Source organism: Eikenella sp. HMSC061C02 (assembly GCF_001809035.1).
Lineage (GTDB): Bacteria > Pseudomonadota > Gammaproteobacteria > Burkholderiales > Neisseriaceae > Eikenella > Eikenella corrodens.
Genome location: NZ_KV795577.1, coordinates 1 through 49,905, shown reverse-complemented (window position 1 = coordinate 49,905; position 49,905 = coordinate 1). Strand labels below are relative to the sequence as shown.

Below are 49,905 nucleotides of genomic sequence, written 5' to 3'. Positions count from 1 at the left end.
GTGGAATTTAGGGCTAATCTACGTCAGCCCCAAACAAAAAACCTTTGCCAGTGAAGCAAAGGTTTTATTTTTTGTATGCCAATCCGGCTAAGCTGGGCGAATGGGAATGATTTTGGCAGCTTGGCTGAGGCGTTTTTTGCCGCCTTCGCCATAGTTTTCGGCCACGTAGTTTTCCACAATCTGCAAAAACTCGGCAGCCATATTGTCGCCTTTGAGCGTTACTGCACGCTCGCCGTCCACATACACGGGGGCAACCGGGGTTTCGCCGGTGCCGGGCAGGCTGATGCCGATATCAGCCAGTTTACTCTCGCCCGGGCCGTTGACCACGCAGCCCATCACGGCCACGTTCAGGCTTTCCACGCCGGGGTATTTGTGTTTCCACACCGGCATCTGCATCCGCAGGTGCAGCTGGATATCGCGCGCCAGCTCTTGGAATACGGTACTGGTGGTGCGGCCACAGCCGGGGCAGGCGGTAACCATCGGGGTGAAGGAACGCAACCCCATGGTTTGCAGGATTTCTTGCGCCACAATCACTTCCTGCGTGCGCGAACTGCCTGGCTCGGGAGTGAGCGAAATACGGATGGTGTCGCCAATGCCTTCTTGCAGCAATACAGACAGTGCGGCGGTAGAAGCCACGATGCCTTTGCTGCCCATGCCGGCTTCGGTGAGCCCCAGATGCAGCGGATAGGCGCAGCGGCTGCCCAAATCGCGGTATACCTGAATCAAATCCTGCACGGCGCTGACTTTGCACGACAGGATGATTTTATTTTCAGGTAGCCCTAAATCCACGGCTTTTTGCGCGGATTCCAGCGCAGAGAGCACCAATGCTTCCTTCATCACAGCTTCGGGCGGCAGCGGCTCTGGTCGGTTGCGGTTGACATCCATCAGGCGTTTGGCCAGGCTTTGGTCGAGGCTGCCCCAATTCACGCCGATGCGTACGGCTTTGCCGTTTTCGGCTGCGGTGCGGATGAGAAAGGCGAATTTTTCATCGCCTTTCGTGCCTTTGCCCACGTTGCCGGGATTGATGCGGTATTTGGCCAAGGCCTTGCCGCATTCGGGAAACTCGGCCAAGAGGCGTTCGCCGTTGAAGTGGAAATCGCCGATGAGCGGGGTGGGGCAGCCCATGTCGTCGAGCCGGCTGCGGATTTCGGCCACTTTGGCAGCAGCCTGCGGGTTGTTGACAGTAATCCGCACCATTTCCGAGCCGGCTTCGCTAAGCTCTTTCACCTGCAAAGCGGTGGCTTCGGCATCAGCAGTGTCGGTGTTGGTCATCGATTGCACCACCACCGGCGAGCCGGAGCCGACGGTGATGTGTTCGATTTCTACCTGATGCGTGCGCCGGCGGGAAGGAAGGGTTGTGTTCATAAACGGTTGTTATTGTTGTGCGGCATCGTCTGAGCCGCCGGCAGTGAAGGCGGCGGTTTTTTGGTCGACCATGTGCTCGGCCACATTGATGTCGCGGCCGCTGTAGCTGGCCAGGCTGTTTTTGGCAAAGCCGATGCGTACGCGGTAGGGGCCGTTGCCGGAGAAGCGGTGTTCGCTGCCCGCAGGCACGATTTTGCTTACCAGCATTTGACCGTCTTTATCGGTTACGGTGAGGAAGGAACGGAAGCGCAGTTTGAGCACCAATTCGCCCTGAGCCGATTGGATGCCTGCAGCAGCCGGTGTAGACGCCGGGTTTTCCACCGGCTGCGGCTGGCTACCTGAAACCGCGGGCAGGGAGGCGGCAGGTGCGGAGGCTTCTTGCAGCGGCAACACCTGCACATTGCTGCTGTCTAAGTTGGGCGGCAGGATTTGGTTTTCCGGAATGCTGGTTTGGGCATTTTGTTTTTGATGTTCGGTGTTGGACTTCATTTGCCACAACACCACCACGCCCACAATCGCGGCAGCGGCGGCCACGCCGAAAATCCAGCGCGGGAAGGGCTTTTTAATCGGAGCGTTGTGGTAGGTCATCTTCACATTGCCATCTTCTTTGGCCAAGGGGCTTTGGAATTGGCTGGGGGCAACTATCTGCTCCAAATAGCTGTTTAATACGGCTTCGTCCAAATTCAGGTAGCGTCCGTAGCTGCGCAGAAAGCCGCGCACAAACACGGGCTCGGGCAATTTGCTGAAATCGGCGTTTTCCAACGCCTCCACCTGGCGGGCGGGCAGCTTGAGGTGTTCCGACACATCACCAAGCGACAGTTGTTGCTGTTCGCGGTTTTGGCGCAACAATTTGCCCAGTTCTTCAGCGGCAGCCAGTTGGGGGGTTGAGATCTCGGTCATTGGGGTCTTCCTGTGGTAATTTCTTGAAGTTCGGGCGAATACGGATAGTTGGTGCGCAGCTGCGCTTCGTATTCATAGGCAGCCTGGGTTTGGCCGCGGGTGCGGGCAATTTTCCAGCCCAACAGTAGGTCGTCGGCACTGAGGCGGTCTACCTTGCTTTGATATTGACGGAACTGGCGGTCGGCTTCGCCTAGGTTGCCTTCCATCATGCGTACGCGCGCCATTTCTTTCTGCGCGGGCGCAAAGCTAGGATCGGCAGCCTGGGAGCGTTCCAGATAGGCCATAGCCAGGTTGTATTGCCCCAAGCGGGCGCTACAGATGCCTTTGTTCATGTAGGCCACCTGCGGGCTGGGGTAGGTGGGATCGGCCAAGGCGCGGTCGAAATAGGCCAGGGCCTGGTTTGCACGGCCGCCGGAATTGCATAAGAACCAACCGTAGTTGTTGTTGATTTCTGCGCTGTCGGGTTTGATAGCCAAGGCGCGTTGGAAACTCTCTTCTGCTTTGTCCGGTACTTTCAAATATTGATAAATCTCGGCGCGTACCAGCCAAGCATTTTCGTTGCGCGGCTGAGCTTGCAGAGCTTCTTCAATTGCAGACACGGCAGCACGGTAGTCATGCGAATTCATGTATTCGATGGCCAGCTGGGTTTTGATGGCGGCAATTTCTTCCGGCCGGTTGCGTACTTCTTTGTTGCCGGTGTGGATGGTGATGCCGCCGCAGCCGGCGAGCAAAGCGAGCGTCGTCAGGGAGGCAATTAAACTTTTTTTCATGATAATCAACCTTTCACAACTTGTAATTGCAGCCATTTTTGTTGGCGGCGGGTTTTGTCTTGTACCTGTCCGGCCAGCTGGCCGCAGGCTGCATCGATGTCGTCACCGCGCGTTTTGCGCACGGTAACCACCAAGCCGGCCTGATATAAGATATCGCGGAATACACGGATATTCTCATCGCTGGAGCGGTTGTAGCCGGAATTGGGGAAGGGGTTAAACGGAATCAGGTTGAATTTACAGGGAACGTCTTTAACCAATTCCAACAGCTCGCGGGCGTGTTCGGGTTTGTCGTTTACGCCGTCGAGCATAACATATTCGAAGGTAACGAAGTCGCGCGGGGCTTTGACCAGATAGCGCTGGCAGGCGGCCATCAGCTCTTTGAGCGGATATTTTTTGTTAAGCGGCACAATTTCGTTGCGGATGGCGTCGTTGGGGGCATGCAGCGACACAGCCAGCGCCACCGGCATATCTTCTTTGAGCCTGTCCATCTGCGGCACCATGCCGGAGGTGGATACGGTAACGCGGCGGCGGCTGAGGGCGTAGCCGTGGTCGTCCAACATGATGGAGAGCGCGGTAACCACATTATCGTAGTTGGCCAGCGGCTCGCCCATGCCCATCATCACCACATTGGAAATCACACGTTCGTCTTTGGGGGTGGCGCCCAGTGCTTTGTTCGCCCACCATAATTGGCCGATGATTTCGGCGGTGGAGAGGTTGCGATTGAAGCCTTGGCGACCGGTGGAGCAGAAAGTGCATTCCAGCGCACAGCCCACCTGCGAGGAAATGCATAGCGTACCGCGGTCGGTTTCGGGGATGAACACGGTTTCTACGCCGTTGCCGGTGCCCACATCCAACAGCCATTTACGCGTACCGTCGCGGCTTTCCTGCGCAGCCATCAGCGCGGGCACACCCACTTGCGCACTCTCGTTGAGCTTGGCACGCAGCGATTTGGCCAGGTCGGTCATTGCATCGAAATCACCGGCTGCGCCTTGGTGCATCCAGCGCATCACTTGGCGGGCGCGGAAGGGTTTTTCCCCCATTTGGGCGAAATGGGCGGTGAGGCCGGCGAGGTCGTAGTTGAGCAGGTTGGTTTTCATATGAGCGCCGCAAATCGGCTGGTTGTGTTCTTAGGTTTTATGATTTATATATAAAGGCTTAAAGGCTACCTGAAAACTGCGTTTCAACACGTTTGAAACTTTCAGGTAGCCTGCAGCTTGGCCGGTTTAACGCGGGCAGATTTCCTGCTCGCCGAAGAAATAGGCCACTTCGATGGCGGCATTGGCCAAGCTGTCGGAACCGTGTACGGCATTTGCATCGATAGAGGAAGCAAAATCGGCGCGGATGGTGTCGGGGGCGGCTTCTTTTGGATTGGTGGCACCCATCAGCTCGCGGTTTTTAGCCACTGCGTTTTCGCCTTCCAACACCTGCACCATCACCGGGCCGCTGGTCATGAATTTCACCAGCTCGGCAAAAAACGGGCGCTCTTTGTGCACGGCGTAGAAGCCCTCGGCTTCCTCCCGGGAGAGGTGCTTCATTTTGGCAGCCACGATTTTCAAGCCGTTGCTTTCAAAACGGCTGTAGATTTTGCCGATAACATTTTTGGCCACGGCATCGGGCTTGATGATGGAAAGGGTGCGTTCAACGGCCATTTGGTTCTCCAATCTAATTCACTATCAATATATTGGCCGCTACGGATTTTTATCCCGCCCAAAGGCGTGCGGCTGGCGGACGGCATTTTAGCAAGTTTTCCGCGCGATTGCTTGTTCGGATACGGATTTTTGCATTTATCGGTTTTGGCTTGGTATATACGGTTTGAAGGCTACCTGAAAACTTAGGCAGAATGATGGCGTCTATCCCTATGCTCCGTGCAGCAATTTCCACAGCATCTGGCTGCCAATTACCACCATCAACACTCCAAATGCCCGCTTCAAACCGGCTGGTGGCAAGCGGTGTGCCGCTTTTACGCCCAAGGGCGCGAACAGTACCGTGCACGCCCCCAGCACCACAATGCACGGTACATACCAAAAGCCCACAGCACCCGCAGGCAGCCCCGGCACATTCCAGCCGGAAAATAGATAGCCCAGCGCCCCAGACACCGCTATCGGCCAGGCCAGCACGCTGGAAGTGGCTACTGCCTGATGCACCGGCACACGGCAATACATCATAAACGGCACCGACAACGATCCGCCGCCGATACCCACCCAGCTGGACAGCAGCCCGAACAGCCCGCCAATTCCCGCCTGCATCCGCCCGCTGGGCAGCGTGGCCGCCGGTTTGGGATTGAGCTGAAACAGGTTTTTCGCTGCCACCGAATAGCAAAATACGATAAACAACACCTGCAGGCCAAAAGTGGGAATCCGGTTCGACACCAGCGAACCCAACAGGCTGCCCGCCACCAGCCCGGGTGCCATGCGCCGCACGAATTCCCAGCGCACCGCCCCCTTTTTCTGCTGCGCCCACGCGCTGGAAAAGGTGGTGAATACCATCACTGCCATCGATGTGCCCACCGCCAAATGCTGGCCGTGCTCACCCGTGATGCCCTGCCTGCCCAACGACCACAGCACAATCGGCACGGTAACCGCCCCGCCGCCGATGCCCAGCAGCCCGGCCAAAAATCCTGCTATCGCGCCCACTGCTGCCAGCGGCAGCAATACTTCCATGCTCCACATTGCTTTGCCTCCACTCCAGCCAATCAACTTAAGCCGCCGCTATGGCGTTCTCACCTTGTATCGGAAATTCATTTGCTTGGCTATATAAAGCCGCTGCCGGAAAGCAAATCGGCAGCGGCGTTTCGTTTTTGACATTTCAGGTAGCCTCTGTTTCTTTTTCTGCTTCCTGTTGTTCTTTCTGCTTGCGGTCACGCTGCCAAAACCACATCACATAGCCCGACAAGCTATAGGCCAAAAACAGCAGGAACAACACCAACGAAGGTTCCCAAGTAATCACCAAAAAGCCGATCACGGCCAAGAGCAGTCCGAAAAACGGCACCTTGCGCCGCACGTTGATTTCTTTAAAGCTCCAAAACCGCACCTGCGCCACCATGGAAAGCCCGGCAAACAGCGTGATGATCAAGCACCACCAACGCGCCAGCGGCAGGCCACCCAGGTTGTGATCCATCCACACCAGCCCGATTACCAAAGCGGCTGCCGTCGGGCTCGGGATGCCGATAAACCAGCGTTTGTCCACCTTGCCGATTAAGGTGTTGAACAAAGCCAGGCGCAAAGCTGCGCAGGCGCAATAGATAAAGGCCACCGAATAGCCGATGCGCCCGAACTCGAAAAGCTGCCACTTATAGGCAATCAGCGCCGGTGCCACGCCGAAGCTCACCATGTCGGCCAGGCTGTCGAGTTGTTCGCCAAACGCGCTTTGGCTGTTGGTCCAGCGCGCCACGCGGCCGTCCATGCCGTCAAGCAGCATTGACACAAATACCGCTACCGCCGCCGTCTCGTAGTGGCCGTGCATAGATTGAGTAATGGCGAAAAATGCGCAAAACAAGGCCGTCAGCGTAAACGAATTGGGCAGCAGGTAGATGCTGTTTTGGCGGAAGGCTTCAAGGCGGCTGGCGGGCTGTTCGGGGGGGAGTGGCTGGGTCATTTGAGGCTACCTGAAAACTTGATAATGTAGGAGCCTAATTATATACCTATCCCGGCATCGCTGCGCCTGCAGCAGCAAAACCTGTGTTGATAAAGCTGCGGGGAAGGCAAAGAAGTGCGTTATAATCCGCCCCGTCGAGCAATTAATCGGGCTGAATGCCGAAAACTTGGCCGCATCGCAGCATTCCATTTTTCAGGTAGCCCTTTGTTAATTAATCTAATACTCAAGAAAGGCACAACACAATGAGCTTAATCGAATTGAAAGTACCCGACATCGGCGGGCACGAAAATGTAGACATAATCGCCGTGGAAATCAAAGCAGGCGATACCATCGCTATCGACGACACCCTGATTACGCTGGAAACCGACAAAGCCACCATGGACGTGCCGGCCGAAGCCGCAGGCGTGGTGAAAGAAGTGAAAGTGAAAGTGGGCGACAAAATCTCCGAAGGCGGCGTGATTGCCGTGATCGAAGCCGCCGGTGCGGCTGCCGCTGCCGAAGCACCGAAAGCTGCCGCCGCTGCGGCGCCGGAAGCCGCCAAAGCCGCTGCGCCCGCACCGCAAGCGGCACAGTTTGCCGGTTCTGCCGATGCCGAATACGACGTGGTGGTATTGGGCGGCGGCCCGGGCGGCTATTCCGCTGCCTTTGCCGCAGCCGACGAAGGCCTGAAAACCGCCATCATCGAGCAATACAGCACCTTGGGCGGCGTGTGTCTGAACGTGGGCTGCATCCCGTCTAAAGCGCTGCTGCACAATGCTGCCGTGATTGATGAAGTGAAACACTTGGTGAAAAACGGCATCAAATTCGGCGAACCCGAAATCAATGTGGACGAGTTACGCGGCTACAAAGAAAAAGTGATCGCCAAACTTACCGGCGGCCTGGCAGGTATGGCCAAAGCCCGCAAAGTGGACATCATCCAAGGTAACGGCCAATTCGTGGGTGCGAACCACATCGAAGTATCGCTCACCGAATCCGCCCAATACGAGCAAGCCAAAGAAACCGGCGCGAAAAAAACCGTTGCCTTCAAAAACTGTATCATCGCCGTTGGCAGCCGCGTGGTGAAACTGCCCTTCATCCCTGAAGACCCACGCATTGTGGACAGCACCGGCGCGCTGGAACTGCGCCAAAACGGCGGCAAACTGCCAGAAAAAATGCTGGTCATCGGCGGCGGCATCATCGGTCTGGAAATGGGCACCGTGTACAGCACGCTGGGCGCACGCTTGGACGTAGTAGAAATGATGGACGGCCTGATGCAGGGCGCCGACCGCGACTTGGTGAAAGTGTGGGAGAAAATGAACGCCCACCGCTTCGACAACATCATGACCAACACCAAAACCGTGGCCGTGGAAGCCAAAAAAGACGGCATCTATGTGACCTTTGAAGGTGAAAAAGCGCCGAAAGAGCCGCAACGCTACGACTTGGTGCTGGTGGCTGCCGGCCGCGCACCGAACGGCAAACTCTGCTCTGCTGAAAAAGCCGGCGTGGCCGTTACCGACCGCGGCTTCATCGAAGTGGACAAACAAATGCGCACCAACGTGCCGCACATCTACGCCATCGGTGACGTCATTGGCCAACCCATGCTGGCGCACAAAGCCGTGCACGAAGGCCATGTGGCAGCCGAAAACTGTGCCGGCCACAAAGCCTACTTCGACGCACGCGTGATTCCGGGCGTGGCCTATACCGACCCCGAAGTGGCTTGGGTGGGCGTTACCGAAGAAATCGCCAAACGCGATGGCATCAAAATCACCAAAGCCGTATTCCCGTGGGCCGCATCCGGCCGCGCCATCGCTAACGGCCGCGACGAAGGCTTCACCAAGCTGATTTTCGATGCCGAAAGCGGCTTGATTATCGGCGGCAGCATCGTCGGCACCCACGCCGGTGACATGATCGGCGAAATCTGCTTGGCCATCGAAATGGGCTGCGATGCAACCGACATCGGCAAAACCATCCATCCACACCCGACCTTGGGCGAAAGCATCGGCATGGCAGCGGAAGTGGCCAACGGCACTTGCACCGACTTGCCGCCGCAGCGTAAGAAGAAATAAGCGTTTGGCAGCTTAAACGCTGAATAGGAAAGGCTACCTGAAAAGTTTCAGGTAGCCTTTTTCATATGTTGGGTAGTTGCTAACTACGTTGCTAAGGCACCGGTCTATTTCGCCAAAGCTACGCTTTCAGGTAGCCTTTTCCGCCTTAGGCTTCGTCAGCTTCATCCATGCCGACGATGGCTAGGCTGTCGATGCCGGATTTTTCGTTGTTGCGGCCGCGTTTGCTGTTGAGCTGGATGTTGAGGCGCAAATCATTCACCGAGTCGGCGTTTTTCAGGGCGTCTTCGTAGGCAATGTGGCCGGCTTCGTAGAGGTCGAACAGGGATTGGTCGAAGGTTTGCATGCCTAAGTCGCGGGAGCGGGCCATGATTTCTTTCACGCCGTGGATGTCGCCATTCAAAATCAGCTCGGCAATCAGCGGGGAGTTGAGCAGCACTTCCACGGCGGCCACGCGGCCTTTGCCGTCGGGCTTGGGCACGAGGCGCTGGGAAATGAAGCCTTTGAGGTTGAGCGAGAGGTCATTCAACAGCTGGGTACGGCGCTCTTCGGGGAAGAAGTTGATGATGCGGTCGAGCGCTTGGTTGGAGTTGTTGGCGTGTAGGGTGGCCATGCAGAGGTGGCCGGTTTCGGCGAAGGCCAGGGCGTAGTCCATGGTTTCGCGGTCGCGGATTTCGCCGATGAGGATCACGTCGGGGGCTTGGCGCAGGGTGTTTTTGAGGGCGGCAAACCAGTTTTCGGTGTCCACGCCCACTTCGCGCTGGGTGATGATGCAGTTTTTGTGCGGGTGCACGAATTCGATCGGGTCTTCGATGGTGATGATGTGGCCGTGGCTGTTTTCGTTACGGTAGTCGATCATGGCAGCCAGGGAAGTGGATTTGCCGGAGCCGGTACCGCCCACGAAAATCACGAGGCCGCGTTTTTCCATCACCACTTGTTTCAAAATCGGCGGCAGGTTCATGTTGTCGAACTTGGGAATCTGGCTGGTGATCACACGGCACACGAGGGCGGCGGCACCGCGCTGAACCATGGCGTTGATGCGGAAGCGGGACACGCCGGCCAGGCTGATGGCGAAGTTGCATTCTTTGGTGTTATCGAATTCTTCGGCCTGTTTGTCGTCCATCAGGGCGCGGGCGATGAGGGCGGTGTGGTCGGCGGTGAGCGGTTTGTCGGTAATCGGGGTGAGCTTGCCGTCGAGCTTCATGGCCGGGGGGAAGCCGGTGGTGATGAACAGATCGGAGCCTTTGCTCTGCACCAGGTGGTTGAGCAGGCCATGGATGAATTTTTTCATCTCTTCGTTGTAAGCGGGGATTGCCATAGGACGTTTTCCATTTGGGTTAAGGTTGTGGAGTATTAGATGACGTTTTCAGGTAGCCTTTCTGCACGGGCAGGAGGCTACCTGAAAACATATTGAAGCTAGGCTTCGCTGTCCGGACGGCGGAACAGCAGCACGGGCATGGGGGCTTGGCGCAGCACGCCTTCGGCCACGGAGCCCATCAATAGGTGCAGCAGGCCGGAGAAGCCATGGGTGCCCATGGCGATGAGGTCGCACTCTTGGCGCACGGCCTCTTTAATCAGCACGTCAGAAATACGCATGCCGTCATTTTCCAGGGTGGAGACTTCATATTTCACGCCGGCCTGTTTCATCACGGCTTCGGCATGGTCGGCCACCTGCATTTCGGCCGCATACAGCTCTTCGGAATTAGGCAGGCGGCTGGCTTCGCGCTTGAGGTCGGTTAAATCCACTACGTGCACGGCCACCAATACGGCATCGGTTGCTTTGGCCAGCCGGCAGGTTTGCTCCAGGGCGTAGAGAGAGGTTTTGCTGTCGTCTATCGGAACGAAAATCCGTTGATACATTTTGCCACTCCTTTTAGTTGCTGGCAGCCGGGCAGGATTGCCGCCGCCAATTCTTTGCAGACCGAATCACTTTACCTGCGATGGGATTGTAAAGCAAATTGCATCACTTTACAGCGACTGCTCTATTTACCAAGGCAGGCTACCTGAAAACTGTGGCAGCTTGGCACGGCAACATCCCAACTGTACTACACAGCTTAAAGGCTACCTGAAAAACGGAATGGGTTTTTCAGGTAGCCTTTAATTGACAGATACCAAACTACTCTTCGTCCGGCGGCAAATCGGCGCTACCCATGCGGCGCAGGATGATGCGGGTTTTATTGCGCAGGCGGCGGTCGTTGCGGTGTTGCTGGAAGTATTTGGGGTTGGGCAGCATGGCAATGAGGGAAGCGGCTTCACCGGCGCGCAGGCGGGATGCCGGCTTGTGGTAATAATGTTGGGCGGCGGCTTCGATGCCGTAGATGCCTTCGCCGAATTCGGCCACGTTCAGATACACGGTGAGGATGCGCTCTTTGCTCCACATGCTTTCCATCATCACGGTAATCACGGCTTCTTCGGCTTTGCGCACGTAAGAGCGTTCGGCAAACAGAAACAGGTTTTTAGCCAGCTGCTGGCTGATGGTAGAGCCGCCGGCGCGGATGGTGCCGCTGCGCTGGTTGCGGCGCATGGCGTGTTCGATGCCGTTCCAGTCGAAACCGTCGTGGTTGCTGAATTGCGCGTCTTCGCTGGCGATGGCCGCCTGTTTCACCACGCGGGCGATTTGGCTGTCGTCCACCCAGGTTTGCTGCACGCGGGAGAAAGTGGAGAGGTTGTGGCGCAGCATAAAGGCGCTGGTGTGCACGGGCTGGCCTTTCCAATAGGCCAAGAGCAGGAAAACTAGCAGGTGGAAGCCCAGTAGGAGGAGGACGATGCTCCACACCAAGCGCTTAACCCAGCGGCGCAGCAAGCCGGGGCGTTTTTTGGCGGGTGGTGCAGCAGGTATGGGCTGGGGGATGGGGCTGGAAACGAGTTCGGTGGGCTGGGTATCCATCGGCAAATCGATAGTGACAAGACGGGGCGATTATAAAGGAATCCGGTTTTAATTTTGGTGAAGCTTATGTTTTGGCTTTGCCAAGACATCGGTTCAGGTAGCCTTTCAACATGGCCGACAGGCTACCTGAAAACATCAGCTCCAACCTGGCTTGTGTAAGGCTAAAGTGAAATAGCCAACCGTTAAATCGAGAAGTCTTCGCGGATGGGTTTGTATAGCGCCTGCTCGATGTGTTTGCGGGTGAGGCCGGGCAGGTAGAGCTGCATGAAATCGTAGGCATAGTTGCGCAGGTAGGCATCCTGCCGCACCACGATATAGGTGAATGATGGCTTAAACAAATGGTCGGCCGGCAGGCAAACCAAATCGGCATCGCGCTGCGGGTCGTAGGCAGCATCGGCTAGCAGCCCCACGCCCAAACCGGCACGCACATAGGTTTTAATCACGCCTGCATCCATACTGGAAAGCACCACCTGCGGTAAAGCCAGCTCGCTACCGGAAAAGGCCTGCTGCAAAGCCGTATCCTGCCCGGCCTCGGTGTAGCCGATGAGCGGCATGGACGATAAGTCTGCCAGGCTGATGCGGTTTTTATCCGCCAATTTGTGCCCCTGCGGCACCAGCACGCAGCGGTTCCAAGCCCGCGCGCTGATGTGGCGCAGCTCGGAATGGCGTGCATCCGCTTCCGAATTGATGGCGAAATCAGCCAAACCTTCGGCCACCATTCTATCTACAGCCGAAGGCTCGGCCGGCACTAGCGACAAGCCCACTTTCGGATACTGTCGGAAAAATTCGGCCACCACAGGCGGCAGCACATGCCGCGCCTGCGTGTAGGTGGTGGCAATGGTTAAGTGGCCGCTGTCCTGTTCGGCAAATTCGGTGCCGATGTTGCGAATGCTCTGTACATCGCGGAAGATGCGCTCGGCAATTTCCAGCACAGCCTGCCCCGGCGGGGTAACAGCCACAATACGTTTACCGTGCCGTACAAACAGCTGCACACCCAGCTCGTCTTCCAACAGCTTTATCTGCTTGGAAATGCCCGGTTGGGACGTAAACAAAATTTCCGCTGCCTCTGAAATATTCAGATTGCAGCGGTAAACCTCCAAAAAATAGCGCAGCTGTTGCAGTTTCATGATGCATCCAAGTGATATTTGTCGGATTTATGCGACAGGCCAACCGCCAAAGTGCCGTCGAAATCACCGGTTTCGCCTGAAACCAGAGAGGGCTGGATGGTATCATAGCCCGCCATCGTTATTTTGCCGCATGCCGGTAATTTGCGGCAGGATTTGTTGTTTTTTAGCAACTTATAGGGAAATATCCCTTTCTTTTGCCATTATCCTGCTGACAGTTAGGGTAATTTTGGGCATGATTGGGCACGTAGGAAACGGAGGTGCCCGTGCAGCGGGTAACCAATTCCTTATTGACAGTTCGGGCACGGTTTTTTATAGTGGTACCCCGAATATATTTGGATTACCGCAGTATTTGGGCGGTCCGTATATGGTGATTTTTGTGAAGGCCGGCATGCTGCAAAGCTTGCCAAGTCTGCGCATAACAAACTTTTTGATGAGGGAATAACATGACCAAACAGCTTAAATTAGGCGCTTTGTTCTTGGCCTTGGTTGCTTCCGGTGCCGCCATGGCGGACAGCAGCTTCAACAATGAAAAATACGGCTATACCATCAGCCAGCAGTCTCGCGAAGTGGTTCGCTCTAACTATGAGCCTAAAGGTGCTCACGAATGCTGGGAAAACAGCTTCTTGAACGCTGAAGTAGATCGCTTGGGCTTGGTAGAGTGTGGTGACCGTCAGGCAGAAGCTCCTGCTCCTGCTGAACCGCAAGTACGCGAAGAGCTGGTATCTCTGTCATCCAACTTCCTGTTTGGTTTTGACAAATTCAATCTGCGTCCTGAAGCTCGCACCACTTTGGATGAGCTGGCTCAGCGCCTGAGCGGCAGCAACGTACAATCTGTGCGTGTTGAAGGTAACACTGACTTCATGGGTAGCGATGCCTACAACCAACGCCTGTCTGAACGTCGTGCTAACACTGTTAGCGAGTACCTGGTTGGCCGTGGCGTACCGGCTGAGAAAATCTCTGCCGTTGGCTTGGGCGAATCTCAAGCTAAGATGACTGAACAGTGTCAGCAAGAAGTTCGCAACTTGGGTCGTCGCGTTTCTGCCGCTCGCAAACGTAGCGCTCTGATTGCATGTATCGAGCCGGATCGTCGCGTAGACGTTCGTATCCGTACTCTGGTTGAACAGCCTGCTCAGTAATCGCTAACTGATTAGCGTTCAATACTGAAAAACCGGACTTTATACAAAGTCCGGTTTTTTCGTGCGTACTATTTGTAGCTAGAGGCAACATAAAGAAATAGCTGCTTGCACTACATCTCCCATTGCCTATATAGGTGCGATGGCGCAAAATTCGCCTGCTGGAAAATATTTTATTAAAAAAATCTTATGCTGGAAAAACTTCTACTTCTCTGCCAAAACTGTTCTCGCCTGCTATTAGCATTCGCGCTCTTCTTTTATTTTCAGGTAGCCTTTGCTATCGATTTCGGCCGTATTCAACCGGATGAGGCTGCGGTTTATGTGCAAGACCTCGACAGCGGTGAGGTGTTGCTTACGCATCGAGCCGATGTTTCTATGAATCCCGCCTCCACCATGAAATTGGTGACCACCTTCGCCGCCTTGCGTGGATTAGGCGGTGATTACCGTTGGCAAACCCAGTGGCGCAGCAGTGGCACAGTAGCTAATGGCGCACTGCAAGGTGATTTATATTGGGTGGGCAGTGGTGATCCTGCTTTCGACCAGCCCGATCTGGTGGATATGCAGCAGCAGCTGGTGCGGCAGGGCATTATGTCGTTAAATGGCAAAGTGGTGTTGGATCGGCGTGTTTGGGGTGGTCTTGCTAGTGCAGAAGGTTTTGAAAATGATGCAGATGAAAGCTTTGTTGTGCCGCCCGATCCCCATATGATTGCCTATAAAGCCCTTTGGATTACTGCCGCCCGCAATGAGGCTGGGCAGCCAGATTTTTTGCTCAACCCGCCACTCTACGGCATTCAAACCGATCTCAGCCAACTCACCGAAACCGACGGCCGATGCGGCAAACTTTCCAATCATGTTTCCGCCAAATTTGAAAACGGTATGCTGGTGTTCCGCGGCCGCCTGCCGGCTGCATGTATGGGCGAGAAAATGTTCATTAATTTGTTCGATGCCCCACGCTTTGCCGAAGAAAGTTTTCGCGGCTATTGGCTTGCGCAGGGCTTGGGTGGCCTATATGGTTTTGGCCGGGGAGCTGCCCCCAGCAACAGCCGCATCTTGGCCACGCACTTTTCCAAACCGTTAGGCGAAGTGCTGACCGATATGAACAAGCACTCCAGCAATCTGATTGCACGCAGCGTTTTTCTCACGCTTGGCCACCAAGCAAACGGACCACACAGCGTACAGAATGCCGAGGCCGCTGTGCGGCGGCAGCTGGTGTCGGCCGGATTGGATGACGAAGCGCTGGTATTGGAAAACGGCTCCGGCCTTTCCCGCCGTGAACGGCTTACTGCCCGTTTTCTCGGCAGCATGCTGTTTCAGGCCTACCGCTCCCCCTTCCGCGATACTTTCATTCACACCCTGCCGATTGCCGGTACCGACGGTACCCTACGCGGCCGCTTCCGTCAGCTAGGCCGCTCGCTGCGTATGAAAACAGGTACGCTGCGCGACGTGCGTGCGTTGGCCGGCTACTGGTTGCCGCCCAATGGACGCAGGCTGGCCGTGGTGGTGATTATTAACAGCCACCGTTCCGGCGGCTATCTGCCTGATATGGATGCCATGGTGCGCCGGATTGTGCATGATGCCGATAGATTGGATAACGTTCAAACCGTACCCGCTCAATAATCGGCAAATGCAACGGGAAATCTGCCGAATACCTTATCCCACAAGGAAAAGCTGGCAAAGTGGAGCATTTTCAGGTAGCCTAATGCAGTTTATAGCGGATCAATCCGCCATATTTCCATTTTGACTTTTTCACCCCCTTCTCAGGAGTAAACCATGAGCGAACAAGAACAACAGCAACCGATTTTTAACGTAGAAAGACTGTATGTAAAAGATTTGTCTTTGGAAGTGCCGCACGCACCGGAAGTATTCCTCAGCCAAGATGCTCCGAACGTGGAAATCCAGGTACACACCGATTCTAAAAAACTGGAAGAAGAACACCACGAAGTAACCGTTACCGTAACCGTGACCGCCAAGTTGCCTGATGGCAAAGTATTGTTCCTGAACGAAGTGGCGCAGAGCGGCATTTTCCGTTTGGCAAACATTCCGGAGCAAGATGTGAAAGTATTGCTCGGCATTGCCTGCCCGAACATCCTCTACCCCTATGCCCGCGAAGCTGTGTCTTCCTGCATCACCCGTGCCGGCTTCCCGCCCGTGGTATTGATGCCGATCAACTTCGAAGCTATGTACGAACAGCAACAAGCCGCCGCCAACACTCCGGCTGCCGGCAACGCTTAATCGGCTATTGGCAAACAAAACAGGCGATGACAGAAGGTCATCGCCTGTTTTCTATAGCAGAAAACCATTATTCCAATAGCCTTTCAGGTAGCCTCAATCCTTGGCCAAGGGCGCAAACCCTTCAAATTGCCGCATGGCATTTTGCCAGCTTGCGGGGGTTTGGAATTGCATTTCGCCGTTGTCGATGCGTTGTGCGACTTGGGTGGTGTGGGCTTGGGTGAGTTTGGTGCCGCTTTCTGCGTCGCGCAGGATGTAGTCGATGCGCAGGCAGCTTTCATATTCGGTTACGGCCATTTCCACGCGGATTTTCTGGCCGAAGCGGGCGGGGCGGATGTATTTGAGATCGAGCTTCACCACTGGCCAGGCGTGGCCGTGTTTGAGCATGACGGTGTAGTTGTAGCCGATGGCATCGAGCAGGGCGCAACGGGCGATTTCGAGGTATTTGACATAGTGGCCGTGCCAGACGATCTGCATCACGTCTACGTCGAAAAAGGGGACTTCGATTTCGGTGTGGTGGCGGCAGTAGATGTGTTTAGCCATGCGGGGTGTTGCTCCAGAAGTCGTAGAAGTTGAACCATTGCAGCGGCACGCGGGCGGCGTGGGCGGCCAAAACGTCGGCGTACTGTTGCGCCATGTTTTCAATCACTTGTTTGCGCGTGGCGGCTGTCCAGCTTGGGGCTACCTGAAAACGCTTCAGACATAAATGATAACGACCGTGTTCTTTTAACACGAAAACAGTGTTGGTGGGCGCGCGCAAGAGGCCGGCGAGCAGCCAGGGGCCTTGCGGCAGATGGGCGGTGTGGCCGAGGAATTGCACGGGCACGGTTTTGTTGCCGCGCACGGGGGTGCGGTCGGCGGCGATGGCGAGCCACTCTCCGGCATCAAGTTTTTGCGAGAGCTGGAGCATTTTTGCCGCGTCGAGGTCGGCTACCTGAATCAGTTGCAAATCGCTGGCGCCGGCGGCTTTGAGGGCGCGGTTGAAATCTTCGGCATGGGCGTTGTGCACCAGCACGTTGAGTTTGAAGCCTTGGTGGTGGGAGACGAGGGCGCGGCACACTTCGATGTTGCCCAGATGCGAGCAGATGAGGATTTGGCCGCGTGCGTTGTGGTTATCCACATCCGCATACAGGTTGTCGGGGTCTTCCACCACGAGGTCGGGCACGGTGATTTTATGCTGCCACACGGCGAAGCGGTCGGCCACGGCTTGGCCGAAGGCCGCGAATTGGCGGTATACGGGGAAACGCGCGGGCAGCGGTGCGGCGGGAAAACTGTTTTTCAGGTAGCCCTGATATTGGCGCACGCTGCGGCGTTGGGCGGCAGAGGTGAGGTAGAAATAGGCGGCAACGAGGGCGGCAATGCCGTGCACCGGCCACAGGGGCAGGTAGAGCACCAGCCATTCGGTAATTTTGAGGAAGAGGCGGTGGCCGCGTTCGCGCTGTGCCGACCAATGCGCCTGTTCGGTTGGTGCCGTTTGAGGCCGTTTGAACAGGCGGCCGATGCGGCGGGCAACCATGCCGCAAAACAGGCGGGCGTGCATTTTGCTGATGAGCAGGTTGTCGCGGCGCAGGTTGAAGTGCGAGATGCCGCCCTCTGCGTAGCGCACGGGCGTGTCGAGCCAAACGAGGGGTACGCCCGCCCAATGCAGTCGGATGAGGATTTCGTTGTCGAAATCCATGCGCTCGCCGATGACGGCACCGCCGTATTGGATGGGCAGGACAGCATCCAGCGGATAAACGCGGAAGCCGCACATGCCGTCTTTGATGTCGAACGACCAAGTGTGCAGCACGTTCCAAAAATCGGTGATTTTGCGGCCGTAGAGCCGCGATTTGGGCACGTCGCCGCTGTACACCGGCCGCCCGCATACCACGGCTTGCGGCTGCGACTGTGCGGTTTCGATAAAGCGCGGGATGTCGGCAAAGCTGTGCTGCGCGTCGGCATCAATCTGCAAAATGTGGCTGAAACCTTGCTCCGCCGCCAATTTGAAACCCCATTTCATCGCACTGCCTTTACCGCCGTTCACCGGGCGGAAGGCTACTTGAACGCCTTCTTCACGCAAGGCCTCCAAACCGGCGCGGCAGTCTTCGCCCGAGCCGTCGTCCACCACCAAAACGGGCAGGCCGCAATCTCGCAGGGCGGAAACCACCTGCGGCAGCGTGTCGAGATGTCGGTAGTGGGGGATGACGGCGAGGAGTTTCATGATGGGGCGGGAAACGGTGGGAAAACGGGATTTTAACAAAAGGGGGAAAAGGCTACCTGAAAATCGGATGGGATTGTTTTCGCTTCGTTGCGGCTTGTGTGCTGGCTTTGCCAAGACATTGTTGCTTTTTCAGGTAGCCTCTGGATGCCCGCCGTCTGTTTTGTCTTCCAGCATCTCCGCCCCTTCGCTGCCGGCTTGCTCCACCAGCTGCGCATCGAGCCGTTTGCCGGCTTTCACGCCCATTTGGCGCAGTTTTTCCACGCGGTCGACCAGGTTGCCGCGGCCGCTGTAGAGCTGTTTGTAGGCGGTTTGGTAGCTATCTTGCGCCTGCTGGAGGTTTTTGCCCACTTTTTCCAGGGTTTCCACGAAGCCGACGAATTTATCGTAGAGTTTGCCGCCTTCGCTGGCAATCTGCAGGGCATGGCGGTTTTGGTATTCGTGCCGCCAGATGTTGGCCACGGTGCGCAGGGTGGCCAGAAGCGTGCTGGGGCCGACCAGGATGATGCGTTGGTCGAAACAGGTTTGGAAGAGCTCGGGGTCTTGTTGCAGGGCGAGCAGGTAGGCGGGCTCTACGGGTACGAACATGAAGACGAAATCGAGCGATACCAGGCCTTGGATTTCATCGTAGCGTTTGGCGGCGAGCTCTTTGATGTGCTGGTGTATCGAGGCGAGGTGGGCGGCGAGCTCGGCTTCGGCGGCTTCGGGGCTTTCGGCGCGGGTGTAGCGCACGTAGGCGGTGAGCGATACTTTGGAATCGACGATGATTTGTTTGTTGTCGGGCAGGTTGATGAGCACGTCGGGCTGGAGGTAGCGGCTTTCACCGTCGCTGTCGGTTTGGCGGCCGCCGCTTTGCACGAAGTATTCGCGCCCTTTCACCAGGCCGGAGTTTTCCAGCACTTTTTCCAGAATCATCTCGCCCCAATTGCCCTGGCTTTTGTTGCGGCTGCCGGTGAGGGCTTGGGTGAGGGCTTGGGCATCTTGGTGCAGCCGGGCGTTGAGCTGTTGCAGGCGTTTGAGCTCGTTTTCCAGCGTGAGCCGCTCTTTGGCTTCTTTTTCGTAGGTATTTTGTACGAGTTGGCTGAAGCCTTGCAGTTTTTCGCTCAAGGGATTGAGCAGTTGGTCGAGCTCTTGGCGGTTTTGCTCGGAAAAACGGCGGCTTTTTTCTTCGAGGATTTGGTTGGCGAGGTTTTGGAATTGTTCGCCCAAGTTTTGGCGGGCTTGGTTGAGCAGGGCGATTTGTTCGGCGTGGGCTTGCTGCTGCTGTTCGATTTGGGTTTGCACGCGCTCGTGCTGCAGGCGGCTGGCGGCCAGCTCTTGGCGGGTGGTTTCGTAGCGCTGTTGGAGCTGCTGTTGCCGTTCGGCAGCTTCGGCCAGTTGGCGGTCGAGGTGTTGTTTGGATTGTTCGGCAGCCACGGCGCGGGTTTGCCAGCTTTGGGCTTCTTCTTGTTCGGCGGCGGATTGCTGCTTGGCGGCGGCGGATTGCTGCTTGGCGGCGGCGAGCTCGCGCAATAGCTGTTGCTGCCGTTCGGCCGCTTCGGCCAGGCGGTTGGTGAAATGTTGCACTGATTGCTCGGCGGCGGCGGCGTGGGTTTGGTAATCCTGTGCGGCTTGGCGGGCAGCAGAAAGCTGCTGTTGGCTGTCGGCCAGGCTTTGGGCGGTGTGGCCGAGTTGCTGTTCGTTTTGCTGACAGACTTGCTGTTGCAGGGCGAGCTGGTGTTGCAGGCGGTCGGCTTCTTGCTGGTGGCGGTGTTGCGCGGCTTGGTGGCGGGCGTTTTGCCACAGCCAAACGATGAGTGCGCACAGTAGGGCGGCGGCGAAGCAGGCGATAAGCAGGACGGGAAGGGTAAAGGTCATAAAAGGCTACCTGAAAACGGTGTTTGGGCGCTAAAGCATGAGCTTCAACGACGTTTAAATGGGGAGCGGTTGGCGGTTTAATCCGCTATCGAAATCCGCACGATTTTATGCTCCTGCGGGTTGCCATGCCAATAATCGCGGTACAGTTCCAGGCAGTCGGCAATGCTGGCAAACAGTTTGGGCTGGCGTTGCTTGAGGTCGGCCAGGCCGCAAAAGGCGATGTGGATTTCGCGTTGCGGCAGCCAGCCCAAGTCGCGCATACAGTCGTTGAGCGAATCGAGGCCGCCGCTAAAATAGGCGGGCAGCTCGAAGGCTTCCTGCATGCGCTGCATCAGGTTGTGCGGGGTTTTGATGCGGGATAAATTCACGCTGATGGCAAGGGCATCCGGGCTGGTTAGGGTTTGACGGATAAAGCGGCTCATGGAAGTTTATTGTGCGCTAGTCTGAGAGTAAACGAATTTTGTGAGATATATGTTAGGGTTTCGGCAGCTTACCAAATTTCAGGTAGCCTTCGCCATTTCCTGCCTGCTCGCCTTTGCGCCTCATGCCGGCGCGGGGCACTCAATTTAGCTATGCAAAAACAAGCCCTCCTGTGGAGGTCTTATTTTAACTTTGTTAAAACGAACCCTTCTAACGAAGGCTTTGTTTTTGCTTCGCAGAAACTCGTCCTCCTTCGGAGACCTCGTTTTCTTTGCTTCGCCAAAGAAAGGGAGCAAAGAAAGGCGACTGCGGGCACAGGTTTGGCTTTGCCAAACTTCCCTCACTTCGCGCGGTTTTTCGGGCGCAAAGAGAAATTGGATTAGCTGCAACTTGCGGCTGCGCCGCTTCGGGCATGCAAGCCCTTGTTCCCCGAAAAACCGCACTCCGTTCGGCTGCTCCAGCAGAGAGGGCGTTGCGGCAACCGTTCGTACCCCCCATCTTCCGCGTTTGGTTATCGGGAAAGTTCATCAATCTATGAATTATGAATTCTACCGCTTTCAGGTAGCCTTCTCGCTTTTCGGGTAGAATACCGCCGTTTTGTTGGCCTTTTTTCATAGGAAACCACATGTCTGCCCTGCTTGCCCTTTCCCCGCTCGACGGCCGCTATGCCGCCGCCGTTGAAGCCCTGCGCCCCGTTTTTTCCGAATACGGCCTGATCCGCGCCCGCGTGCGCGTGGAGCTGGAATGGCTCAAATCGCTGGCTGCCGCGCCCGAAATTAGCGAAGTGCCGCCTTTTTCTGCCGCCACTTTGGCCGAAATCGATGCCGTGATTGCCGGTTTTTCGCCTGAACACGCTGCCGAAGTGAAAGCCATCGAAGCCACCACCAACCACGACGTGAAAGCCGTGGAATACTGGCTAAAACAGCGCTTCGAGAGGCTACCTGAAATCCAAAAGGCAAACGAATTCATCCACTTTGCCTGCACCAGTGAAGACATCAACAACCTTTCCCACGCCCTGATGCTGCGCGAAGCCCGCGATAGCGTGCTGCTGCCCAAGCTGGCCGAAATCGCCGCCAAGCTGCGCCAAATGGCACACAGCTTGGCCGCCCAACCCATGATGAGCCGCACCCACGGCCAGCCCGCCACCCCCACCACCCTAGGCAAGGAAATCGCCAACGTGCTTGCCCGTTTGCAGCGCCAAACCGCCCAGCTGGAGAAACAGGAGTTTTTGGGCAAAATCAACGGCGCCGTAGGCAACTATAACGCCCATCTCTCCGCCTACCCCGATATGGATTGGGAAGCGCATTGCCACCGCTTTGTCGAACAGTCGCTTGGGCTCACCTTCAACCCCTACACCATCCAAATCGAGCCGCACGACTACATGGCCGAGTTCTTCCAAACCCTCAGCCGCATCAACACCATCCTCATCGATTTCAACCGCGACGTGTGGGGCTATATTTCCCTTGGCTATTTCAAACAAAAAGTGAAGGCCGGCGAAGTCGGTTCCTCCACCATGCCGCACAAAGTGAACCCCATCGACTTTGAAAACTCCGAAGGCAACCTCGGCACCGCCAACGCTATCCTCGGCTTCATGGCCGAGAAACTGCCCGTATCTCGCTGGCAGCGTGACCTGACCGACAGCACCGTGCTGCGCAACATGGGCGTGGGCGCAGGCTACACCCTGCTCGGCTGGGCCGCCCACCTGCGCGGCCTGAACAAACTCGAAGCCAACCCCGCCGCCATGCAGGCCGACCTCGACGCCACCTGGGAACTATTGGCCGAGCCCATCCAAACCGTGATGCGCCGCCACGCCGTGCCGCAGGCCTATGAGCAGCTCAAAGCCCTCACCCGCGGCCAAGACGGCATCACGCCCGCCACCCTCCAGTCCTTCATCCGCGGCCTCGACATCCCTGAAGAAGCCAAAGAGCGCCTGCTCGCGCTTACCCCCGCGCTGTATGTGGGCAAGGCGGAAGAGCTGGCCAAGCGGATTTAAGGCCGCCTGCTGACATCCAACAAAAAGGCTACCTGAAACTTTCAGGTAGCCTTTGTTTATTCATCGGTTGCTGCTGGATCGAAGTGGAAGCGGTTTTGCGGATCGAGCTCGCGGGTGGCGGCGCGCAGCCAGGCCCAGGCCAGGTCGTATTGCTGCTGGAAGGCGTTCCATAGGGCGTCTTCGCTCATGATGCTGTATTCGCCTTCGGTGGCCAGGGAAACGGGCAGGCCGCTTTCGATGGCTTGGTGCAGCGGCATATATTCGCGGTCGTAGAAATCAGACATTTCGCGCATCAGCTGCATGGCGTGCTGCCATTGCTCCTGAGCGGCTTCCAACTCGGGCAACAGGCGCTCCCATTCGCGGTAGAGGGATTGAATGCGGTCGATGCGTGCTTGGGCGGCTTCGGGGGTGATGGGGTTCGACATATTGCCTCCGGTGGGGATGGTTGGGTGAAATGTGGTGTTTGGTTGATATAGGTGGCAGGCGGGCAGAAATGTTGAGGCTACCTGAAAGCATGCGCTTCAACGAAGCATCCCTACAGCCCGAATTCCTGCAGGAAGCGGGCATCATCCGCCCAGCCGGATTTCACTTTCACCCAAACCTTGAGGAATACCTTGGTTTCAAACAGTTTTTCCATATCCAGCCGGGCTTCGGTGGAGATTTTTTTCAGTTTTTCGCCGCCTTTGCCGATGATGATGGCCTTTTGGCCGTCTTTATCCACCAACACGGCGATGTAGATGCGGTATAGCCCGTCTTCTTCTTCAAATTGTTCTACCGCCACGTTGGCGGCATAGGGCAGCTCTTCGCCGAGGTGGCGGAACAGCTTTTCGCGCACGATTTCGGCGGCCAGGAAGCGGGCAGAGCGATCGGTTACCGCGTCTTCGGGGTAGAGCGGCACACTTTCGGGCAGGTGGGGGCGCAGCCGGGCGAGCAGCTCGCCGATGCGCAGCCCATGTTTGGCGCTCACGGCTTCCGCGCCAGCAAAATCAAACTCTCGGCACACGGTTTCGATAAATTCTTCCAATTCGGCCTTGCTGTTGGCGCGGTCGATTTTGTTCACCACCAAAATCACGGGCAGGTGTTTGGGCAGCAGGCGGATCACGGCGCGGTCGGCTTCGCTGAAACGCATGGCTTCCACCACGAAAGCCACCACATCTACGCCGCCGATGGCTTCGGTAACGTTTTGGTTGAGCCGGTCGTTGAGCGCGTTGCGGTGGCGGGTTTGGAAGCCGGGGGTGTCCACGAAGATGAACTGGCTGCGCTCATCGGTATAAACGCCGGTGATTTTGTGGCGAGTGGTTTGGGCCTTCTTGCTGGTGATGCTGATTTTCTGGCCGATGAGGTGGTTCATCAGCGTGGATTTGCCCACGTTCGGCCGGCCAACGATGGCCACGAAGCCGCAGCGGAAGGCGGTTGGATGTTTGGTGTTGGAATAATTCATGTTGTTCATATGGATATATTTTCAGGTAGCCTGTGCGGAATGCTCAATAGGCTACCTGAAAACGTGGGCTTCAACAAAGCTAAAATGTAGCGGCTTAGTTTTTAATGCGAACTTTGTCTTCTGGGTTGCCGAACACGATTTCGGGCAGATTCCACTGTGCCATGAGTTTGTTCAGCGCTTTGATTTTCACCATGCGCACGGGTTTGCCGGCCAGAATGGGGGCGTTGATGGCGAAGCGGTTGATGCCGAGCAGGAAGTTGATGCACTCCTGCACCAACATATCGTTGCCTTCAAAGCGGATTTCGGTGGCGCTGGTGAGCATGCCGGTGCCTTTGGCCCACACGCCTTTGTCGTTCAGTTTATAGCCGTTCTCCTGTGCCCAAGCTTGCCATTCGGGTGAGTTTTCCGCACCTTCCGGCACGTGGATGCGCAGCTCGGGATAGTCTTTTACCGCGTTTTTGGAGGAGAACCATAGGAAGAAAATGCCGATAAATGCGCCGAATAAGACGCTGAACACAAAAACCATGATTGAATCCTTTATTAAGTTGAAAATGAGTGGCTAATATATAGCATGCCGTTTTCTGTCGGTAAATCCTGCCTGTAAGGCTTGTTTGTATTAGCTCAAATATTATTGGCCTGAATGATAGCGGCATCAGCAGCGATTCAGGCACGGGATTGGCGGTGTTTTTTGTTTTTGCCGGGCAGGGGGTGATGTTCCTGCAGCCAATCCAGCGCCTCTTTGGCCGCAGCTTGTTCGGCGGCGCGGCGGCTGGCGGCTTGGGCGCGGGTGATGTGGGCGAGTTCGCCCAGATCGCAGGCGATATCGAAACGGGCATCACAGCCCTCGCCGGACTGGTGTTCAATGCGGTATTTGGGCAGGGGCAGGCGGCGGGCTTGCAGGGCTTCTTGAAGCAGGGTTTTCGGGTCTTTGCCCTGGTTGCTTAAGTCGATGTTGGCAATGCGCCGGGCAAACAGGCGGCGCACGGTTTGCTCGGCGGCGGCGAAATCGGCATCGAAGCTGATGGCGGCCAGCAGGGCTTCCACGGCGTCGGCCAGGATGGAGGGGCGGTCGAAACCGCCGCTTTTGAGTTCGCCCACGCCCAAATAAAGCGCGTCGCCCACGCCCATGCTGCGGGCGATTTCGGCGAGCACGTCTTGGTTGACCAAATTGGCGCGCAGGCGGGAGAGTTCGCCTTCGCTATAGCCGGGGAAGGCGTCGAACAGCATTTTGGCCACGCTGTAATCTAGGATGGCGTCGCCGACAAACTCGAAGCGTTCGTTGTTTTGGGCGCTGTAGCTGCGGTGAGTAAGCGCCTGCTCGAAGAGGCGGGGATTTTGGAAGCTGTGGCCGAGATGGCGTTGCAGCTCTTCGCCGGCCCGGGCGCGGCGCGGATCGGGCTTCGGGATCTTGCGGGGTTTGGCGGTGGGTTTGCTCATGATGGCGGGATTATATCGGGTTTGGCGGTGCGGCGCAGGCAATAGATGATTTTCGGGTAGCCTCTATGCGGTTTGCGAGAGGCTACCTGAAAAGTGGCGGATTATAGCGAATGGAAATAAGGATGCTGCTGCCTTGCCATACCGGCTGGCCTGCCTGCGGCTCGCTGCCTAGCCCATTCGTTTTATCCACTATGCTTTGCTTGCCTTGCAGCTTATGTTTTCAGGTAGCCTTTGTTTGCCAGATAAAGGCTACCTGAAACCTTATTTACACGGTTTGCGAATACTTGGCGGCGGTGTCGCGGGAACGTAGGTGGCAGTCGAACACCATGGCGATGTTGCGGATGAGGAAGCGGCCTTTTGGGGTGACGGTTAGGCCGGTTGTATGGAGCTCAACCAGGCCTTTGGCGGCGAGGGTGGTCATATCGGCCAGCTCGGCGGCGAAATATTGGGCGAAGGGCTGGCGGCATTCGGCTTCGTAATCGGCAAACTCGAGGCCGAAGCGGCACATGAGGTCTTGGATGAGGCGGCGGCGCAGCAGGTCGTCTTCGTCGAGCAGGTAGCCGCGGAACAAGGGCAGCCGGCCGGCATCGAGGTCGGCATAGTAGGCTTCGAGCTGGCGCTGGTTTTGGCTGTAGATGCGGCCGATTTTGCCGATGGAGGAGAGGCCGACGGCGATGAGGTCGCAATCGGCGTGGGTGGAATAGCCTTGGAAGTTGCGTTGCAGGCGGCCTTCGCGCAGGGCAACGGCGAGTTCGTCTTGGGGCTTGGCGAAATGGTCCATGCCGATGAAGACGTAGCCTTCGCTGCCCAGCCGCTGCACGATTTGCTGGAGCATGTCGAGCTTGGTGTTGCTGTCGGGCACGGCATTGGTGTCGATGCGGCGCTGGGGTTTGAAGATGTGCGGCAGGTGGGCGTAGTGGTAAACTGCCAGCCGGTCGGGGGCGAGGGCGAGCACTTTATCCAGCGTTTGCTGCATGGTGGCGGGGGTTTGGTGCGGCAGGCCGTAAATCAAATCGACGCTCACGGATTGGAAGCCGGCTTCGCGGGCGGCATCGATCACCACACGGGTTTCTTCTTCGCTCTGGATGCGGTTTACGGCTTGCTGCACTTGCTGGTCGAAATCCTGAATGCCCACGCTCATGCGGTTGAAGCCGAGCGAGCCGAGAAACAGCACGGTTTCGCGGCTTACTTTGCGCGGGTCGATTTCGATGGAGTATTCGCCTTGCGGCATCAGGGTGAAGTGCTCGCGGATAAGGCTGAATACGAAATTGAGCTGGGCATCGGAGAGGAAGGTGGGGGTGCCGCCGCCGAAGTGCAGCTGCGCCAATTCGGGCTTGCCTTGCAGGAGTTCGGCCTGCAGGGCGAATTCTTTTTTCAGGTAGCCTAGGTATTGGTCGGCGCGGGTGGTGTCTTTGGTGATGATTTTGTTGCAGCCGCAGTAGTAGCAGATGGTGTTGCAGAAGGGGATGTGGATATAGAGCGAGAGGGGGCCGGGCGTGCGGTTTTGCACGGCTTGGATGTAGTCTTCGGCGGTAAAGCCTGTGTGGAAGCGGTCGGCGGTGGGGTAGGAGGTGTAGCGCGGGCCGTTGGCAGGCAGGGAGGCGATAAGCTTGCGGTCGAAGATGATTTCTTGGGTACGGTTGGCAGACATGGTAGTGGTTAGATTGCTGTTATTTTTTGATAAATATGCGGTAATAGGTTTTGTTTGTGAAATCGGGTAAAATGCCGGTGTTTGGCAAATTGCTCCGACTATTGCCGGGCGGTAAGTATAAACGATAATTGCCGCCGCTTCATAAGCTCAGATTGCTTAGAAAGTTAGCACACACATGAAAGCCATGCCCCACTCCACAACTTGCTCGCGCTGCGTTTTTAAAGAGCTATGCCAGCCCAATGCCGCGATTGCGGTGGTGGTAGAGCGTGTTGATGCGGTTATCAAACGCAGCCGCCGCCTGAAAAAGGGCGATTTCCTGTTTCGCAACGGCGACGGGTTTGATTCGCTGTTTGTGGTGCGCACCGGTTTCCTGAAAACGGTTATCGCCAGCCACGACGGGCGCGATCAGGTTACCGGTTTTTTTATGTCGGGCGAACTGGTGGGCATGGACGGCATCTGCAACCAAATACACTACTGCGATGCGGTGGCGCTGGAAGACACGGAAGTGTGCGAGCTGCCCTATGCCAGCATGGAGGAGCTTTGTGCGGCGGTGCCGGAATTGCAGCTGCATTTCTACCGCTTGTTTAGCCAGGAAATTGTGCGCGATCAAAATGTGATGCTGCTTTTGGGCAATATGCGCGCCGAAGAGCGGCTGGCGGCGTTTTTGCTGAATTTGTCGCAACGGCTGAAAAAACGCGGCCTCTCGGCCAATGATTTTATTTTGCGCATGTCGCGCGAGGAAATCGGCAGCTATTTGGGGCTGAAGCTGGAAACAGTGAGCCGCACGCTCTCCAAATTCAGCCAAGAAGGGCTGATTGAAGTGGAATACAAACATATCCGCCTGCTCAAGCCCGAGCGGCTCAAGCAGCTGGCTTCCGGCCTCCAGCCTGCTGTGGTTTAAAGCGGCATCCTGGATTTATCTTTATTTCCCAACCGCTTGGCAGGCTACCTGAAACTATGCTTGCCAAGCCCAATTTTCCAATATGAAAATCCTCATCTTAGGTAGCGGCCAAGTGGGCACTGCCGTGGCACAGAATTTGGTGGAAATCCCCAACCACGACGTGACCATTATCGACAACGATCCCGAAGCCCTGCGCAACATCGGCAGCAAGCTCGATGTGCAAACCCTGCTGGGCAACGGCTCTTCTCCCGCCGTGATGGCCGAAGGCGGCGCCTACGACACCGACCTGCTGCTCGCCCTCACCCGCCACGACGAAACCAATCTGGCCGCCTGCAAACTGGCTTCCAGCCTGTTCAACATCCCCAACCGCATCGCCCGCGTGCGCCTTTCCGATTATTTGGAGTTCACCGGTCCCGACGCCGAAGAAGATAACGACGGCCGCGGCACGCTCGATTTGTTCGGCGTGAGCGAATCCATCTGCCCCGAACAACTGGTTACCGAGCGGCTGGCCGATTTGCTCTGCCACCCCAGCGCCCTGCAGGTGCTCACCTTTGCCGAAGACAAAGTGCGCATGCTCGTGGTGCGCGCGCAAAGCGGCGGGCGGCTATTGGGACAGCCCATCCACACCATCCACGAACACCTGCCCGAAGGCACCGACTGCCAAATCTGCGCCATCTACCGCAACAACAAGCTGATTATGCCCACGCCGCAAACCGTGATTCAGCAGGGCGACGAAGTATTCGTGGCGGCCGCCACTTCGCAAGTGGCCGAAGTGTTGCGCGAATTGCGCCCGCAGCAGCAGCCCACGCGGCGTGTGATGATTGCCGGCGGCGGCCAAATCGGCTTCCGCCTTAGCCGCCAGCTGGAAGACCGCTTCGATGTGAAAATCATCGAAATCAATGAAAAGCGTGCCGAATGGCTTTCGGAAAACCTCAACAGCACCCTGGTGCTGCACGGCTCCGCCGCCGACGAAAGCCTGCTGGAAGGCGAATACATCGACGAAATCGACGTGTTCTGCGCGCTCACCAACGACGACGAAAACAACATCATGGCCGGCATGCTGGCCAAAAGCCTCGGCGCCAAACGCGTTATCGCCATCGTTAACCGTTCCAGCTATGTGGATTTGCTGCAAGGTAATACCATCGACATCGCCGTATCTCCCCACTTGGTGACTATCGGCTCAATTTTGGCGCACATCCGGCGCGGCGACGTGGAAGCCGTCCACCCCCTGCGTGGCGGCAATTCCGAAGCCATCGAAATCGTGGTACACGGCGACAAAGATACGTCCAAGCTGGTCGGCCGCCGCGTGAGCGCCGTGCGCTGGCCCAACGGCTGCCACGTTGCCGCCGTAGTGCGCGATGAAGAAGTGTTCATGGGGCATCAAGACGTGCAGCTGGCCGACGGCGACCACATCATCCTGTTCGTAGCCCGCCGCCGCGTGGTGAGCGAGTTGGAAAAACTGATTCAAGTGCGCATGGGCTTTTTTGGCTAGAAACAGCGGCTTGGAAATAACAACAGGCTACCTGAAAACAAAAATGGTTTTTCAGGTAGCCTTTTTGTATGGCAGGCCGAAGGTGTTGATTATTCCTGCGGTGGCAGCGGGGCACCAGAAGGATGTTTGTAGCGGTTGTACGCAAACAGGTATTGCTCGGGGAAACGGCGCACCCAGTTTTCCACATTGCGATTGATGATTTCGGCGTCGTGGGCTTTGTCGCCGTTGAAGCTGCCTTCCACGGGCTCGATGTGCAGGGCGAAGCCGCGGCTTTCAGGTAGCCTGATGCCGGCGAAAAACAGGGGGCGTACGTTTTTTACTTGCGCAAGGCGGCCGGCCAGGGTCATGGTGTAGGCGGGGCGGCCGAAGAAGGGCGCCCATACGCCGTCGCCATGTTCGTCGGGCACGTGGTCGGGCAGGACGATGGTGGCTTCGCCCTGGCGCAGGGCTTGGATGATTTGCTTCACGCCGTGCAGGTTGGTAGGGGCGGTGCGGCCTTTGTCGCGCACGCGGCCGGCCTGCATGATGTCGTCTAAAACTTTGATTTTCGGCGGCTTATACATGGCGGTGAGCGGGAAGGGCAGGCGGTGGCTGATGTAGCGGCCGGCGAGGTCGTAGTTGCCGATGTGGGGGGTGATGAGCAGCAGGCCTTCGCCGGCATCGAGGGCGGCCTGGATGTGTTCCCAGCCGTGGGTTTCCACGAATAGTGCGGCCACCTGCTCGGGGCTGCGGAAAAAGGCCAGCGGCAGCTCGAGCGCGCCTTTGGCAGTTTCGCGGAACACGGCGCGGATGTGGGCAGCATCGTTGGGCAGGCCGGCGGTGTGCAGGTGGTTGCGGATGCGTTCGCGGTCGGCACTGGCGAAACAATAAAGCAGGCCGCCGGCGCGGTTGGCGATGAAGTGCAGCACGGAAAGCGGCAGTACGGCCAGGGTGCGGAAGAGGAAGAAAACGAGGGTGCGCATGGGGATGGCGTTAGGGATGGGTTGGGGCGGTTTGGGCAGTATTGTAATGGAAAAGGGGGCGGGCAAGCCAATGGCGGAAAGGCTACCTGAAAGTATGGGTTCGAACGGAGTTAAAAGCCCAAACGGGTTTATGGTGTTGGCGCTGGTGTTTTAACTGCGTAGAAACGTAGGCGTAGTAGCGCCAAGATATCGCTTATTTCGCTGAAATTTATGCTTTAGTTGCGCAGAAACTCAGCCTTGGCTTAGGCAAAATATCAGTTTCAGGTAGCCTTTTGCCGGCTTGCCTGCCGTGCGATGCAGGTTTAAACTCAAGCCGCTTATTCGCGCCGATGCGTTTGCCATACAGTATCGGCTCTTGCTTCGGCTACATTTTCAGGTAGCCCATCATTCCCAAAGGAGACTCTATGAATCCGCTTCATTCTTTGCAGCCGCAGGCTGTTTGGCAGTGGTTTGCCGATATTTGCGCCATTCCGCACCCCACTTATCAAGAAGCCGCGCTGGCTGAAATGATTGTTTCCCGCGCCAAGGAAAAAGGCTTGGCGGTGCAGCAAGACGAAAAGGGCAATATTTATATCCGCAAGCCAGCGCATGGTGCGGGCATGGCCGATAAGCCCGGCGTGATTTTGCAGGGGCACATCGATATGGTGGCGCAAAAAACCCCCGATTCGCCGCACGATTTCGCCACCGACCCCATCCGGCCGCAAATCATCGATGGCTGGGTGCACGCCACGCAAACCACGCTGGGCGCAGATAACGGCCTCGGTTCGGCCATGGGCTTGGCCGTGGCTTTTGCCGACGATATCGAGCATCCGCCCTTGGAAGTGCTGCTCACGGTGGAAGAAGAAATCGGCATGGACGGCGCGCGCCAAATGCGTGGCGACTTGCTGCAAGGCCGTTATTTGATCAACTTGGATACCGAAGAAGCCGGTTGCGTGTATGTGGGTTGTGCCGGCGGGCGCGATGCCGATTTGAGCCTGCCTTTTGCCACCGAAGCCGCCGAAGGGCAGCATGTGCGCATTACCGTGTCTGGTTTATTGGGCGGGCATTCCGGCATCGATATTCACCGCGGCCATGGCAACGCCATCAAGGTGTTGGCCGATTTGTTGGCACGCCTGCCGGAAGAAAGCGGCTGGCGGCTGGCCGTCTTCCACAGCGGTGCGTTGCGTAACGTGATTCCTTCCGAGGCAGAAGCCGAAATCGTGCTGCCCCAGGCATTTGTTGGTGCGCTGGCCGAACTGGCCGACACCGTACGTGCCGAAACGCAAAACGAATTGGGCAAGTTTGCCGATAAATTGGCGATTCAGGTAGCCCCGCTCGGCCAGGGTGCACAAGCTGCCAGCCATGCCGACAGCCGCCGCATGATTGATTTGCTCGCTGCCGTTCCCAGCGGCGTACTTAAATGGAGCGAAGAGTTCGACGGCGTGGTGGACACCTCCAACTGCTTAAGCGTGGTGCACACGAAAGACGGCAAATTTACCGCCTCTATGCTGTTGCGTTCGCTGCGCGAACGGCCGAAAGACGACTTCTGCCGCCTGCTCGGCTCAATCGCCCGCCTCTCCGGCGCTACCCTGCATACCGAACAGGACTACACCGGCTGGGAGCCGCATATGTCGTCTGCCTTGCTGCAGAAAACCATCGAATCCTTTGCCGCCGTACGCGGGCAGCAGCCGCAAATCGAAGTGGTACACGCCGGCCTGGAATGCGGTTTGATGCAAAAACACCTGCCGCACACCGAAATGATTTCCTTCGGCCCGACCATCAAAGGCGCTCACTCGCCCAAAGAGCGGGTGCAGATTGATACCGTGGAAGAGTGCTGGCGCATTTTGCTGGATTTGCTCAAGCGGATTGCTTAATGAATTAAACGAAGCATTGAAAATCCCTGCCGACCAGTTGTTCTGGTCGGTATTTTTCATGCGAAATCGTATTTTTTAGGGGAAAGGCTTGCTAAAAAATGGATTGGAAAGGGATTTTAAATAACGATAATTTAATATTTTCCATAAAAATCAGTTGCCTATACTCTATTGGCTGGGTTATATTCCGCTTCGGGTTGCCGCAATGCTGCGGCGGCCGATTAAGTTAGCGCGGATGAAGCTCAAACTTCATCCGCGCTAGGAAGTACAAAGGAATACCCGTGAGCACTAACCAAGAAACCCCGCATAGCCTGCAACGCAACCTAAAAAACCGCCACTTGCAACTCATCGCCATTGGCGGCGCCATCGGCACCGGCCTGTTTATGGGCTCGGGCAAAACCATCCATCTGGCCGGCCCTTCCGTTATCCTCGCCTACATCATCATCGGCGCTTTCCTGTTTTTCATCATGCGCGCCATGGGCGAGCTGCTGCTCTCCAATCTCGAATATAAATCCTTCACCGATTTCACCCACGACTTGCTCGGCCCGGCCGCCGGTTTTTTTGTGGGCTGGACCTATTGGTTTTGCTGGGTGGTAATCGGTATGGCCGACATCATCGCCATCACCGGCTATACCCAATTCTGGTGGCCGGATGTGCCGCTGTGGCTGCCCGGGCTGCTGTGCATCATCCTCATGGCCAGTATGAATTTGCTCACGGTAAAACTCTTTGGCGAAATGGAATTTTGGTTTGCCCTGGTGAAAATCGTGGCCATTGTTGCCCTGATTGCCGTGGGCTGCTTTTTGGTGGTTAGCGGTTTTGTTGATCCCACCTCCGGCGAAAAAGCTTCGCTCAGCCACTTCTGGAATCATGGCGGTCTTTTCCCCAACGGCATCGGCGGCTTCTTCTCCGCCTTCCAGATTGCCGTGTTCGCCTTTGTGGGCATTGAGTTGGTGGGCACGGCTGCCGCCGAAACCAAAGACCCGGAAATCAACCTGCCCAAAGCCATCAACCGCATTCCCGTGCGCGTGATTATTTTCTACGTACTGGCCTTGAGCGTGATTATGGTGGTAACACCCTGGGACGAAATCGATCCCGCCAAGAGCCCGTTTGTAAACATGTTTACCCTTATCGGCATTCCGATTGCCGCCGGGTTGGTCAACCTCGTGGTGCTCACGTCCGCCCTTTCTTCCGCCAACGGCGGCATGTTTTCCACCGGCCGCATGTTGTATGGTTTGTCCGAAGCCGGCGTGGCTCCGCGCATGTTCAGCCGCCTCAACCGCAACGGCGTGCCTGCCACCGGCCTGCTTTATTCCTGCCTCTACCTGATTGTGGCCGTATTTCTGCTGTATCAGGAGGGAGACATCATGGCCATGTTCACCGTGGTTACTACCCTCTCCAGCATCGGCTTCATTTTCGTGTGGGCGATTATTCTGCTGGCCTACCTCAAATACCGCAAAACCCGCCCGCATCTGCACGAAAAATCCATCTACAAACTGCCCGGTGGTACCGCCATGGTGTGGGTGTGCCTCGCCTTCCTCGCCTTCGTGCTGGTGCTCTTCTCGCGCGATGCTGACACCCGGCTGGGGCTGATGTGCATGCCCATCTGGTTTGCCGCCTGCACCGTGCTGTATTGGGTACTGTATGCGCGCAAACACAGCCGTGCCCCAACCCCACAGCAGTCGCAGCAATAGCGGCAGAGAAAATACAAGGCTACCTGAAAGTTGTTGCTCAAACGAAGCTGAAATAGTTTTCAGGTAGCCTGATCGATGTAATCCAATGCTTCACGAAAAAGGCTACCTGAAAACGGAAAACCCGCTTTCAGGTAGCCTTTAAACCTATTGCCAGCCCTTAAAACCTCACCTCAGGCGGCACTTGGTGTTTGGCACGGTCGGGGAAGTCTAACAGCTGTGCCGGCTGCCGATGGCCGAAGTAGGCGGCGATGATCTTGTGCGGAAACAGTTGGCACAACGTGTTGTAGCCCATGGCTGCATCGTTATAAGCCTGGCGGGCGAAGGCGATGCGGTTTTCTGTGCTGGTGATTTCCTCAGCCAGCTGGCGCATATTGGTGGCAGCCTGCAAATCCGGATAGGCCTCAATCTGCACCATCAGGCTGCGCACGGCCTGGGTGAGCTGGGTTTCGGCGGCAGAAAGCTGCGCCACCGCCTCTGCATTTTCCGGCCGTGTGCCACCCAACACGCCGGCAGCCTGATTGCGCGCCTGCGTAACCTGCGTAAAGGTGTCGTTTTCATGTTTCAGGTAGCCTTTGGCGGCGGCCACCAAGTTGGGAATCAAATCATGCCGGCGTTGCAGCTGCACGCCGATTTGGGAGAAAGCATTTCGATATTGGTTTTGCGCGATCACCAGCCGGTTGTACACCATCACGCCCACCACGCCGCATGCGCCCAGCAGCAAAAGAATCCACAGCATCACGGTCTCCTGAAAGTGTTAAAATTACCAGCCCATCTTACCATATAGTTTGTGCGAACAGTGGCTTGAAGCGGTTTCAGGTAGCCTGCAATCTATTCTCGGAATATTCATCGTGCTAAACCTCCCCACTCTTATCTCCAAAACCCCGCATGCGCTCTACCGCGCCATGTTCTTCTACATCGTTGTCGCATTCGGCATCGGCTGGTTTCTGCCCGTAAACGGTGTGCTATGGGGCATACTGCTGGCCACCGCGCTGGTGCTGTATCTGCGCATCCGCTCGCTGGCACGCGGCGAGAAACGGCTTTACGACCGATTCCCCGCCAGCAAAAGCGGCATCTCTTCGCTGCAATGGATTTATCTGCTGATTGCCGTTACGGGTATGGTCGTCGCCTTTTACGGCGGCACGGCGGCCTCATACGGCGAATTGCGCGAAGCACGCGGCATCGTTCCCGCCAAACCATATAGCCAAATCTCCGAATGTTATGCCCGGCAGGAGGCTAAACAAAAAGACCTGTTCGATTGGATACTGCCCTACAATGCCTGCCGCTATAAAAGCAGCATCAGCTACCTTCCCTTCCCTAACGGCGGTGAGACCCTGTATTTGAACTGTGCCGCCAATCTTTACGACGCTTGCGAACTCGCCTACGCCCATGCCGGCAAACCGGCCGTAGTGAAATACAGCGGCTCGCGCCTGTATGAAATGCAAGTGGACGGCGTGCAAATCTACCGCTATGCCGAACAAGCCGCCCGATTCAACCGCGAGCGCAAATCCGCCCTGCTGGACGCGCTCATCGCCGTGCCGCTGTTCGCCCTGCCGCTGATGTGGTTCCACCGCCGCTTTGACGACTGGCAGAACGAGCTGGCCGAAGGCGAAACCGTGCCGGACGAAACGCCGCAATGGTGGAAATACACCGTGTTGTGCTGCTGGTATCTGCCGCTTGCCGCCGCCTTTGCATGGGCGGGCATCGGTTGGTGGCGCAATATAGACGAGCCGATTGCCTTGACCATCGGACTGCTGTTCATCGGCGCGTTGCTGTTTTTCACCCTGCGCGGCGCGTATCGCGTGTTTGTTCCGAAGCAGCCTGCATCCTAAAACGGCTTCACATCAACGGATAGCAATTGTCCACACAGCCGCTGACCACATTCAGGCCGTCTGAAAGCAGAGGCTTCAGCAAAATGAAAACTCCGTTTCCACCAAGAAACGGAGTTTCCGCAAAGTTAAAGCCAAAAAAGCAGCCTGCACAAAGGACACCCCATGCACTACCAATCGCTCAACGCCGCGCTGGAACAATACAGCGGCAACCTGACCCACCATCCCGCCTCCCCCAACAGCCTCGCCCTGCATATCGACCGTCAAACGCAAGGCTACCTGAAACTCCACACGCCCGACGGCATCAGCCTCAGCCTGACTTGCCACGATGAACCCGTGTTCTGGTCGTTCTTCAGCCACGATTTATACGACACTTACCTCATCCGCAGCTACGCCGAAAGCTGGCAGGCATACCAGCCCGTCGGGCACATCGGCAGCCGCGTAAACGAACACATCGCCCGCCAACCCGCTGCCGAACAAGGCCTGTTGTGGAACAAATATTTCATCAAACAACTCGCCGCCCACAACGCAGGACTGCTCGGCATCGGCGAATGGCACTTTGACTACCGCCCCGCCCAACCTCTGCCGCCGCAATGGGGCGAATGCTGGCACGACACCGCCGTGGGGCAGCCTGAAACCGACGAAAACTACGCCCAATGGCTGTTTTCAGGCAGCCGTTTCGACGCACTGGACAACAATTTCTACACCCAAACCGAACGCTTCATCGCCCTGAAAACCCACCACGCCGAAGACGGTCGTCTGAAATACTGGCGCAAACGCGCACGGCAAAACCAACTGCCGCCCGTCTTGGTATACGAACTCCCTGCCCTATCCGACCGCTGGCTGATTTTAGACGGACACCTGCGCCTCGCCGCCGGGCTCGCCGAAGGACAACTACCACCCGTCATCACCATTCAAGCCACCACCGCCCGACACAGCCGGCAAACCGCCGCCGAACACGAAACCGCAAAAGCCGCCGCCCTGTCGCAATACGAAAAAATCGCCCGACAAACCGACCACAATCCCCAAGCCTTAAACGCCGTCAGCCAGCACATCGTCCAAGCTTTCGATACTCGCCCCTACCTGCTGCACACCACCCGCGCCGCCGCCGATATCGCCCCGAAAACCTGGCTGCAACAACTGCAAACCTACGCCGCACAACACGGTTTCGCCGAAGAATTTGAACGCGTTTGGACAACGAAATCATGGCCGATGAAACGAATTCCCGCTTTTCAGGCCGTCTGAAAGCGCAGCTTCAACGAAGTTAAAACGGAGTTTCCGAAGGAAGCTAAGTTTCTGCGGAGCTAAAACGAAGTTTCTGCACAGCCCAAAGGCTACCTGAAAGCCAAAAGCAGCCTGCACTTAAAAAACAAGGTGCAGGCTGCTTAGGGTAATGTGTCGTTTATCAATCCAGCTTCACGATTTCTCCGTCTTCCGGAACGTTCACACGGCTTTCAATGCCTTGACCGCGTATAAATTTACGCATATCGGCGCGGCTGACGGCGGTATGATTCACGGTATCCATGTGTACGGTGATGATTTTGGCTTTAGGCATGACTTGGCTGGCTTTTAATACATCAGCCGTCCCCATAATAATGCCGTCTGAAATGCCTGAAATCAGCGCGTAGCCCGTGTTCATAATCAGATAATCGGGTTTGTAGCGGTTCAATGCTTTGTTTACATCTGCCGTCCACACAGTATCACCCATAATATAAGCGGTTTTATGTCCGTTGCTTTGGAATACCACACCCATTGCATCACCTAAGATTTCGGCTAGCTGCGGGTTGGCATACATGGCTTCTGTACCGTGTACGCCGCCGGTTTTGCTGATGGTTACGCCGTTGAAGACGGCGCTGCCGTTCAACACGCGTACATCAGTAAAGCCTTGGCTGCGGATTTTTGCCGCGTCGGCTTGGTGCTGCACATATACAGGCAGGTTTTTCGGAATGGAACGTGCGGCGGTTTCGTCCCAATGGTCTTCGTGAGTATGGGTAACGATAACTGCATCCACACCGTCCAAAATTTTATTCACGCTCATCGGCAGCCCGACCAGCGGCATTTTGGCTTGGTTATTGAACGTGCCGGCAAAGCCGTTCATGGAATGCTTGGGGGCGAAAAACGGGTCAATCAAAAACGTCTGCCCCGCATATTCGACTTTGGCGGTAGCGTTACGGATATGTTGGTATGAATCGTCTGCCCAAGCGGAAAAGGCTGTCGCGCCCAAAACAGTGGCAAGAATAAATTGCTTGGATTTCATTATGTTGCTCCTTAAAAAATCATGGAGCGTATTTTAAGCAGCAGGTGTATCGGCTAAAATAGGCAATATTGCCAATAAACGTAAGGATAGTGCCAAAATGTCGTCTGAAAACGAGCGTAACGAGTTTCGCCAAAATCAAACTGTCCCTAAAATTGTGCTATATGCTCAATCGGGCATGAATGATTTTGTCTTCAACATTCCCTTTTCTGTTTTTCAGACGACCTATCGGGACAATCCACTCTTTGACCTGAAAATCTGTTCCGATGACAGTAAAGACGTTATCACGGCACTGGGCGCAAGCATTCCCGTACACGGCGGCTTGGATTTGACGGAAGAAGCCGACATCATCGTCATCGCAGGCTGGCGCAATATTGAAGAAGCCCCGACACCCGAGTTGAGCGCACATTTACAGAAAGCAGTACAACGTGGTGCGCATATCACCGCCCTATGTTACGGCACTTACGCCCTTGCCTACACAGGACTTTTAGACGGCAGAACCGCCGCCACCCACTGGCTTGCCGAAGACGACTTTGTCCGCCGTTTCCCTAAAATTCATCTGGATACCAACCGCCTATATGCGGAAGACGGCAACTTTTTAACATCGGCAGGTGCGGCGGGCGGGCTGGATTGCTGCCTTTACCTCATCCGCAAAATCCACGGTGCAACCGTTGCCAACGACCTTGCCCGTACCTTGGTTGCGGCACCACACCGCGAAGGCGGGCAGGCACAGTTTATCCACCGACCTGTCGAACGTCGTACCGCCGATGACAAAATCAATCACTTTTTGGACGAACTTCGCCAAAACCTTGCGACCCCATACCGCTTGGACGATTTGGCAAAAAAATTAGCCGTTTCCCGCCGTACCTTTATCCGCCATTTTTCTCAAGCCACAGGCATGAATTTCGGTGAGTGGCTCACCACAGAGCGGCTATGGCAGGCGCAGGATTTATTGGAAAATACGGATTTGCCGATAGAACGCATCGCCGAACAAAGCGGCTTCGGCAGCTCGGCAAACCTACGTTTGCAGTTCAAAGCCAAGTTTAAAATCAATCCGAATGCCTGGCGGAAAGTATTTGGCAGATAGCTCGGATAGCTAAACACAATACCCCCTCCAAGTGCAGGCTGCTTTTGTATTTTTCAGGTAGCCTTCCATGCCGTCTGAACCCCCTTGGAAAGGAAAAACCATGCCCAAACCTACCCGACAAGACTTCGCTTTTTTAAACGACGCGAAAACCGAAGCCGTATTGCTCGACCTCTACACCGCCGCCGTACGCCAGATTCCCGGCCTGATATGGCATTTCCTGCCCCAACTGCCCAAACTGCTGGGCAAAGGCAGCGGCTGGACGGGCGAAAACGAAGCCTATTTCGACGACAAATACATCCCCATCGTCCCGCAGCAGGGCGCATTCCTGTATATGCAGGCCTTGGCCAAAGGCGCGAAAAACATCGTCGAATTCGGCACATCTTATGGCATTTCCACGCTTTATTTAGCCGCAGCGGCCAAGAAAAACGGCGGCCGCGTGATCACCACCGAATACCTGCCGCATAAAGCCGAAGCCGCCCGCCGCCACTTCGCCGCCGCAGGGCTAGCCGACCACATAGAACTGCGCGAAGGCGACGCACTGGAAACTTTGCAAGACATCCCCGGCGGCATCGATTTCGTGCTGCTCGACGGCTGGCCGAACTTGGTTTACCCCGTGTTCAAACTGCTCGAACCCAGACTCGCCCCGCGCGCCGCCATCGCCGTGGACGACGTGGAAGGCTACACCCCCGCCATGCAGGATTATCTGGACTACGTCCGCAATCCTGCCAACGGCTATGTTTCCGCCACCTTAAAGCCGCATAAGGCCTTGGAATACAGCGTGAAAACAGCCGATGCGGATGCCGTCTGAAACCCCAAAAAGCAGCCTGCACCCCAACCAAACAAGGACTTACCATGACAATCCTCCAAGCCGAAAACCTATCCTTCGCCTTCGGGCACGTCGCCCTGCTCGACAAAGCATCTTTCCAACTGGCCGCGGGCGACAAAGTCGGCCTGATCGGGCGCAACGGCGCGGGCAAATCCAGCCTGCTGAAAATCCTCGCCGGCGTGCAGAAACCCGACGACGGCCAGCTCATCCTGCAAAACGGGCTGAAAACCGTGTATGTGCCGCAGGAGAGCTTTTTCGACGGTGCGGCCACTGTGTTCGACATTGTGTCCGAAGGGCTGGGCAGCCTGCACGACGTGCTGCGGCGTTACCACGAAATCGGCCGCGAGCTGGCGAACGGGCAAAACGACAGCCTCATCAAAGAACTAAACGAACTGCAAAACCAAATCGAAGCGCAAAACGGCTGGCAGTTCGATGCGCTGGTGAGCCAGACCATCGGCGAACTGGGGCTGCCTGAAAACGAAAAAATCGCCAATCTGTCCGGCGGGCAGAAAAAGCGCGTCGCGCTGGCGCAGGCGTGGGTGCAGAAGCCCGACATCCTGCTGCTGGACGAACCGACCAACCATTTGGACATCGACGCGATTTTGTGGCTGGAAAACCTGCTGAAAAATTTTGCAGGCAGCCTGATTGTGATTACCCACGACCGCCGTTTTTTGGACAATGTGGCCAACCGCATTGTGGAGCTCGACCGAGGCAGCCTGCGCTCCTATCCCGGCTCGTTCGCTAAATACAGCGAGAAAAAGGCGGAAGAACTGGCGGTGGAAGCCGAACACAACCGCCTGTTCGACAAATTCCACGCGCAGGAAGAGGCGTGGATTCGCAAAGGCATCGAAGCGCGGCGCACACGCAACGAAGGCCGCGTTAAGCGTTTGGAAGAATTGCGGAAACAGCGCGCGGCGCGGCGCGAACGGCAGGGACAGGTTTCGTTCAAACTCGATTCGGGCGAGAAAAGCGGCAAAATCGTCGCCGAGCTGGAACACGCCTCGTTTGCCTATGACAACAAACTGATTATGAACGACTTTTCTGCCGTGATTCAGCGCGGCGATAAGATTGGACTCATCGGCGCGAACGGCATCGGAAAAACCACGTTTTTGAAGCTGATTTTGGGCGAACTCGCGCCCACCGGTGGCAAAATCCGCCTCGGCAGCAAGCAGGAAGTGGCGTATTTCGACCAATTCCGCAGCGCGCTGAACGAAAACGACACCGTGTTCTACACGCTTGGCCAGGGCAACGATTATGTGGAAATCGGCGGCAAAAAGCGGCACGTGATGGGCTATCTGGAAGACTTCCTGTTCCACCCCGCCCGCGCCCAGTCGCCCGTGTCGTCGCTTTCCGGCGGCGAGCGCAACCGCCTCTTGCTGGCCAAACTGTTCACCCGCCCCGCCAACATTTTGGTGCTGGACGAGCCGACCAACGATTTGGACATCGACACGCAGGAATTGCTGGAAGAACTGCTGCGCGACTACGCCGGCACCGTGTTCCTCGTCAGCCACGACCGTATGTTTTTAGATAACGTGATTACGCAGAGCATTGTATTTGAAGGAGAAGGCCGTCTGAAAGAATACATCGGCGGCTATCAGGACTATGCCGACGCGAAGGCGCGCGAAGAGAAAGTGCAGGCTGCCTCCGCCCCCGCCGCCAAGCCTGAAAGGCCGTCTGAAAAAGACAAACCCAAGCCCAACCGCACGGCCAAGCTGTCGTACAAAGAACAGCGCGAACTCGACGCCCTGCCCGACGAAATCGCCGCGCTGGAAACCGAACAGGCCGATTTGAACGCCCAACTTTCCGACCCCGAAATCTTCAAAGACTACGAAAAAGCCGGCAGCCTGCAAGCGCGCGCGGAAGAAATCGAAATGCTGCTGCTGGAGAAATTGGAGCGTTGGGAAATGCTGGAAGGGAAGCAGAACGGGGGGTGATTTTGAAGGTTCAGGTAGCCTGATAGGGCGTCTGAAACATTGATAGACCGGTTACTGATGTTCGCTTTCTGCTACTTTTGTCCATTTTGCCAATGTCTGCTTCATCTGTGCCTGAGGGATGAAGCGGGCCATCCGTTCTACTTCCTTGCCTTGATAAAACAGCAGCCATGCAGGTGCGGTCAGCACGTGGAAACGTCCAGCCATTTCGGGTATTTCAGCAATATCGGCTTTTACGGCATACACATTTCCTTCCACCGCCAAAGCTGAGTCAAGCTGGGCGGCCACGACCGTACAAACACCGCAGATTGGGGCTTTGATGTACAGTGATACTAAAGGGTGTGTGGCGATGGCCTGTTCGATGTCTTTCAAAGTGTGCAGTTGTTGCATGTCATGTACTCCTTTGAGCGATTAAGCTCTTTTCTAGTTGTCCAGAAAAGGGGCTTTTAACGAAATGAAAACAAGAAAACGGTTTGAGTCGTCTAGATTTTTTCCACAACCACTTTTGCCCGCGCTTTCAGGCTGTTCAACACTGGCGAGTTGGCGGCGGAGCGGTCGGCGAAATTTTGCAGGGTAGGAAGGTCGGCGTCGGCTTTTACTTTTACGGTTAGCACCAGATTATCCAGTCCGCCGTAGCCATCTTCCATGCCGAACAGTTTGGCCATGTCGATACCGCCCCTTGCGGATATTTCAAACTGTTCCAGTTTCACGCCTGCCTGTGCTGCTTGCAACTCGAAACCTATGGAGCAGCAGCCTGCCGCAGCGCCGATCAGGTATTCCATCGGATTTGGGGCGGCGTTTTCACCGCCCATGTTTTTCGGTTCGTCTGTGGTAAAGGCAGGGAAGCGGCGCACGGAGATTTCGTTCTTCGTGCCGGATACCCAGCGCGAATCGGCGCGTAATGCTGCCTTGCCTTTTGTATGGTCGTTTTCAACCGCTGCCATGGTAGTTCGGAAACGTTCGATATCTAACCCGTTAATCATGTTTTGTCCTTTCATATGATGAATTGCAGATGGTTTTTCGCTACACTTACACGCCCATTTTCCACGCGGAGATGCGTTTCAAATTATCCACCGTGTCGTGATTGACGATGGCGGCGAACGTGCCGTCCAGCTTGGCGATTTCGGCTTTATCTTCATCGCTGAGCGCAAAATCAAAAACATTCAGGTTTTCCGCCATGCGTTCCGATTTGGTGGATTTTGCCAATACCACGATGTCGCGCTCAATCAGCCAGCGGGTAATCACCTGAGCCACGGATTTGCCATATTTCGTGCCGATTTTGCTTAATACGGGATTGTGGAAAATATCGTTTTTACCTTCGGCAAACGGTGCCCATGCTTCCACGGCGATGCCTTCAGCCTGCAAAGCGGCAACGGCTTCGGTTTTTTGTTGGAACGGATTGATTTCAATCTGATTGGCTTGCGGCATCACTTTATTGAATAGTCCCAAATCCACCGCGCGTACGGGCGAAAAATTGCTCACGCCGATGGCGCGGATTTTGCCGGCTGCCTGATATTCTTCCAGCGCGCACCATGTGCCGTAGCTGTCGCCGTAAGGCTGATGAATCAGCACCATATCGATGTAATCCAAATTCAGACGACCTAATGAACGATCCAGCGAGGCCTTGGCGGCTTCGTAGCCGAAATTTTCCACCCAAATTTTGGTGGTAACGAACAATTCTTCGCGTGCCACGCCGCTGTTTTTAATCCCCAAACCGACTTCGGTTTCATTCATATAAACTTGCGCGGTGTCGATGTGGCGGTAACCCGCCTTGATGGCGGCAATCACGGCTTGTTCGGTTTCTGCGGGCGGAATTTGGAATACGCCGAAACCAAGTGCAGGAATTTGTACGCCGTTGTTTAATGTGATGTTTTGCATGATATTGTCTCCTGTTTGTTCTCATGAAAGTGTAGCCATTTTAGCCCGTGTTTTTATTGAGATAAATTAGGTTTGGTTTTATGATGTCGTGAATTAAATTCACTAATCAGCTAAAACGGGGTAGGAAAATGCAGAACTTTAACGAGCTGAATTATTTTTTGACACTCGCGCAAACTCAGAGTTTTGTGAAGGCAGGACAGCTTTTGGGGATTTCTTCTTCGGCGTTGAGCCACAGCATGAAAAATTTAGAAACGCGGCTGAACCTGCGTCTGTTCAACCGCACTACACGCAATGTGTCGCTGACCGAAGCCGGACAACAGCTTTTCGACCAACTTTTCCCACTTTATCAAGCCATAAACCACGAAGTCGATGCGTTAAATGACTTTTTGAATACACCATCGGGGCTGATTCGTATCAATGCTCCGACGCTGGCAGCGGAAGCGGTGTTATACCCGAAATTAAAGCCGATTTTGAACCAATACCCGAAAATCCGCTTGGAAATCGTGGTGGACGACCGTTGGGCGGACATTGTGAAAGAGGGATTTGATATGGGCGTGCGGCTGGGCAACGATGTGGCAAAAGAGATGGTTGCGGTGCCGATTTCCGCACCGCTCAAAATGTCGTTGGTCGCCTCGCCCGATTATTTGGCGCAACACGGTTCGCCGAAAAATATTGACGATTTGCAGCAGCACCGCCTCATCGGCACGAAGCTCTCCGCCGAACACGGCACGGTGATGTAATGGGAATTCAAATACAAAAAAGAGCTGATTACATTCACGCCTAAATCGCAGTTTTCCATCAACAACCATCTACGCCTGCAAGCCGTTTCAGACGGCCTCGGCATTGCGTGGATAGCACATATGAGCGTGGAGGATGCACTCAATTCGGGGCACCTGGTCGAGCTGTTGCCTGAGTATGCTATGACTTACGAACCGCTTTACCTCTATTACCCCAGCCGCCGCGGGCATTCGAATGTGTTTAAGCTGATTGTGGATGCGCTGCGGGTGGAGGTCGTCTGAAAATGTAAAAGCAGCCTGACTTCTTTGCATGGATTTCAGACTGCTTTTTGCTTTCAGGTAGCCTTATAGCTATTCATATACCGCCTGCCACATTGCGTCCTGCACCGCCTGTACCCAGTTTTCAGGCTGCTTGGTCGCTACACCGTCCTTGACCGCCTGTTTGGCAACGGCAACAGCAACAGTAGCAGACGATGCACGCAGGTTATTCACCGATGGCAGGAGCGACGCGCCTTCGTCCTGCGGATTGACTTGCGAGGCGACTGCTTCAGCTGCAGCCAGCAGCATCCCGTCAGTAACGTGTTTCGCACCGGAAACGATAACCCCCAGCCCCAACCCCGGGTAAAGCATGGCGTTGTTAGCTTGACCGATTTCGTAGTTCACGCCTTTATACGGCACGGGTGGCACGGGGATGCCGACAGAAATGAGCGCTTTGCCATCCGACCATTTTATAGCCTCACTCGGCATCACTTCGATTTTCTCGGTCGGGTTAGATAACGGCAGTAGAATTGGGCGCTCTACGCCCGCACATAGGGCTTTGACTACGTCTTCAGTGAATGCGCCGTGATCGGTGGATGTGCCAATCAAGATAGTCGGTTTTACTTGTTTTACAACTTCGAGCAAGCCGATTTTACCGTCCGTTTTCGCCCAATCGGCAACTTCGGCGGCGGGACGTGCATATTCCTGCTGGTAATCGGGCAAGCCGTCCATGTCGTCAGTAACCAGTCCGTTGATGTCAATCAGCCATACGTGTTGTTTCGCTTCTTCGCGACTCAGACCTTCGCGCTCCATCGCTGCACTGATTTGGTCGGCCATACCTGTACCTGCCGTGCCTGCGCCGTACACCACCAACCGCTGTTCAGCAAAGGTCTGTTTGGTCACTTTCAGGCCAGAGAATACGGCAGCCATCACAATCGCGCCCGTTCCCTGCATATCGTCGTTGAAAATACGGTATTGTCGGCGGTTCTCCACCAAAATGCGGCGGGCATTGGACGGACCGAAGTCTTCAAAGTGCAAAAGCGCATTGGGGAACATTTCAGCAGCAGTTTTCAGGTAGCTTGCAATCAATGCGTTGTAGCGTTCGCCACGCACGCGGGCATGGCGATTGCCCAAATAAGCGGGATCATTGAGCAGGGCTTCATTATCTGTACCCACATCTAGATTCACAGCAATGGCACGGCCGGGATGAATGCCCGCAGCAGCAGTATAAACTGCCAGTTTGCCGACGGAAATATCCGTGCCGTTCACACCCCAGTCGCCGATACCCAAAATCTCTTCCGCATCGGAAACCACAATCAAATCTACATCATCTGCACCCAAGCCCAGCGTTTCAAACGACGCGCGGATGTTTTCAGGATGGTTTACATCCAGATAGACAGCTCGCGAACGGCGGTAGTCGCGGCTCCATTTTTTAATTGCTTCGCCGACAGTGGGGTCGTAAACGACGGGTAGCATTTCGGCTAGATGGTCAATCAGGAGTTTGTAGTACAGTACTTCGTTGCGGTTGTGCAGTTGATCGAGAAAGATATATTTTTCAATATCTTTTTCATAGGATGAAAACTGGCGGTAAGCACGCGTGGCCTGTTGTTCGAGCGTTTCCACAACGACAGGTAGGCGGCCGGTCAGGCCATATTTTGCTCGCTCTTCCAACGTGAAAGCGGTATCTTTGTTGGTGAGAGGGTTCTGCAGGATGGTGGGGGTGTTGCTCATATTGTGTCTCCTGTGAAGGTTAGGAAAAGCTCGTCCGAAAAATGGACTGTTATATTGTACTTAAAAAATACGGATTAAAAGTTAATTTAACAACCTAGAAAGTCCTTAAAAGTTGATGATTAGCCTTTTACAGACTAATAACGGACGTGTCACAATGAAACTGAATCTAAACCACGGCGAAATTAACAAACGTATCAGCAAGGCCATTGCTAAATATCGCCAAGCAAGCGTAGCCCACTTGGGTAGGGAGTGATAAACACGCACGTGGTTTTCAGTTTTCAGGTAACCTTTTCAGGCTACCTGAAACAGTGCAGGCTGCTTTTTATTGTGCCGACATGTGTTCCAACGCCTCCGCGAAGTAATCCGCCACCGCCCTGACGCTGGGGCTGCGGCGCACGTCTTCGTGCATCACCAGCAAGAGTTCCGCCGCGAATTCAGGTAGCGGGGCATCCGGATTTGGCGAGACGGGATGCAGCCTGTCGGTGGGGAACACGGCGAAATCAGGCAGGATACCGATGCCGATTTGTTCGCACACGGCTTGTTTGACAGCGGCGAAGTCGTTGCTGGCGAAGGAAATGTCGGCATCTTCGCCGATTTGTTCGGCAAACCAGCGGGAAAAACGGGTGTTTACGGCGATTTGTACAAAACGCCAGTCTTCGCGGCGGGTGGCTTTCAGGTAGCCTTCATGTCCGTAGATGCGGTAGGAGTAATGGGCGATGCGGCGCACGGTAAGGTCGTTTTGGGTGGGGCGGACGAGGCGCAGGGCGATGTCGACTTGGCGGCCGTGCAGGTCGGCGAGTGCGGCGTCGCTTTGAATAATAAGGCGTATATCGTTGTGTTTGCGGTAGAAATCGGCAATATGGGGCATCAGCAGAAGTCGGGCAACGAATGGCGGTGCGGAAATGACGACGCTGTGCCGCAGTTCGGCCTGTTCGCGTGCCGTACGCTGCAACATACTCATATCTTTGCAGATTTCGCAGGCGTGGCGGTAAAGCCGTTCGCCTTCGGGGGTGAGCAGGTAGCGTTTGCCGATGCGGTCGAACAGGCGCAGGCCGAGTGCGTTTTCCAGCTGGGCGATTTGCCGCGAAACGGTGCTGTGCTGCACGCCCAGGTGTTCGGCAGCGGCGGTAAGGGTTTGTTTTTCCACGAGGGTGGTGAAATGGCGGATGCCGTTCCAGTCCCAATCCATTATTGCTTCCTTTGTGCATTTTTTGGCTGTGTTTGCCAATTTATCTTATTTTCGTGTTTTTATAAACGGTATAAACTGCGCAATATGGACTTTTTGAGGGGAACGAGATGAAAAAATTGCCGAAAAAATACGCGGGCGTACTGTTTTCTTTTTACGCTTCGGCGGTGATGGTGCTGATTGTGAGCGCGGTGCTGGTGGCGCTGAATACCGGTATCGACGCGGGCTACCCGATGCGCTTGTTGAAATCGTATTTGATTACTTGGCCGGTGGCCTTCGCCAGCCTGCTCGGCGTGCGGCCGCTGGTGGTGAAATGGGTGGCGGCTTCGGTGGCGGATTGAGGCTACCTGAAAACGCACAAAGCAGCCTGCACTTTTGTTTTAAAATGTGCAGGCTGCTTTTACATCACATACACCGCTTTTTAGATGGCCTTCAGGCTACCTGAAAAACGAAGTTTCCGAAGGAAGCCGAGTTTTTGCGAAGCTAAAACGCCACACACAAGGAATCCCCATGCCCACCCGCACCGCCGCCATCCTCGCCACCGCGCTCGCCCCGCTGATTTGGGGCAGCACCTATCTGGTCACCACCGAATTCCTGCCGCCGGACCGGCCGTTTACTGCTGCGCTTATCCGCGTGTTGCCGGCCGGGCTGTTGCTGCTGGCGTGGACGCGCAGGCTGCCTCGGCGCGGCGAATGGGGCATTGTCGCCCTGCTCGGTTTTTTAAACATCGGCTTTTTTCAGGCCATGCTGTTTGTGGCGGCGTATCGCTTGCCGGGCGGTTTGGCGGCGGTGCTCAGTTCCACGCAGACGCTGATGGTGCTGGTGTTCACTTGGCTGATTGGCAAAACCGTGCCGCCGAAATCGGCTTGGGGCTGGGCGGCGGCTGGCGTGGCGGGGATTGCGCTGTTGGTGCTATCGCCGCAGGCGCGCTACGACACGCTGGGCATTTTGGCGGCACTGGCGGGCGCGGCGGCGATGGCCTTGGGCGTGTATTTGTCGAAACACCGCCGCACTTCGCTGCCCGTGCTGGCGTTCACCGGCTGGCAGCTGTTTATCGGCGGGCTGTGCCTGCTGCCCGTCGCCCTGCTGGCCGAACCGCCGCTGGAAACGTTAAGCGCGGCCAACCTCGGCGGCTATCTATATCTGTGCCTGTTCGGCGCGGTGCTGGCTTATGTGCTGTGGTTCGACGGCATCGCCAAACTGCCGCCCGCCGCCGTGTCGTCGCTGGGATTGCTCAGCCCCGTCTGCGCCTTCGTGCTGGGCTGGCTGTTCCTCGGCCAAGGCATGGACGCGAAATCGCTGGCGGGCTTCGCGCTGGTGCTGGCTTCGATTTTCGGGGTGCAGCGATCAACGGTAAAGGCTACCTGAAAGCGCAGCTTCAACGAAGTTTCTGCGAAGCAAAAAGCAGCCTGCACCTTCATTCAAAACCCTTTCAGACGGCCTAAACCCCGCCCGTTCCCAAGATAAGGAAACCCCTATGGACTACCCCGCCCTGCTCGCCGTCCTGCAACAACACGCCAACCCAGAACGCGCCGTGCCGATGCAGGCATACATGAAACACCGCTTTGCCTATTTCGGCATCGGCAAACCCCAGCTTGCCCGCCTGTGCCGTCCGTTTTTCAAAGATGCCGCCAAACAGCCGGTCGATTGGGATTTTGTACACCATTGCTGGGACGACCCGCACCGCGAATTGCAATACGCCGCGCTCGAATATCTGAAAAAAATGCAGCAGCACCTGACCCCGCAGAACATCCCGCGTTTGCAAACGCTGATTACCGAAAAATCATGGTGGGACAGCGCCGACGTACTCGACCGCATTGTCGGCGGCATCGCCCTGCGCCACCCCGAAGTCAATGCCGTCCTATTAGCATGGAGCACGGACGACAACATCTGGCTGCGCCGCGTCGCCATCGACCACCAACTGCTCCGCAAACAGCACACTGACACCGCGCTGCTGGAAAAAATCATCTGCAACAATCTGGGGCAAAAAGAATTTTTCATCAATAAAGCCATCGGTTGGGCATTGCGCGATTACAGCAAAACCAACCCCGCATGGGTACAAGGCTTTATCGACCGCCACCGGCACAAAATGGCCAAACTCAGCTTGCGCGAGGCGGGGAAATATTTGCCGCCAGAGGCTGCCTGAACACGCAAAAAGCAGCCTGCACTTTGTTTTTCCAAATGTGCAGGCTGCTTTTTGTGTTTCAACTTCGTTAAAGTGTAGTAAATCGGCGCGTTGTTTACACCACAGG

General features: G+C 55.9%; 47 protein-coding genes and 2 pseudogenes. 19 read left to right on the top strand and 30 right to left on the bottom strand.

The window, feature by feature from the left end; translation table 11 throughout:
* Positions 1-87 precede the first annotated feature (87 nt).
* From ispG to pssA, 7 genes are all read right to left on the bottom strand, one after another.
* On the bottom strand, positions 88-1,365 hold the full coding sequence (ispG, locus tag HMPREF2541_RS11170) for a flavodoxin-dependent (E)-4-hydroxy-3-methylbut-2-enyl-diphosphate synthase (protein WP_064087327.1): 1,278 nt from the start codon (positions 1,363-1,365) through the stop codon (positions 88-90).
* Between the two features lie 9 nt (positions 1,366-1,374).
* Positions 1,375-2,265: a helix-turn-helix domain-containing protein gene (locus HMPREF2541_RS11165; protein ID WP_064087328.1), complete on the bottom strand. Its 891-nt coding sequence runs from the start codon at positions 2,263-2,265 to the stop codon at positions 1,375-1,377.
* Entirely contained in the window at positions 2,262-3,035 is a 774-nt protein-coding gene (pilW, locus tag HMPREF2541_RS11160) for a type IV pilus biogenesis/stability protein PilW (RefSeq protein WP_003823680.1), read from the bottom strand. Before pilW ends, HMPREF2541_RS11165 begins: the two co-directional genes overlap by 4 nt.
* Positions 3,036-3,040: 5 nt before the next feature.
* Complete coding sequence (gene rlmN / locus HMPREF2541_RS11155; protein WP_064087329.1) at positions 3,041-4,132, bottom strand: dual-specificity RNA methyltransferase RlmN; 1,092 nt, start codon at positions 4,130-4,132, stop codon at positions 3,041-3,043.
* A 126-nt stretch (positions 4,133-4,258) separates the two neighbouring features.
* Positions 4,259-4,684 carry a nucleoside-diphosphate kinase gene (ndk, locus tag HMPREF2541_RS11150; protein ID WP_070543610.1) on the bottom strand — a complete coding sequence of 142 codons (426 nt, stop codon included), beginning with the start codon at positions 4,682-4,684 and terminating at the stop codon, positions 4,259-4,261.
* Between the two features lie 207 nt (positions 4,685-4,891).
* Positions 4,892-5,704: a sulfite exporter TauE/SafE family protein gene (locus HMPREF2541_RS11145; protein WP_003823676.1), complete on the bottom strand. Its 813-nt coding sequence runs from the start codon at positions 5,702-5,704 to the stop codon at positions 4,892-4,894.
* 136 nt (positions 5,705-5,840) lie between these two features.
* Entirely contained in the window at positions 5,841-6,629 is a 789-nt protein-coding gene (pssA, locus tag HMPREF2541_RS11140) for a CDP-diacylglycerol--serine O-phosphatidyltransferase (RefSeq protein ID WP_003823673.1), read from the bottom strand.
* Positions 6,630-6,871: 242 nt separating this feature from the next.
* On the opposite strand from pssA, the gene lpdA reads away from it, so the two are divergent.
* Positions 6,872-8,674 (top strand): dihydrolipoyl dehydrogenase, encoded by a 1,803-nt coding sequence (gene lpdA, locus HMPREF2541_RS11135; protein ID WP_070543608.1) that lies wholly within the window; start codon positions 6,872-6,874, stop codon positions 8,672-8,674.
* Between the two features lie 145 nt (positions 8,675-8,819).
* On the opposite strand, the gene HMPREF2541_RS11130 is transcribed toward lpdA, so the two are convergent.
* From HMPREF2541_RS11130 to HMPREF2541_RS11115, 4 genes are all read right to left on the bottom strand, one after another.
* Positions 8,820-9,962: a PilT/PilU family type 4a pilus ATPase gene (locus HMPREF2541_RS11130; RefSeq protein WP_223417333.1), complete on the bottom strand. Its 1,143-nt coding sequence runs from the start codon at positions 9,960-9,962 to the stop codon at positions 8,820-8,822.
* A gap of 125 nt (positions 9,963-10,087) precedes the next feature.
* Entirely contained in the window at positions 10,088-10,531 is a 444-nt protein-coding gene (locus HMPREF2541_RS11125) for a universal stress protein (protein WP_003823668.1), read from the bottom strand.
* A gap of 256 nt (positions 10,532-10,787) precedes the next feature.
* Positions 10,788-11,558: a monofunctional biosynthetic peptidoglycan transglycosylase gene (gene mtgA, locus HMPREF2541_RS11120; RefSeq protein WP_003823666.1), complete on the bottom strand. Its 771-nt coding sequence runs from the start codon at positions 11,556-11,558 to the stop codon at positions 10,788-10,790.
* Between the two features lie 182 nt (positions 11,559-11,740).
* Positions 11,741-12,685 (bottom strand): LysR substrate-binding domain-containing protein, encoded by a 945-nt coding sequence (locus HMPREF2541_RS11115; protein WP_070543606.1) that lies wholly within the window; start codon positions 12,683-12,685, stop codon positions 11,741-11,743.
* Positions 12,686-13,128: 443 nt separating this feature from the next.
* On the opposite strand from HMPREF2541_RS11115, the gene HMPREF2541_RS11105 reads away from it, so the two are divergent.
* The 3 genes from HMPREF2541_RS11105 to secB all read left to right on the top strand — a co-directional run bounded on the left by HMPREF2541_RS11105 (position 13,129) and on the right by secB (position 16,050).
* Positions 13,129-13,821, top strand: a complete 693-nt coding sequence (locus HMPREF2541_RS11105; RefSeq protein ID WP_003823661.1) for an OmpA family protein — start codon at positions 13,129-13,131, stop codon at positions 13,819-13,821.
* A gap of 186 nt (positions 13,822-14,007) precedes the next feature.
* Positions 14,008-15,435 carry a D-alanyl-D-alanine carboxypeptidase/D-alanyl-D-alanine endopeptidase gene (dacB, locus tag HMPREF2541_RS11100; protein ID WP_081258936.1) on the top strand — a complete coding sequence of 476 codons (1,428 nt, stop codon included), beginning with the start codon at positions 14,008-14,010 and terminating at the stop codon, positions 15,433-15,435.
* Positions 15,436-15,588: 153 nt separating this feature from the next.
* Complete coding sequence (secB, locus tag HMPREF2541_RS11095) at positions 15,589-16,050, top strand: protein-export chaperone SecB (RefSeq protein ID WP_064087334.1); 462 nt, start codon at positions 15,589-15,591, stop codon at positions 16,048-16,050.
* Positions 16,051-16,143: 93 nt separating this feature from the next.
* Here the strand turns inward: secB and HMPREF2541_RS11090 are convergent, their stop codons facing one another.
* From HMPREF2541_RS11090 to HMPREF2541_RS12280, 6 genes and pseudogenes are all read right to left on the bottom strand, one after another.
* Positions 16,144-16,590, bottom strand: a complete 447-nt coding sequence (locus HMPREF2541_RS11090) for an acyl-CoA thioesterase (RefSeq protein ID WP_049257954.1) — start codon at positions 16,588-16,590, stop codon at positions 16,144-16,146.
* Complete coding sequence (locus HMPREF2541_RS11735; protein WP_240075508.1) at positions 16,583-17,725, bottom strand: LpxL/LpxP family acyltransferase; 1,143 nt, start codon at positions 17,723-17,725, stop codon at positions 16,583-16,585. The genes HMPREF2541_RS11090 and HMPREF2541_RS11735 overlap by 8 nt, the downstream gene beginning before the upstream one ends.
* A 114-nt stretch (positions 17,726-17,839) precedes the next feature.
* Positions 17,840-18,247 (bottom strand): annotated as a pseudogene (locus tag HMPREF2541_RS12500) (glycosyltransferase family 2 protein); the annotation flags it as partial.
* 129 nt (positions 18,248-18,376) lie between these two features.
* Positions 18,377-20,101: a DNA recombination protein RmuC gene (gene rmuC / locus HMPREF2541_RS11080; protein WP_070543604.1), complete on the bottom strand. Its 1,725-nt coding sequence runs from the start codon at positions 20,099-20,101 to the stop codon at positions 18,377-18,379.
* A gap of 77 nt (positions 20,102-20,178) precedes the next feature.
* Complete coding sequence (locus tag HMPREF2541_RS11075) at positions 20,179-20,523, bottom strand: barstar family protein (protein ID WP_003823654.1); 345 nt, start codon at positions 20,521-20,523, stop codon at positions 20,179-20,181.
* 208 nt (positions 20,524-20,731) lie between these two features.
* Complete coding sequence (locus HMPREF2541_RS12280; protein WP_167746710.1) at positions 20,732-21,136, bottom strand: hypothetical protein; 405 nt, start codon at positions 21,134-21,136, stop codon at positions 20,732-20,734.
* Between the two features lie 10 nt (positions 21,137-21,146).
* On the opposite strand from HMPREF2541_RS12280, the gene purB reads away from it, so the two are divergent.
* Positions 21,147-22,514, top strand: coding sequence for an adenylosuccinate lyase (purB, locus tag HMPREF2541_RS11065; protein ID WP_003823651.1), 1,368 nt, complete (start codon positions 21,147-21,149; stop codon positions 22,512-22,514).
* A gap of 56 nt (positions 22,515-22,570) precedes the next feature.
* Here purB and HMPREF2541_RS11060 read toward each other — a convergent pair whose 3' ends face one another.
* From HMPREF2541_RS11060 to hemN, 5 genes are all read right to left on the bottom strand, one after another.
* Positions 22,571-22,939: a DUF4298 domain-containing protein gene (locus HMPREF2541_RS11060; RefSeq protein ID WP_003823649.1), complete on the bottom strand. Its 369-nt coding sequence runs from the start codon at positions 22,937-22,939 to the stop codon at positions 22,571-22,573.
* Between the two features lie 110 nt (positions 22,940-23,049).
* Positions 23,050-23,964 (bottom strand): GTPase Era, encoded by a 915-nt coding sequence (era, locus tag HMPREF2541_RS11055; RefSeq protein ID WP_003823648.1) that lies wholly within the window; start codon positions 23,962-23,964, stop codon positions 23,050-23,052.
* A gap of 85 nt (positions 23,965-24,049) precedes the next feature.
* Positions 24,050-24,481, bottom strand: a complete 432-nt coding sequence (locus HMPREF2541_RS11050; protein ID WP_003823646.1) for a hypothetical protein — start codon at positions 24,479-24,481, stop codon at positions 24,050-24,052.
* A gap of 137 nt (positions 24,482-24,618) precedes the next feature.
* A complete protein-coding gene (gene rnc, locus HMPREF2541_RS11045; RefSeq protein WP_003823645.1) occupies positions 24,619-25,392 on the bottom strand; it encodes a ribonuclease III in 774 nt (257 codons plus the stop codon).
* Positions 25,393-25,657: 265 nt separating this feature from the next.
* On the bottom strand, positions 25,658-27,043 hold the full coding sequence (gene hemN / locus HMPREF2541_RS11040; RefSeq protein WP_003823643.1) for an oxygen-independent coproporphyrinogen III oxidase: 1,386 nt from the start codon (positions 27,041-27,043) through the stop codon (positions 25,658-25,660).
* A gap of 175 nt (positions 27,044-27,218) precedes the next feature.
* Here hemN and HMPREF2541_RS11035 point away from each other — a divergent pair, with 175 nt between their 5' ends.
* Together HMPREF2541_RS11035 and trkA are read left to right on the top strand one after the other, a co-directional pair.
* A complete protein-coding gene (locus HMPREF2541_RS11035; protein ID WP_003823642.1) occupies positions 27,219-27,944 on the top strand; it encodes a helix-turn-helix domain-containing protein in 726 nt (241 codons plus the stop codon).
* Positions 27,945-28,026: 82 nt separating this feature from the next.
* Positions 28,027-29,436, top strand: a complete 1,410-nt coding sequence (trkA, locus tag HMPREF2541_RS11030) for a Trk system potassium transporter TrkA (RefSeq protein WP_003823641.1) — start codon at positions 28,027-28,029, stop codon at positions 29,434-29,436.
* An 89-nt stretch (positions 29,437-29,525) separates the two neighbouring features.
* On the opposite strand, the gene HMPREF2541_RS11025 is transcribed toward trkA, so the two are convergent.
* Positions 29,526-30,398, bottom strand: coding sequence for a lysophospholipid acyltransferase family protein (locus tag HMPREF2541_RS11025; RefSeq protein ID WP_003823640.1), 873 nt, complete (start codon positions 30,396-30,398; stop codon positions 29,526-29,528).
* Here HMPREF2541_RS11025 and HMPREF2541_RS12275 point away from each other — a divergent pair.
* The 3 genes from HMPREF2541_RS12275 to HMPREF2541_RS11015 all read left to right on the top strand — a co-directional run bounded on the left by HMPREF2541_RS12275 (position 30,397) and on the right by HMPREF2541_RS11015 (position 33,939).
* Positions 30,397-30,552: a hypothetical protein gene (locus HMPREF2541_RS12275; protein WP_003823639.1), complete on the top strand. Its 156-nt coding sequence runs from the start codon at positions 30,397-30,399 to the stop codon at positions 30,550-30,552. The two genes, HMPREF2541_RS11025 and HMPREF2541_RS12275, sit on opposite strands and share 2 nt — an antisense overlap.
* Before the next feature lie 250 nt (positions 30,553-30,802).
* Positions 30,803-32,251 (top strand): aminoacyl-histidine dipeptidase, encoded by a 1,449-nt coding sequence (locus HMPREF2541_RS11020; protein WP_003823638.1) that lies wholly within the window; start codon positions 30,803-30,805, stop codon positions 32,249-32,251.
* Between the two features lie 278 nt (positions 32,252-32,529).
* Positions 32,530-33,939: an amino acid permease gene (locus HMPREF2541_RS11015; protein ID WP_003823635.1), complete on the top strand. Its 1,410-nt coding sequence runs from the start codon at positions 32,530-32,532 to the stop codon at positions 33,937-33,939.
* Between the two features lie 157 nt (positions 33,940-34,096).
* Here HMPREF2541_RS11015 and HMPREF2541_RS11010 read toward each other — a convergent pair whose 3' ends face one another.
* A complete protein-coding gene (locus HMPREF2541_RS11010; protein ID WP_003823634.1) occupies positions 34,097-34,675 on the bottom strand; it encodes a LemA family protein in 579 nt (192 codons plus the stop codon).
* Positions 34,676-34,787: 112 nt separating this feature from the next.
* Between HMPREF2541_RS11010 and HMPREF2541_RS11005 the strand changes: the two genes are divergently transcribed.
* Entirely contained in the window at positions 34,788-35,768 is a 981-nt protein-coding gene (locus tag HMPREF2541_RS11005; RefSeq protein WP_223417320.1) for a hypothetical protein, read from the top strand.
* Between the two features lie 162 nt (positions 35,769-35,930).
* Complete coding sequence (locus HMPREF2541_RS11000; protein WP_070543602.1) at positions 35,931-37,010, top strand: hypothetical protein; 1,080 nt, start codon at positions 35,931-35,933, stop codon at positions 37,008-37,010.
* 160 nt (positions 37,011-37,170) lie between these two features.
* On the opposite strand, the gene HMPREF2541_RS10995 is transcribed toward HMPREF2541_RS11000, so the two are convergent.
* Positions 37,171-38,022, bottom strand: coding sequence for an MBL fold metallo-hydrolase (locus HMPREF2541_RS10995; protein WP_003823631.1), 852 nt, complete (start codon positions 38,020-38,022; stop codon positions 37,171-37,173).
* Positions 38,023-38,119: 97 nt separating this feature from the next.
* Between HMPREF2541_RS10995 and HMPREF2541_RS10990 the strand changes: the two genes are divergently transcribed.
* The 3 genes from HMPREF2541_RS10990 to HMPREF2541_RS10980 all read left to right on the top strand — a co-directional run bounded on the left by HMPREF2541_RS10990 (position 38,120) and on the right by HMPREF2541_RS10980 (position 41,866).
* Positions 38,120-39,106 carry a GlxA family transcriptional regulator gene (locus HMPREF2541_RS10990; protein ID WP_064087341.1) on the top strand — a complete coding sequence of 329 codons (987 nt, stop codon included), beginning with the start codon at positions 38,120-38,122 and terminating at the stop codon, positions 39,104-39,106.
* A gap of 100 nt (positions 39,107-39,206) precedes the next feature.
* Positions 39,207-39,914: an O-methyltransferase gene (locus HMPREF2541_RS10985; protein WP_064087342.1), complete on the top strand. Its 708-nt coding sequence runs from the start codon at positions 39,207-39,209 to the stop codon at positions 39,912-39,914.
* 44 nt (positions 39,915-39,958) lie between these two features.
* Positions 39,959-41,866 carry an ATP-binding cassette domain-containing protein gene (locus HMPREF2541_RS10980; protein WP_070543600.1) on the top strand — a complete coding sequence of 636 codons (1,908 nt, stop codon included), beginning with the start codon at positions 39,959-39,961 and terminating at the stop codon, positions 41,864-41,866.
* A 51-nt stretch (positions 41,867-41,917) separates the two neighbouring features.
* Here HMPREF2541_RS10980 and HMPREF2541_RS10975 read toward each other — a convergent pair whose 3' ends face one another.
* From HMPREF2541_RS10975 to HMPREF2541_RS10965, 3 genes are all read right to left on the bottom strand, one after another.
* On the bottom strand, positions 41,918-42,253 hold the full coding sequence (locus HMPREF2541_RS10975; protein WP_070543598.1) for a thioredoxin family protein: 336 nt from the start codon (positions 42,251-42,253) through the stop codon (positions 41,918-41,920).
* 92 nt (positions 42,254-42,345) lie between these two features.
* A complete protein-coding gene (locus HMPREF2541_RS10970) occupies positions 42,346-42,846 on the bottom strand; it encodes an OsmC family protein (RefSeq protein WP_240127254.1) in 501 nt (166 codons plus the stop codon).
* 46 nt (positions 42,847-42,892) lie between these two features.
* Complete coding sequence (locus HMPREF2541_RS10965) at positions 42,893-43,741, bottom strand: aldo/keto reductase (protein ID WP_070543593.1); 849 nt, start codon at positions 43,739-43,741, stop codon at positions 42,893-42,895.
* A 128-nt stretch (positions 43,742-43,869) separates the two neighbouring features.
* On the opposite strand from HMPREF2541_RS10965, the pseudogene HMPREF2541_RS10960 reads away from it, so the two are divergent.
* A pseudogene (locus HMPREF2541_RS10960) lies at positions 43,870-44,760 on the top strand (LysR family transcriptional regulator).
* 69 nt (positions 44,761-44,829) lie between these two features.
* Here HMPREF2541_RS10960 and HMPREF2541_RS10950 read toward each other — a convergent pair.
* Positions 44,830-46,467 (bottom strand): NAD-dependent malic enzyme, encoded by a 1,638-nt coding sequence (locus HMPREF2541_RS10950; protein ID WP_070543587.1) that lies wholly within the window; start codon positions 46,465-46,467, stop codon positions 44,830-44,832.
* Between the two features lie 322 nt (positions 46,468-46,789).
* A complete protein-coding gene (locus HMPREF2541_RS10945; protein ID WP_070543585.1) occupies positions 46,790-47,656 on the bottom strand; it encodes a LysR family transcriptional regulator in 867 nt (288 codons plus the stop codon).
* 107 nt (positions 47,657-47,763) lie between these two features.
* On the opposite strand from HMPREF2541_RS10945, the gene HMPREF2541_RS10940 reads away from it, so the two are divergent.
* From HMPREF2541_RS10940 to HMPREF2541_RS10930, 3 genes are all read left to right on the top strand, one after another.
* Positions 47,764-47,994 carry a DUF2798 domain-containing protein gene (locus tag HMPREF2541_RS10940; RefSeq protein WP_070543583.1) on the top strand — a complete coding sequence of 77 codons (231 nt, stop codon included), beginning with the start codon at positions 47,764-47,766 and terminating at the stop codon, positions 47,992-47,994.
* Positions 47,995-48,163: 169 nt separating this feature from the next.
* Positions 48,164-49,021, top strand: coding sequence for an EamA family transporter (locus tag HMPREF2541_RS10935; RefSeq protein ID WP_070543581.1), 858 nt, complete (start codon positions 48,164-48,166; stop codon positions 49,019-49,021).
* 109 nt (positions 49,022-49,130) lie between these two features.
* On the top strand, positions 49,131-49,799 hold the full coding sequence (locus HMPREF2541_RS10930) for a DNA alkylation repair protein (protein WP_070543580.1): 669 nt from the start codon (positions 49,131-49,133) through the stop codon (positions 49,797-49,799).
* The last annotated feature ends 106 nt before the right edge of the window (positions 49,800-49,905 follow it).

What these genes read in the sequence shown, in the direction of transcription:
- ispG (WP_064087327.1), bottom strand. Translation starts at nt 1,365, where the DNA reads ATGAACACAACCCTTCCTTCCCGCCGGCGCACGCATCAGGTAGAAATC.
- HMPREF2541_RS11165 (WP_064087328.1), bottom strand. Translation starts at nt 2,265, where the DNA reads ATGACCGAGATCTCAACCCCCCAACTGGCTGCCGCTGAAGAACTGGGC.
- pilW (WP_003823680.1), bottom strand. Translation starts at nt 3,035, where the DNA reads ATGAAAAAAAGTTTAATTGCCTCCCTGACGACGCTCGCTTTGCTCGCC.
- rlmN (WP_064087329.1), bottom strand. Translation starts at nt 4,132, where the DNA reads ATGAAAACCAACCTGCTCAACTACGACCTCGCCGGCCTCACCGCCCAT.
- ndk (WP_070543610.1), bottom strand. Translation starts at nt 4,684, where the DNA reads ATGGCCGTTGAACGCACCCTTTCCATCATCAAGCCCGATGCCGTGGCC.
- HMPREF2541_RS11145 (WP_003823676.1), bottom strand. Translation starts at nt 5,704, where the DNA reads ATGTGGAGCATGGAAGTATTGCTGCCGCTGGCAGCAGTGGGCGCGATA.
- pssA (WP_003823673.1), bottom strand. Translation starts at nt 6,629, where the DNA reads ATGACCCAGCCACTCCCCCCCGAACAGCCCGCCAGCCGCCTTGAAGCC.
- lpdA (WP_070543608.1), top strand. Translation starts at nt 6,872, where the DNA reads ATGAGCTTAATCGAATTGAAAGTACCCGACATCGGCGGGCACGAAAAT.
- HMPREF2541_RS11130 (WP_223417333.1), bottom strand. Translation starts at nt 9,962, where the DNA reads ATGAAAAAATTCATCCATGGCCTGCTCAACCACCTGGTGCAGAGCAAA.
- HMPREF2541_RS11125 (WP_003823668.1), bottom strand. Translation starts at nt 10,531, where the DNA reads ATGTATCAACGGATTTTCGTTCCGATAGACGACAGCAAAACCTCTCTC.
- mtgA (WP_003823666.1), bottom strand. Translation starts at nt 11,558, where the DNA reads ATGGATACCCAGCCCACCGAACTCGTTTCCAGCCCCATCCCCCAGCCC.
- HMPREF2541_RS11115 (WP_070543606.1), bottom strand. Translation starts at nt 12,685, where the DNA reads ATGAAACTGCAACAGCTGCGCTATTTTTTGGAGGTTTACCGCTGCAAT.
- HMPREF2541_RS11105 (WP_003823661.1), top strand. Translation starts at nt 13,129, where the DNA reads ATGACCAAACAGCTTAAATTAGGCGCTTTGTTCTTGGCCTTGGTTGCT.
- dacB (WP_081258936.1), top strand. Translation starts at nt 14,008, where the DNA reads ATGCTGGAAAAACTTCTACTTCTCTGCCAAAACTGTTCTCGCCTGCTA.
- secB (WP_064087334.1), top strand. Translation starts at nt 15,589, where the DNA reads ATGAGCGAACAAGAACAACAGCAACCGATTTTTAACGTAGAAAGACTG.
- HMPREF2541_RS11090 (WP_049257954.1), bottom strand. Translation starts at nt 16,590, where the DNA reads ATGGCTAAACACATCTACTGCCGCCACCACACCGAAATCGAAGTCCCC.
- HMPREF2541_RS11735 (WP_240075508.1), bottom strand. Translation starts at nt 17,725, where the DNA reads ATGGATTTCGACAACGAAATCCTCATCCGACTGCATTGGGCGGGCGTA.
- rmuC (WP_070543604.1), bottom strand. Translation starts at nt 20,101, where the DNA reads ATGACCTTTACCCTTCCCGTCCTGCTTATCGCCTGCTTCGCCGCCGCC.
- HMPREF2541_RS11075 (WP_003823654.1), bottom strand. Translation starts at nt 20,523, where the DNA reads ATGAGCCGCTTTATCCGTCAAACCCTAACCAGCCCGGATGCCCTTGCC.
- HMPREF2541_RS12280 (WP_167746710.1), bottom strand. Translation starts at nt 21,136, where the DNA reads ATGAAAAAAGGCCAACAAAACGGCGGTATTCTACCCGAAAAGCGAGAA.
- purB (WP_003823651.1), top strand. Translation starts at nt 21,147, where the DNA reads ATGTCTGCCCTGCTTGCCCTTTCCCCGCTCGACGGCCGCTATGCCGCC.
- HMPREF2541_RS11060 (WP_003823649.1), bottom strand. Translation starts at nt 22,939, where the DNA reads ATGTCGAACCCCATCACCCCCGAAGCCGCCCAAGCACGCATCGACCGC.
- era (WP_003823648.1), bottom strand. Translation starts at nt 23,964, where the DNA reads ATGAACAACATGAATTATTCCAACACCAAACATCCAACCGCCTTCCGC.
- HMPREF2541_RS11050 (WP_003823646.1), bottom strand. Translation starts at nt 24,481, where the DNA reads ATGGTTTTTGTGTTCAGCGTCTTATTCGGCGCATTTATCGGCATTTTC.
- rnc (WP_003823645.1), bottom strand. Translation starts at nt 25,392, where the DNA reads ATGAGCAAACCCACCGCCAAACCCCGCAAGATCCCGAAGCCCGATCCG.
- hemN (WP_003823643.1), bottom strand. Translation starts at nt 27,043, where the DNA reads ATGTCTGCCAACCGTACCCAAGAAATCATCTTCGACCGCAAGCTTATC.
- HMPREF2541_RS11035 (WP_003823642.1), top strand. Translation starts at nt 27,219, where the DNA reads ATGAAAGCCATGCCCCACTCCACAACTTGCTCGCGCTGCGTTTTTAAA.
- trkA (WP_003823641.1), top strand. Translation starts at nt 28,027, where the DNA reads ATGAAAATCCTCATCTTAGGTAGCGGCCAAGTGGGCACTGCCGTGGCA.
- HMPREF2541_RS12275 (WP_003823639.1), top strand. Translation starts at nt 30,397, where the DNA reads ATGGGGATGGCGTTAGGGATGGGTTGGGGCGGTTTGGGCAGTATTGTA.
- HMPREF2541_RS11025 (WP_003823640.1), bottom strand. Translation starts at nt 30,398, where the DNA reads ATGCGCACCCTCGTTTTCTTCCTCTTCCGCACCCTGGCCGTACTGCCG.
- HMPREF2541_RS11020 (WP_003823638.1), top strand. Translation starts at nt 30,803, where the DNA reads ATGAATCCGCTTCATTCTTTGCAGCCGCAGGCTGTTTGGCAGTGGTTT.
- HMPREF2541_RS11010 (WP_003823634.1), bottom strand. Translation starts at nt 34,675, where the DNA reads ATGCTGTGGATTCTTTTGCTGCTGGGCGCATGCGGCGTGGTGGGCGTG.
- HMPREF2541_RS11000 (WP_070543602.1), top strand. Translation starts at nt 35,931, where the DNA reads ATGCACTACCAATCGCTCAACGCCGCGCTGGAACAATACAGCGGCAAC.
- HMPREF2541_RS10995 (WP_003823631.1), bottom strand. Translation starts at nt 38,022, where the DNA reads ATGAAATCCAAGCAATTTATTCTTGCCACTGTTTTGGGCGCGACAGCC.
- HMPREF2541_RS10990 (WP_064087341.1), top strand. Translation starts at nt 38,120, where the DNA reads ATGTCGTCTGAAAACGAGCGTAACGAGTTTCGCCAAAATCAAACTGTC.
- HMPREF2541_RS10985 (WP_064087342.1), top strand. Translation starts at nt 39,207, where the DNA reads ATGCCCAAACCTACCCGACAAGACTTCGCTTTTTTAAACGACGCGAAA.
- HMPREF2541_RS10980 (WP_070543600.1), top strand. Translation starts at nt 39,959, where the DNA reads ATGACAATCCTCCAAGCCGAAAACCTATCCTTCGCCTTCGGGCACGTC.
- HMPREF2541_RS10975 (WP_070543598.1), bottom strand. Translation starts at nt 42,253, where the DNA reads ATGCAACAACTGCACACTTTGAAAGACATCGAACAGGCCATCGCCACA.
- HMPREF2541_RS10970 (WP_240127254.1), bottom strand. Translation starts at nt 42,846, where the DNA reads ATGATTAACGGGTTAGATATCGAACGTTTCCGAACTACCATGGCAGCG.
- HMPREF2541_RS10965 (WP_070543593.1), bottom strand. Translation starts at nt 43,741, where the DNA reads ATGCAAAACATCACATTAAACAACGGCGTACAAATTCCTGCACTTGGT.
- HMPREF2541_RS10950 (WP_070543587.1), bottom strand. Translation starts at nt 46,467, where the DNA reads ATGAGCAACACCCCCACCATCCTGCAGAACCCTCTCACCAACAAAGAT.
- HMPREF2541_RS10945 (WP_070543585.1), bottom strand. Translation starts at nt 47,656, where the DNA reads ATGGATTGGGACTGGAACGGCATCCGCCATTTCACCACCCTCGTGGAA.
- HMPREF2541_RS10940 (WP_070543583.1), top strand. Translation starts at nt 47,764, where the DNA reads ATGAAAAAATTGCCGAAAAAATACGCGGGCGTACTGTTTTCTTTTTAC.
- HMPREF2541_RS10935 (WP_070543581.1), top strand. Translation starts at nt 48,164, where the DNA reads ATGCCCACCCGCACCGCCGCCATCCTCGCCACCGCGCTCGCCCCGCTG.
- HMPREF2541_RS10930 (WP_070543580.1), top strand. Translation starts at nt 49,131, where the DNA reads ATGGACTACCCCGCCCTGCTCGCCGTCCTGCAACAACACGCCAACCCA.